Below are 56912 nucleotides of genomic sequence, written 5' to 3'. Positions count from 1 at the left end.
CGCGAATAGTTCTCGATGCCCTTGGTGAAGCCGATCTCGGCCAGCATCTCCAGATCGTGGCGCGTGCGCTGCTCGATGCGTTGCGCTTCCACCAGTTTGTTCTCTTTCTGGAACCAGGCGATGCGCTCGGCCAGCTCCAGCTTGATGGTCTCGATGGCGCGCAGCGTCGTCTCGCGCGGCGTCACATAATGGCTGGAGGGATACACGGTGTAGCGCGGCACGCGCGTCTGGATATGGCCGGTGAGCGGATCGAACAGGGCCAGCGATTCCACCTCGTCGTCGAACAAGGTGACGCGCAGCGCGTTCTCGCTGCTTTCCGCCGGGAAGATGTCGATCACGTCGCCGCGCACACGGAAGTGGCCGCGCGCGAAGTCCACATCGTTGCGCTCGTACTGCATGGCCACCAGGCGCTGGATGATGTCGCGCTGCGCCATCTTCTCGTGCTCGCGCAGGTGCAGGATCATGCCGTGGTAATCCACCGGATCGCCGATACCGTAGATTGCCGAGACGGTGGCGACGATGATGCAGTCCTGCCGCTCCAGCATGGACTTGGTGGCCGACAGGCGCATCTGCTCGATCTGCTCGTTGATGGAAGAATCCTTCTCGATATACACATCGCGCGACGGTACATAGGCTTCGGGCTGGTAGTAATCGTAGTAGGAGACGAAGTATTCCACCGCGTTGTCGGGGAAGAACTCGCGCATTTCGGAATAGAGTTGTGCCGCCAGCGTCTTGTTCGGTGCCATGAGGATGGCGGGCCGGCCGGTGCGCGCGATGACGTTGGCCATGGTGAAAGTCTTGCCGGAGCCGGTCACGCCCAGCAGCGTCTGGTAAGCCAAGCCGTCCTCGATACCCTCCACCAGCTGCGCGATGGCCGTGGGCTGGTCGCCGGCCGGATCGAACGGCAGGTGCAGCGTGTAGGGACTGTCTGGAAAAGTGATGGTCTTCATGGGTCGCGGGGACAGGCTGCACCCTGCCCGCTCATTTCTTCAGCCGCGTCGACAACAGGAAACCGACCACCGCACCGCCCGCGCCGCACAGCAAAATCTTGTTGCGCATCTCGGCCAGACCGGACACGGAGTTCCAGGCGTTCTGCAAGGCGTTGCCGCCGAACGAGAGCAGACTGCTCACACTGACGTAATGACCGGCGATCTTGCCGAAGATGCCGTAGCCGATGGCCATGCCGATCACTGCGCAGATCAGGATGAATACGAGCTTTTGCATATCCTTCTCCTTAACCGAACAGGATGCCGATGGTAGCGACGGCCATGGTCAGTAATCCCAATGAAAGATTGATGGCGACCAGTTGGCGTATCTTGCCCAGCAGGGCCCCCGCCTCCTTCCAGCGTTCCTTCTCCACATGCAGACTGAACGGTACGAAGCAGCCGAAGAACACATAGACGTAGATACCGACCATCACCAGCCCGAGCAGCAGCATGACATGCACGTAATGGCCCACATTCCCCATGCCGCCGTACAGATAGATCAGATACAGGCCGCTGAGCAGGATGGCGCCGATGGCGAGCCATACCCAGTTGAAGAAGCGGGCGAACACGCCGTTCCACAGCCGCAGTCGTTCAGGCGGTTGCAGCACATCGGCCGCGACCGGACGCAACACCATGTAGGCGAAGAACATGCCGCCCACCCAGACCACGACGCCCAACAGATGCAGCAGTTTCAGAAATGTCAGCATGTTCGCTCCTGTGTAATGGGTGCGATCGCTTCCCGCACCGGTTTGAATGATAGTCGATGGATGTCCAGCACGCCGTGGGTACGCAAGGCGGCCAGATGCACTGCCGTAGGATAACCCTTGTGTGCGTCGAATCCATATTGCGGATAACGCGCGTGCATCTGCAGCATGATCTTGTCGCGTGCGGTTTTCGCCAGTATCGATGCAGCAGAGATCGCCGCCACCTTGCTGTCGCCCTTGACGATGGCCTCGCTGGGAATGCCAGTATCCGGGCAATACAGGCCGTCCACCAGCACCTGCTGCGGCCGGATGGACAAGCCATACACGGCGCGTTTCATCGCCAGCAGGGTCGCTTGCAGGATGTTGTGCTCATCGATCTCGCCCGGTTCGGCATAGGCGACACACCAGGCCAATGCCTGCTCGCGGATGATGGGCGCGAGTCGATCACGTTGCTTCTCGGATAGTTTTTTGGAATCGGCCAGTCCTGCGATGGGGCGCTTGGGATCGAGGATTACCGCTGCCGCACTCACCGGTCCGGCCAGCGGGCCGCGACCCGCTTCGTCCACCCCGCAGATGAGCAGCTCAGTCTGCATCTCTCACCAGCAACGGCAGGATGGCTGCCGCTGCTTTCTGCGCCGTATTCTGGCGCAAGCTGTGATGCATCGCGGTGAAGGTCTGTTCCAGCTCTTCGACCGCAGCCTTGTTGTTCACCAGATTGAGTAACGCCTGTGCCAGATTCTGCGGCGTCGCATCGTCCTGCAATATCTCGGGCACCACGAAGCGTCCGGCGAGGATGTTCGGCAAACCGACCCAGCGCTGGTACATCTTGCGCTTGTGCAACCACCAAGACAGCGCCGGCATCTTGTAAGTGATGACCATGGGGCGTTTGAGCAATGCGGCTTCCAGTGTGGCGGTACCGGATGCGACCAGCACGCCGTCGGCGGCAATCATCGCATCGTGCGCATGACCGAACAGCAGCGTCATCGGCAATTCCTGCGCATTCAGTTTCCAGCGCACCTGCTCGAAGATGTTCCGCGTCTCGCGCGTGGCCAGCGGCACCAGGAACTGGGCGTCGGGACATCGCTGCCAGATGAGTCTGGCCGTCTCTATATAAGTCTCGGCGAGCTGGCGCACCTCGCTCTGGCGACTGCCGGGTAGCAGCGCGAACACTTTAGCCGTCCTGGGCAGGATGCGCATCTGCTCGCGCATCTCGGTGCGCTTCGGTTGCTCTGGCAGGAAGTCTGCCAGCGGATGGCCGACATAGGTGGCCGGCACACCCGCCTTCTCATACATCGGTGCCTCGAACGGGAACAGGCACAGCATATGGGACACAGCCTGCTTGATCTTGTGGATGCGTTCGCCGCGCCAGGCCCAGATGGAGGGACTGACATAGTGCACGGTGGGGATGCCGTGCGACTTCAATGCCACTTCGAGGTCGAGATTGAAATCGGGTGCGTCGACACCGATGAACAGGTCTGGCTTGTGCGCGATGAAACGTTTGCGCAACTGGTCGCGGATGCCGACGATCTCGCGGTAATGACGCAATACCTCCACATAGCCGCGCACTGCAAGCTTTTCCAGCGGGAACAGTATCTCCATGCCGACCGCTTGCATCTTGGGACCACCGATGCCGACGAAGCGCACTTCGGGATAAGCCTGCCTGATGGCCTGCATCAGCATGCTGGCGAGCATGTCGCCCGACGCCTCGCCCGCCACGATGGCGATAGTCTTGACCGGAATTGTCATGATCAACGGACGATGCCGCGCTGGGTGCGTCCGAGGAATTCGAGCATGGCTTGCAGCTCCGGATGCTCAGCTGCCTGCGCGGCGATGGCGGCCTTCGCTTCTTCCAGCGTCATGCCGGATTTGTACAGCGTCTTGTAGGCGCGCTTGATCGCCATCACCGCCGCACTGGAGAAACCGCGACGTTTCAGGCCTTCGGAATTGGTGCCGTGCGGCGCGGCCGGATTGCCGGACACGGTGACATAGGTCGGGATGTCCTGGAAGAGGATGCTGCCCATGCCGGTGATGACATGCGCGCCGATCTGCACGAACTGGTGCACCACGGTAAAGCCGCCGAGGATGGCGTAGTCATCCACGATCACGTGGCCGGCCAGTTGCGCGTTGTTGGCGAAGATGGTGTTGTTGCCGACCTGACAATCATGCGCCAGATGCACATAGGCCATGATCCAGTTGTTGTTGCCGACGCGCGTCACGCCCTTGTCCTGCGCGGTGCCCAGGTTGAAGGTGCAGAATTCGCGGATCATGTTGTTGTCGCCGATCTCCAGCCGCGTCGGTTCGTTGGCGTACTTCTTGTCCTGCGGGATCTCGCCCAGCGAGGAGAACTGGAAGATGCGGTTGTTCTTGCCGATGGTGGTGTGGCCGTTGATCACCACATGCGGGCCGACCGTCGTACCCGCCCCGATCTCGACATGCTCGCCGATGATGGTATAAGGGCCGACGCTGACATCGTCGGCCAGTTTCGCGCCCGGATGGATGATCGCGGTCGGGTGGCGCAATTCGCTCATTATTTTTCCTTGATCGCGCAGATCAGTTCCGCTTCTGCGGCGATCTGGCCGTCCACTTCGGCCGTGCCCTTGAACTTGAACATGCCGCGACGGTTCATGGTCAGCTCCATGCGGAAGATCAACTGGTCGCCGGGACTGACGGGACGCTTGAAGCGCGCGTTGTCGATGCCCACGAAGTAGTACACGGAATTCTCGTCCGGCTTGGTACCCATGCTTTTGAACGACAGCAGGGCCGAAGCCTGCGCCATCGCCTCGATGATCAGCACGCCGGGCATCACCGGATGATGCGGGTAGTGACCGGGGAAGAACGGCTCGTTCATGGTCACGTTCTTGAGTGCCACGATGCGCTCGTTGGGCACCACGTCGAGCACGCGGTCGATCAACAGGAACGGGTAACGGTGCGGCAGGTGTTCCAGTACTTCATGTATGTCCATGGTGATGCTCATGCTTCTCTCCCCTTCAATGTTGCTATGTCGTGTTCAAGTTGTCGGATACGTTTCGCCATCTCGTCCAGATGGCGCAGCTGCGCGGCGTTGCGGCGCCACGCCTGGTTGTCGCTGAACGGGTAGGTGCCGGTGTAGCTGCCCTTGTCTATGCTTTTGGTGATCACCGTACCTGCAGAGACCTCCACCTCGTCCGCGACCTGCAGATGGCCGAGGATGATGGCCCCGCCGCCAATGCGGCAGTAGCGCCCGATGCGCGCGCTTCCGGCGATACCGACGCAACCAGCGATGGCGGTATGCGCGCCGATGCGCACGTTGTGCGCGACCTGGATCTGGTTGTCCAGCTTCACGCCCTCCTCGATCACCGTGTCGTCCAGCGCGCCACGGTCGATGGTGGTGTTGGCACCGATCTCGACATGGTCGCCGATGATGACGCGGCCGATCTGCGGGATCTTCAGCCAGCGACCTTCGTCCATGGCGATGCCGAATCCGTCCGCGCCTATGATGGCTCCGGAATGCACGATGACATGGTCGCCCAGCACGCAGCCGTGATAGATGCTGGCATTGGGATACAGCCGCACGTGCTCCCCCAGTGCCACCTGTTCGCCGACGGTGCAACCGGCCATCACCACGCAACGGGCACCGATGCGTGCCCCCTCGCCCACCCACACGTTGGCACCAATGTGCGCATCCGGTGAGACATGCGCGCCTGGTTCGATCACCGCGCTGGCATGTATACCGGGCGCATACTCGCGCAGGGGATTGAGGAAGGCCGACAGCCTGGCGAAATAGGAATACGGATTTGCGGCGACGATGCGCGGACGCTGCGTCAGGTCGGCATCGGCGGCACCGAGTATCACCGCGGAAGCATGGCTGTCTTCCAGCTGCTTGCGGTATTTGCCATTGGCGAGGAATGCGATATTCCCAGGCCCGGCCTTCTCCAGCGTGGCGATCTGCGACACGGCGGTTTGCGCGTCACCGAGCACCTCCCCGCCGAAACGGGCCGCGATGTCGGCCAGACTGTAGATCGGTCGATCCATTCGTTCAGTCCCGACTGGAAGTCACTTGCCAGCCCCGGATAGCGGTTCGCCTTCCAGGTATTTGAGCACCTTGTCCGTGATGTCCACACGCGGGTTGCGATAGACCGCCTCCTGCAGGATGACATCGTACTGTTCGCTCTCGGCGATGGCGCGGATCGCCTTGTCTGCCTTGGCGAGGATCTGTGCCAGCTCTTCGTTCTGGCGCAGGCTCAGATCCTCGCGGAACTCGCGCTGCCTGGTCTGCAATTGCAGATTGAGGTTGGCGATCTCGCGCTCCTTGATACGGCGCGAGGAGTCCGACAGTTTGCTGCGATCCTTGTCCAGTTCCTCTTGTGCATCCTTCAGTTCGCCGGCCAGCTGCTTGATCTCCTGGTCGCGCACCGAGAACTCCTTGTCGATCTTCTTCTGGGCGGCGAGCGCCTGTGCCGATTCGCGCAGGATGCGCTCCGTATCGACGATGCCGATACGGAAGTCGGCAGCCTGCGCCTGGGATGCGAGGACCGCACCGAATACCAATGCCAAGAATATGCTCTTCATGATTGCTCCTTGTCTGACACACCAGACCCGCGAAGATACCGGCCGCTAGAACATGCCACCCATGGTGAACTGGAAGAATTGCAGCTTGTCCTGCGGTTGCGAATTCAATGCCTTGGCCCAGCTGATCTGGATCGGCCCGGCCGGCGAGTACCATGTCAGTCCCAGGCCGCCAGCATAACGCATCCCCTCCGATGCCGCAGTCTGCGTAGCATCGCCGTAGACCGCGCCGCCGTCAAGGAACAGGCTCATGCGCAAAGACTTGCTCTTCTCCATGCCCGGCATGGGGAACAATATCTCGGCATTGCCCACCACGCGACGGTTGCCGCCCAGCGAATAGCCGCTGGCATCGCGCGGGCCCAGCGAGTTGTAGTCGTATCCGCGAACGCTGCCCGATCCGCCCGCATACAGGCTCTTGAAGAACGGCAACGTCATGCCGCTGTAACCATCCGCCAGCCCCAGATCGCCGTTCAGATGCAGGATCAGGTTCTCCGTCAGCGGCTGATACCACTGCTGGGTGTAGGTGACCTTGTAGAAGCGCTGGCCGGATACCGGCAGCGAGGCTTCGATGTTGGCACGCTGCGTCGCCCCTTCACTCGGGAACAGGGCGTTATCGCGCGTATCGCGCGACCAGCCTATGGTGCCCAGCACGTTCTGGTTGGTCTTGCCGAAGGTGTCGATGTAATCGATGAAACGCTGCGGGCTGCTGCTGGTCAGGCCGATCGTGGTGTTCTCCAGCGCCAGTCCGTAATGGAACATCTCCTCATCGCTGATCGGCACCGCATAACGGATGCCGCCACCGTAGGTCTCGGAGGTGTACTGGCTGATGGTGGTCGAGGTGACGTCCGAGCGGCGCTTGTAGAGGTCGAAGCCGCGACTGATACCGTCGTCCGTGTAATACGGGTTGGTATAGGAGACCGAATACACCTGGTTGACCTTGCTGGTATTGATCTGGGTGGACAGATAGTTGCCAGTACCGAACAGGTTGGACTGGGTGATGCCGCCCATGAAGGTAAGTCCCTCGCCGTTGCTGTATCCCATGCCGATATTGAAGTTGCCGGTCGACTTCTCGGTCACCGTCAGGTCCAGATCGAGCTGGTCGGTACTGCCCGGCACTTGATGCGTCTCGATGTTCACGCTCTCGAAGAAACCGAGGCGGTCGATGCGCTGCTTGGATTTCTTGATCTTGGATGTGGCGAACCAGCCGCCTTCCATCTGGCGGAACTCGCGCCGTACGACCTCGTCCTTGGTCTTGTCGTTGCCGGAGACGTTGATGTTGCGCACGTAGGCGCGCTGCATGGGGTCCACCACGAAGGTGAAGGCGGCCTGGTGCTTCTCCTTGTCGATATCCGGCACGATGTTCACGTTGGCGAAGGCATAGCCTTCCTCGCCCAGATTCTCGCGGATCTTGTCCGAGGCAGCGGTCAGCGCTTCGCGCGAGAACACCTGGCCCGGCTGCACATCGATCATGGCGCGTAGCGCTTCGTTGCTGAACACGTTCCTCGAACCTGCCACCTTGATATCCGAGATCGTGTACTGCTCGCCCTCAGTCAGGTTGAGCGTGATGTAGATATCCTTCTTGTCGGCGGAGATCGTTACATTGGTGGAGTCGATGGAGAAGTCCATATAACCCGAGTTCAGATACAGACTGCGCAGGGTCTCGATGTCGGCGGACAGTTTGGGCTTGGAGTATTGATCGTTGCTGCTGAGCCAGGTGAACCAGCCCGGCGTGGTCAGTTTCATCTCGTCCAGCAGGTCGTCATCACTGAAATGCTGGTTGCCGATGAGGTTGATCTGGCGGATCTTGGAAGGCTTGCCCTCCGACACGATCATACTGACCGCGACACGGTTGCGTTCCAGATCCGTCACGGTCGTTTTGACGGATACCCCGTACTTGCCACGCGCGATGTACTGCCGCTTCAATTCGTTCTCGGATTTCTCCAGGGCCGATTTGTCGAAGATGCGCCCTTCGGCCAGTCCGACCAGTTTCAGGTTCTCCAGCAATTGTGGTTTGGGGAAGTCCTTGACGCCGTCCAGCTCGACGCTGGCGATGGTGGGACGCTCCTGCACGCGCACCACCAGCACATCCTGCTCGGCCAGCAGTTCCACATCCTTGAAGAAACCGGTGGAAAACAAGGCATGCAGGGCCGCCGTTGCACGGCTGTCGTCCAGCGTGTCCCCGACCTTGACCGGCAGATAGCTGAACACGGTGCCGGCTTCGGTGCGCTGGATGCCTTCGATGCGGATGTCTTTAACCACAAAAGACTGCCCCGCCCAGGCAGATGCGCCGTATACAAGCGCGATCACGCCCGCTAGTTTTCTCAAATCCATTGTTTATCAACCCAAAATCAGGCGGCTCACGTCGTTGTACAACGCGAAAGCCATCATTGTCACCAAGAGTGCGATACCGACTTTCTGTCCTGCTTCCCACAGATCATCAGAGACCGGACTGCCCTTGAAAAATTCGACCGAATAATACAGCAAATGGCCGCCATCCAATAACGGGATCGGCAGCAGATTCAATATTCCCAGACTGATGCTGATCAGCGCGAGGAATCCCACATAGGCCCCAAGTCCCATCTGTGCGGACTGGCCGGCATAATCGGCGATGGTGATGGGACCGGACAGGTTCTTCAGCGACACTTCGCCCAGCACCATCTTGCCCATCATCTTCACGCTGATCAGCGCAGTCTCCCAGGTCTTTCGCATCCCTTCAGACAGTGCCTGCAGCGGGGGATACCGCACATCGGTAAGCAATGCGTCAAAAGCCTGCTGGTCGATCTGTGCACCCGCACCGATGCGGCCGATGCGCTGGCCGTCCTCCATCACTGCCGCTGGAACGATGGACAGCCCGATGCGCGCACCGTCACGCACTATCTCGAGCTGCAACCTCTGCTCGGGATGTGCGCGGATCACCTTGACCCAGTCTTCCCACAACGCCACAGGCTCGCCATTCACCGACAACACGCGGTCACCGGTCTTCATACCAGCTTGTGCCGCCGCGCCGTCTTCCGTCAACTGGCCGATGACCGGATATACCGGCGGCTGATAGGGTAACAGCCCCAGCTTGTGCATGAAGTCGCCGTCCAGATCCGCTGCCGTCAAACCGGACATATCCAGTTCCCGTTCCACGATGGCGTCTGTTCGGTCGCGCAGTTGCAACGTGGCGGAACGCTGTTGCAGGATCAAGTCGAGCAAAGTCCAGCGGACTTCCTGCCAACTCTGCGTGGCTTGTCCATTGATACTGACGATGGTGCTCTGCGTCTGCAAGGCGGCGACGGCTGCCGGGGTACCCGGTGCGATCTCACCCAGTACCGGTTTGATTCCGGGCACACCAACCATGAACAGCAACCAATAAAGGACGACGGCCAACAGCAGATTGGCCAGCGGCCCCGCCGCCACGATGGCCATGCGCTGCAACACCGGTTTGCGGTTGAAGGCGCGGCGCAATTCGTTCGGTGCGACCTCGCCCTCGCGCTCGTCAAGCATCTTCACGTAGCCACCCAGCGGGATGGCGGACAACGCCCATTCGGTGCCGTCCTTGCCGATGCGGCGCGAAAAGATGACATTGCCGAATCCGACCGAGAAACGCAGCACCTTCACATCACACCAGCGCGCCACCAGATAATGGCCGTATTCGTGAAACACGACCAGCACGACGATGGCGACGACGAAGGCAAGTAGCGTGATCATGTGTCCTTCCCGGAAACAGTCAGTGATATGCGTAGTGACCGAATCGGCAAACAGAGGTTCATTGCCGGCCGGGATCTCACTTTGTGTTTTGCCCCACCCACGCCTGCGCGGCGATGCGGGCTGCGGCATCGGCATCCAGCACATCCTGCAACCTGCGCACCTCGGCACGCGGCACCGCCTCCATCACGGACGCGATCAGGCGCGGGATATCGAGGAATGCGATGCGGCGATTCAGGAAGGCATCCACCGCCACTTCGTTCGCGGCATTGAGCAGCGCCGGCACGGTACCGCCGGCACGCAGGGCTTGATACGCCAGCGTGAGGCAGGGGAAACGGTCGAGGTCGGGCGCGACGAAATCCAGTTTGGCGATGGCGAACAGATCGAGCGGCGCGACGCCGGAAACAATGCGCTCCGGCCAGGCCAGTGCATAGGCAATAGGCGTGCGCATATCGGGATTGCCGAGTTGCGCGATCACCGAACCGTCGACATATTGCACCATGGAATGGATCACGCTCTGCGGGTGCACCACCACCTGGATATCGTCGGCCGCGGCATTGAACAGCCAGTGCGCCTCGATCACCTCCAGCCCCTTGTTCATCATGCTGGCGGAATCGACCGATATCTTGCGCCCCATGCTCCAGTTGGGATGGGCGCAGGCCTGCTCCGGCGTGACGTTCTGCAACTCCGGGGCAGGCGTGTTGCGGAACGGGCCGCCGGAAGCCGTGAGTAATATCTTGCTGACGCCGCTGCTCATCATGTTCCCTGCGTAATCGTGCGGCAAGGACTGGAAGATGGCGTTGTGCTCGCTGTCGATGGGCAACAGCACCGCACCGCTGCGGCGCACCGCATCCATGAACAGGTGACCGGCCAGCACCAGCGTCTCCTTGTTCGCCAGCAGCACCTTCTTGCCGGCTTCCGCTGCCGCCAAGGTTGGGCGCATCCCCGCCGCACCAACGATAGCGGCCATCACGGCATCCACCTCCGGCAAGGTGGCGACCTTTACCAACGCATCATTGCCGCACGACACTTCTACATCCAGCCCCGTAGCGGCGATACGCTTGCGCAGACGCTCCGCCGCCGCCTCATCAAGAAGAACGGCAAAGTGCGGGCGGAACTGGCGGCATTGTTCGAACAGCAACTCGTCCTGCCGGTTCGCAGTGAGCGCGATGATGCGGTATCGGTCCGGATGGCGTGCAACGACGTCCAGCGTGCTCTTGCCTATACTCCCCGTGGAGCCGAGAACGGTGATGTTCTGCACTAGTTCAGCCCATGAAAGAGCAGCGCCAGCATGGCTAGCGGCAAAGTGGAGGTCAGCGCATCGATGCGATCCAGCAGTCCGCCATGACCGGGCAGCAACGCCCCGCTATCCTTGACGCCGGCCTGACGCTTGATGGCCGACTCGAACAGGTCGCCCAGCACGGCCAATACCACCCACCACCAGGCGGTGAGCATCAACGCCGGCAGCACCTGCAAGCGTGAGAATTCCTCGCTGAAGGTCCACACCAGTGCCACATAGATGGAGACGCCCAGGATCGCACCGGCCACGCCTTCCCAGGTCTTGCCCGGACTGATGCTGGGTGCCAGCTTGGTCTTGCCATACTTGCGCCCGGCGAAATAGGCTGCGCTGTCCGCCACCCACACGATGCCCATCACGAACAACAGCATCCACGGGCTGGGTGCCCAAGCACGCAGGTCTATCATGGCCAGCCCGGTCGGTACCAGCACCGCCCAGCCGACCAGCATCATCAGCCCCTTGTGCGTCACCTTCACGCCGCTCATCAACCAGGCCGGCACCACGATCAGCCACAGCACGGCGGAGAGCAGATAGGCAGTCAGATGCGGATAGTTGGTCGCACCTTCTGCGAGGCCCATATCCATCCACAGCAGGCCCAGCATCAGCAGCAGCGTACCGCCCCAGTACATCTTGGCCGCCGTGCCTTGCAGCCCGGACAGACGCGCCCACTCCGAAGTGCCCTGCATCACCATGGCGATCACCAGCAAGGACCAGCCCAGCGCGGGCAACAGGAACAGCGCGGCCAGCAGCAGCAGCAGCATTACGACTGCAGTGATAACACGCGCTCTAAGCATCTTCACTTCCCTTGAGTTGTTCGCTGGTGCGACCGAATCGGCGCTCGCGTTTTTGATAGGACTGGATCGCTTCCTCCAATGCCTTGCGGTCGAAAGCGGGCCACAGCGTATCGGTGAAATACAGTTCGGTATATGCCAGCTGCCACAACAGGAAATTGCTGATGCGCTGCTCGCCACCGGTACGGATGAACAGATCCGGTTCCGGTGCGTAATGCATGGAAAGATAGGGAGTGAGTTCCTCTTCCCCGAACGCCGTGGCGCGCTCGGGATGCGCCTGGCTCAGCGCATGCATGGCCTGCATGATGTCCCAGCGACCGCCATAGTTGGCGGCGATGGTGAGGGTGAGTCCGGAGTTGGCGGCGGTCAGCCTCTCCGCTTCTTCGATATGCTGCACCAGTGGCGCATCGAAACGGCTACGGTCGCCGATGATCTTGAGACGGATATTGTTCTCGTGCAGTTTTGAGACTTCGCGTTCCAGCATCTTCAGGAACAGCTGCATCAGGAAGGAGACCTCATCGGCGGGCCGGCGCCAGTTCTCACTGCTGAATGCGAACAGCGTCAGGTATTCCACCCCCTTCTGGCGACAGGCTTTGACCACTTCGCGTACCGTCTCCACCCCGCGCTGATGCCCCATCACGCGCGGCATCAAACGTTTTCTGGCCCAGCGTCCGTTGCCGTCCATGATGATGGCGATATGGCGCGGGACTGCGGCAGTCTCGGGGATGGTGCGGGTTGAGCTTTTGAAGATGGCCATTTCAGGATTCAGGTACAGGATGCGGGATTCAGTCGAGGCAGCCGGTGTTGCCGTATCCTGCATCCCGAATCCTGATTAGACTGCCATCAGATCCACTTCTTTGGCTTGCAATGCCTTGTCGATCTCGGCGACGTAGCGGTCGGTCAGTTTCTGTACATCGTCCTGCGCGCGGCGCTCCTCATCCTCGCCGACTTCCTTGTCCTTGAGCAGTTTCTTGAGTTGCTCGTTGGCTTCGCGGCGGATGTTGCGTACCGCGATCTTGGCGTCCTCGCCTTCGCTCTTCACCACCTTGATCAGGTCGCGGCGGCGTTCTTCGGTCAGCATCGGCATCGGCACGCGGATCAGGTCGCCGTTGGTGGCCGGGTTCAGCCCCAGATCGGAATCGCGGATCGCCTTTTCGACCGGACCGATCATGTTCTTTTCGTAAGGTTGCACACCGATGGTGCGCGCGTCGGTCAAAGTGATGTTGGCCACCATGTTGATCGCGGTGGGGCTGCCGTAATACTCCACCATCACATGATCCAGGATGCCGGTGTGCGCACGGCCCGTACGGATCTTGCTCAAGTCGGTCTTCAGCGCTTCCAGCGACTTTTGCATCTTTTGTTCTACGTTCTTCTTGATATCAGAGATCATGTTGCGCTCCTAATCCACTCTTACCAATGTTCCCTCACCTTCGCCGAACACCACGCGCTTGAGCGCGCCCGGCTTGAAGATGCTGAATACGATGATGGGCAGCTTCTGGTCGCGACACAGGGTCAGCGCCGTCGCATCCATCACCTTGAGATTCTTGCTGATCGCCTCATCGAAGCTCAGGCTCTGATAGCGGATCGCATCGGGGTTCTTCTTCGGATCGTCGGTATATATCCCGTCGACCTTGGTAGCCTTGATCACCACATTGGCGGACATTTCCACGCCACGCAGCGCGGCCGCCGTATCGGTAGTGAAGAATGGGCTACCGATACCCGCAGCGAATATCACCACCTTGCCGTCTTCCAGATAGCGCAGCGCCTTGCCGCGGATGAACGGCTCGGCGACCTGCTCCAGGCTCAGCGCCGATTGCACGCGGCACTCCAACCCGCCGCGCGTCATCGCGTCCTGCAACGCCATCGAGTTCATCACGGTAGCCAGCATGCCCATGTAATCGGCGGTCGCCCTGTCCATCCCCGCAGCGGCAGGTGCGACACCACGGAAGATGTTGCCGCCGCCGACCACCATCGCCACCTCCACACCCAGCTCCACCACCTCTTTGATCTCGGCCACGATGCGCTCGATGACGGCACGGTTGATACCGTAGCTGTCATCGCCCATCAGGGCTTCGCCGGAGAGCTTGAGCAGGATGCGTTTGTAGGCGGGTGCGGTCATGGCGTCCTTTCGTTTACTTCTGTGCTGCAGCGGCGGCGGCGGCGACTTCAGCCGCGTAGTCCTCGACCTTCTTCTCGATACCCTCGCCGACGACGAACATCTGGAAAGCGGTGACCGAGGCGCCCTTGCTCTTCAGCAGTTGCTCGATGGTCTGCTTGCCGTCTTCAGCCTTGACGAACACCTGGCCCAGCAGCGTCACTTCCTTGAGGAACTTCTGCACGGTACCTTCGGCGATCTTTTCCAGCATGGCTTCCGGCTTGCCGGATTCCTTGGCCTTCTCGATCGCGATACGGCGCTCGGTCTCGATGTCTTCCGGATTCACGCCGGAGGCATCCACCGACTTAGGCTTGGAAGCCGCGATATGCATCGCCAGATCCTTGCCCAGCGCCTCGTCGCCGCCCTCGTAATTGACCATCACGCCGATCTTGTTGCCGTGCAGATAGGTCGCCAGGCTGCCAGTGGATGTCTGATAACGCTCGATACGGCGCACGCTCAGGTTCTCACCCAGCTTCATCACCAGCGCCTTGCGGTCTTCTTCCACCGTACCCGTGCCGTTCGCCAGCTTCATGCCCAGCAACGCATCGATGTCGGACGGGTCGTTCTTCGCCACGGTCTCGGCAACGTTCTTGGCGAACGCCATGAAGTCGTCGTTCTTGGCCACGAAGTCGGTCTCACAATTCACTTCGGCCACGGCACCGATCTTGCCGTCAGCAGACAGATAGGAACCGATGACGCCTTCTGCTGTCACGCGGGACGCAGCCTTGCTGGCCTTTGCACCGCTCTTGATGCGCAGCAGCTCTTCAGCAGCTTTTGCATCGCCGTTCGTCTCCACCAGCGCCTTCTTGCACTCCATCATTCCGAGGCCGGTCGCCTCGCGCAGATCCTTAACCATGCTTGCGGTGATTTCCGCCATGTCACACTCCTAATTTTTCAACAGAATTCAGCTTACAAAAAAGGGGGCTTGCGCCCCCTTGTTACGGAGAGGCCGCTTAAGCAGCTTCTTTTTCCGCGATCTGTTCGACAAGATCGGTGGTCGCTTGCTCGCGACCTTCCAAGATCGCATCGGCCACGCCGCGTGCGTACAGACGGATCGCCTGGCTGGAATCGTCGTTACCAGGGATCACGAAGTCCACCCCCTCCGGGCTGTGGTTGGTATCGACCACGCCGATGACCGGGATGCCCAGCTTCTGCGCTTCGGTGACGGTGCCCTTCTGGTAGCCGACGTCGATCACGAAGATCGCGGAAGGCAGGCCTTGCATGTCCTTGATACCGCCCAGGCTGCGCTCCAGCTTTTCCAGTTCGCGGCGGAACATCAGGCCTTCCTTCTTGGAGACCTTGTCGATGCTGCCGTCCTCGATCATGGCTTCCAGTTCCTTCAGGCGCTTGATCGACAGCTGAACGGTCTTGAAATTGGTGAGCATGCCGCCCAACCAGCGGTAGTCAACGAAAGGTGAACCGGCGCGCATCGCTTCCTCGCGGATGATCTCGCGCGCTTGGCGCTTGGTCGCCACGAACAGGACATTGCCCTTCTTCGATGCGATCTTGCGCACTTCCTTCAGCGCGTCGTTGAACATCACGACGGTCTTTTCCAGGTTGACGATATGGATCTTGTTGCGATGACCGAAGATATAAGGGGCCATCTTGGGATTCCAGAAACGTGTCTGGTGACCGAAATGGACACCCGCTTCCAGCATTTGACGCATTGTGACTGCTGCCATGATCTACTCCAATGTTAAGGGTTAAGTTCTTCCACTCGCCAGCCTGATCCCGTAAGGACACCCCAACATGAACGAGTGTGTGAATTACCGTCCACCGGCGGTTGCCGGATAAACGGGGCGCGCATTGTAACCGAACTCCCCTGCCGACTCAAGTTGTTGCAGCCCTTCTGCGCATCGCGCGATCGACTGGAACGGAAGGGGTGCGGGCCGTAGCGACTTGGTGCCATAATCGGACCAAAGCGCACATCGAGGCTGCACCAGGGAGGGGTCGATGCAAAAACGGACACTGCTCCGTACTTTACGCAACTATGTTGCCGCACTGGCCGTGATCGCCACTGCGTCAGCTTTAGTGTTCGCCATCACATTCACCGAATCGAACCTGCTCTGGACAGCATTCCTGACTGGTGTGCTGGTCGCCGCCATCCTGGCAGAAGCCGTGCGCGCCTCCCGCTCGGAATGGCTGCTGATGCGCCGCTCGGCACAACTGGCCGCCGTGAAAAGCAAACTGGAACGGGAGACGCTCCTGCGCAAGCACGCCGAACAAAAGAACGCGACCGACCGCCCCCGCCTGCAACTTATGGACGTATCCCTGTCGACCATGGTCGCGCTGTTCGATGCCAAAGGTCTGTGCCATTACCATAATCGCGCTTTCCATGATTGGCTGGGCATGCGACCCGAGCAAGTGGACGGACACCATATTCGCGAGATACTCGGCCCCAAGGTCAGTACGGAGATCGCCACTGCGGTGCGGCAGTCACTGGATGGCCAGGAAGTCCACTACGAGCGCACTCAGGCGATGCAGGGCGGCGCGCTCTATCACCTCTCGATCACCCATGTCCCGCAATACGACGAGGCAGGCAAGGTCACCGGCTTCTACTTCCTCGCGGACGACATCACCGGCCGCAGCGACCTGCTACCGATGCAAAGCACTCCCGGCGCGCAGCCCGCTACAACGAACGAAGCCTTGGCGGGACAGGAACTATACATCGACGTCTTTTCGGAACAGCTCACCGGTCAAAAGGACGCGGGCAAGCGCATCATCGCCGCCATCGAGCATGGCGAGTTCCGACTCTTCTGCCAGTTGATCGCCCCGCTCCCGCTCGATAGCGGCAGGGCCGAACACTACGAGATCCTTGTCCGGCTGCAGGAAGAGGAAGAAGGACTATTGCCGCCGGGGGCATTCTTCCCACTGGCAGAACGGCACGGCCTGATGCCATATCTGGATCGCTGGGTGATCCAGCATGTGCTGGCATGGTCGGCCGGCCACAGTCGCAAAGGCTCGATGTTCTTCGTCAATCTCGCCCCTGCCACGCTGGGCGACCCGGAATTCCCCGAGTTCCTGAGAAGCATATTGCAGGAATACGACGCGGCAGCAGGCAGCCTGTGTTTTGAAGTGACCGATGCCGAACTGGCTCAACGCGGCGAGAATGCAGCCGAATTCATCCGACAGGTCAGAACTTGCGGGTGCCGGGTCGCCTTGAGCGGATTCGGACGCGACAACGTCTCGTTCGACCGCATACGCGGCTTTCAGGTGGATTTCATCAAGATAGACGGCAGTCTCATCCTCGGCCTGCTACGTGACCCGGTCAATCTCGCCAAGGTGAGCTCCATAGATCGCGTCGCGAAAAAGATCGGCGTGCGCACCGTGGCCGAACTGGTGGAAAGCGATGAACTGATCTCCAAGCTGGGGGAATTGGGTATCGACTACGCCCAAGGATTCGGCATATCACGACCGCGCGCGCTGGAGGAACAGGGCGATTAAATCGCCAACTTGACCGGGTAGCCAGCCACCCGGATACGGGCAGCGAACGCTTCCATCTGTGCCGCGGACAAGGCCGAAAGACGTGGCGCTTCGACTTGCAAGGACGGGCGCGCCAGACCGTACAGCAGCACCCCTTGCAGGCGGATGCCCTTCTCCTTGCAAGCAGCCAGGAGTTCAAGATAGTCCTCCTCATCCTGCTTGCCGGGAGCCTCACCATCCAGCGCGAACCAGCAGGTCTGCAACCAGGTATTGGGGCAGCAGCTCGCGGCGGTCGCCAGATTCCTGAGGACGGTATCCATCGTGGCCCTGGTGTCGTTCACGCGCTGCATGCCTTCCTCGCTGGCTCGATCCAGCTTGAACCATACCTCACCTTCCAGTTGCGCCATGCGGCGCAGCCCCTGTTGCACAGAGTCGCGCTGCATCAAACTACCGTTGGTGATCAGCACCAGCTTGATGTCGGCCGGCTTCAACCTGCCGATCAGTTCGATGACTTCGGCGAACTCCCGTGCACTGGTAGGTTCGCCATTGCCGGAGAGTGCGATATCGTTGATGCGCCGCATTCCGGGTGGCACACGCTGCATGAAATCGCCCTGCTGCAGTTCTTGCAGGAAACCGCTCAACTCCCGTTCCAGCAATGCCAAATCGACCGGCGGGGCCGTTCCGAGTTTCAGATCGGGCACCTGGCAATAGATGCAGCGCCAGTTGCAGGCGTTATCGGTGTTGAGATTGATGCCGATGGAAACGCCGCCCGCGCGGCGCGATACGACAGGATAGACATAGCGCAGACCGGCACTGGACCGGTCATGGTCGTTTACGTTTAATGAGTTGTCGCTCAAGACTTGATCAGCGGCAGATACTTGGCAGGATCGACCGGCTTGCCCATGCGCCGGATCTCGAAATGCAGCTTGACCTGATCCGCATCGGTGCTGCCCATCTCGGCGATCTTCTGCCCCTTGCGCACGCTCTGCCCTTCCTTCACCAGCAGGCGCTCGTTGTGGGCATAGGCACTGAGGTAAGTGGCGTTGTGCTTGATGATGATCAACTTGCCGTAGCCGCGCAGGCCGCTACCACTGTACACAACCTTCCCTGATGCACTGGCGAGGATCGGCTGTCCTTTCGAACCGGCGATGTCCACCCCCTTGCGATTGGAGCCTTTCGAATAACCCGCGATGACCTTGCCGCGTGTCGGCATCCCCCATTCAACGCCCTCTTCCACCACAGTCGGCGCGGGCGTGGTACTCGCGACAGTCGAAGCGGAAGGTTCATCTTCCTGCATGCGTTGCGCTTTGGCCAATGCCTGCTCGGAATAGAGCAAACGCCCCACCTTGGGCTGGTTCTTGACCTCGCCCGCACGCGGGATGCGCGTCACAGTCTGCACAGGCTGATCGGAAACCACTTCTTCGGCTGGCACGATCAAACGCAGCTTCTGCCCGATCTGTATGGAGGTCGGATCCTTGAGACCATTCTGCTGCGCCACTTCCATATAGTCCAAACCGTTCTGGAAGGCGATGCTGTACAGGGTGTCACCCGCCTGTACCACATACATCGTAGTGGTCTCGGCGGCCTTCTCGGCGACGTAGGGGACAGGACCCGCCCCATATTCCACGATAGGCGCGCGCTTGCCGCTGGCTGCCGGCCCCGCGCAGGCGCTCAGCAGCGCAGCCGCCAGCCAGACGATAAGAAATGGAATCGTATGTCGTGTTTTCGAAATGAGGCCAGTCATGCCATCCCTGCCAGCAGCGGTACGAACTTAACCGCCTCCAGACGTGTCTCCTTGAAACCGCTCTCGGTACGCTCGACCAGATAGAGGAATTGTTCCTGTGTACCGACCGGCAGCACCATTCTACCACCCACTGCCAGCTGGGATTTCAGCGCCTCGGACAATGCCGGCGCGGCGCAAGCCATGATGATGCCGTCGAACGGCGCCCCTTCACTCAAGCCGCTTGAACCATCCGCGTGACGCAAGACCACATTCCTGATCTTCAATTCGCGCAGGAGTTTTCTGGCGCGTTCATGCAAGGGCAGGATGCGTTCCACGCTGTAGACCTGTTGTGCCACCTGCGCCAGCACCGCCGCCTGGTAGCCGCAGCCGGTACCGACCTCCAGCACCTTGCCCAGTTGCTTGCCGTTGCGCAACACCTCGGTCATGCGCGCCACGATGTAGGGTTGCGAGATGGTCTGACCATAGTTGATCGGCAGCGAGACATCGTCGTAGGCGCGCCCCGCCAGTGCCTCATCCACGAACAGGTGACGCGGCACGCTGTTCATCGCCGCCAGCACGGTCTCGTCGCGTATGCCCTGGGTGCGCAAGCGCTCGATCATGCGCGCGCGCGTGCGCGGCGAGGTCATGCCGATGCCCGCATGCTGCAGATTCATGCAAGCGCCCCCATCCAGGCGCGCACAGCATCGAGCTGGCTGTATTGCGTCAGATCGATCTGCAGCGGCGTGATGGAGACTCGTCCATGGTTGATCGCGTTGAAATCCGTGCCCTCGCCCGCATCCTGCGCCTTGCCCGCAGGCCCGACCCAATAGATGGGTTGCCCGTGCGGATTGCTGGCCTTGACCACCGGCTCGGCCTTGTGACGCTTGCCCAGACGGGTGACTTCCGTCCCTTGCAATTGTTCGTAAGGGATGTCCGGCACGTTCACATTGAGCAACCAGGGATGCGGCCGGCTTTCGCGCATGAAACGCTGCACAAGTTCGACTGCGACCCTGCCTGCCGTCTCGTAATGCGCGGGGTCGTGCTTCGCCATGGAAATGGCGATGGCAGGGATGCCCAACAGGAACCCCTCCGTCGCAGCCGCCACCGTTCCGGAATAGATGGTGTCGTCACCCATGTTCGCCCCGGCGTTGATGCCGGACACGATGATGTCCGGTTGCACATCCAGCATGCCGGTCACTGCGAGGTGCACGCAGTCGGTCGGCGTACCGTCCACATAATGGAAACCGCTGGACGCCTTGCGCAGGTTGAGCGGCCGGTTCAGGGTGAGCGAATTGCTGGCCCCGCTGCGGTCTCGCTCGGGGGCGACCACAGTCACTTCGGCGATGGCGGAAAGGTGCTGCGCCAGGCAGGCCAGACCCGGCGCGAAATAGCCGTCGTCGTTGCTGATCAGGATGCGCATGGAAGCTTCAGGTGTTCTGCACCACGATCTTCGGGAACGCGGCGCTATGGTCCTGCGCCATGTCGGCGATCTTCACCGCCACGCGGCGGGCGATCTGCCTGTACACCCTGGCGATGTTGCCATCCGGATCGGCGACCACGGTCGGCGTGCCGGAATCGGCCTGCTCGCGGATGCGGATGTCCAGCGGCAGACTGCCGAGGAACTCGGTGTTGTAATCGGCACACATCTTCTCGCCGCCACCGGCACCGAAGATATGCTCCTCGTGGCCGCATTTCGAGCAGATATGTGTGCTCATGTTCTCCACGATGCCGATGATCTTGACGTCGACCTTCTCGAACATCTTGAGTCCCTTGCGCGCGTCCATCAGCGCGATGTCCTGCGGCGTGGTGACGATCACCGCACCGGTGACCGGCACCTTCTGCGCCAGCGTGAGCTGGATGTCGCCGGTGCCGGGCGGCAGGTCGATCACCAGATAATCGAGGTTGTCCCACTTCGTCTGGTGCAACAGCTGGTCCAGCGCCTGCGTCACCATCGGGCCGCGCCAGATCATCGGTGTATCGGCATCGATGAGGAAGCCGATGGACATCACTTGCAGGCCGTGGTTGATGAGCGGCTTCATGGTCTTGCCGTCCTCGGAATCGGGGTTCCCGCTAAGACCCAGCATCGTAGGTTGCGAAGGGCCGTAGATATCCGCATCCAGCATGCCGACGCGCGCGCCCTCGGCCGCCAGCGCCAGCGCCAGGTTGACCGCGGTGGTGCTCTTGCCCACGCCGCCTTTGCCGGAAGCCACGGCGATGATGTTCTTCACCCCATCCACCAGTTTCACACCACGCTGCACCGCATGCGGCACCACCTTGCTGCTGACATTGGCTTCGACCTTGCCCGCACCGGACAAAGCTCCTTTCAGATGGGTCTCGACCTGCGCCTTGATCTCCCCCAGGACACTCTGCGCGGGATACCCCAGCAGAATGTCCAGAGCCACATCGCTGCCACTGACCTTCACGTTCTTGACGGATCTGCCGCTGACGAAATCCTTTTTGGTATTCGGATCGATCAGCCCCTTCAGTGCATTCTGTACATCGGCTTCGGAAAAACTCATCTCATACTCCAGTTGATTGATGCCCCGATTCTACTTGAGAAGCATGATCTGCGGGACCGGGTTTTGCACCTCCCGCAACTGCGCGTGCTTGCCGTTATAATCCGGTGAACGAACACGAGGCCCGCATGCAAAAACTCTCCCTGCTCTTTCTGACCATCCTGCTCACCGCCTGCGGCTCGACCCCGGCACATCGGGATGTCGCGCACAACGAGCGCATGAACGATCTGGTGATGTACGCCATGAGCCTGGCCGAGACGCCATACCAGTATGGCGGCAACGATGCGCGCAGCGGTTTCGATTGCAGCGGTTATGTCGGCCACGTCTACCGGGAAGTGCTGGATGTCTCGCTGCCGCGCACAAGCGGGGAGATCAGCCGGGTCGGCGACCCCTTGCGTCAGAGCGACTTGCGTCCCGGCGACCTGGTGTTCTTCGACACCCAGCGCCGACCTTACTCGCATGTGGGCATCTACGTCGGAGAAAGGAAGTTCGTGCATTCACCCAAGACCGGCAGCCGCATCCGGGTGGAAAGCATGGAGGTCGACTACTGGAAGTCTCGTTACAACGGCGCACGACGCATCTATTGACCTAGGGTCGCGCCGCGCGCAGTGCCTGCGCCAGTTGGTGCACCGACATCGCGTAGTAGCTGCTGATGTTGTAACGCATGATGACGTCGAAGTTCTCGAACACCAGCCAGTATTCCTTGCCGTTCTCCAGCGTCAGATCCAGCAGCCAGGCCGGGGGCAATCCCGCCTGCTCACCGGCTCCGAACGACACCCCCGCATCGGTCGTCCACCCCTTGACCGGCCTCGCCACCAGCAGATCGCCCAGCTTCCCGGGTTCGGCGACATTGACCCTGCTTGCGACCGGCTCGCCGCTGCGCCAACCGTAGTGCTTGAAGTAGTTCGCCACGCTACCGATGGCATCGGCCGGCTCATGCAGGATGTCTATGTGCCCGTTGCCGTTGTAGTCCAGCGCATACTTGCGGTAGTTGCTGGGCATGAACTGCGGGATGCCCAGGGCACCGGCGTAGGATGAATTGATGGCCAGCAGATTGAAATCCTGTTCACTCGACAGCAGCAGATACTGTTCTAGCTCCGCCCGGAAATACGGCGCACGACGCGGGTAGTCGAATGCCAGTGTGGTCAGCGCATCCAGCGTGCGAAAACGTCCGGTCTGCTTGCCGTACATGGTCTCCACACCGATGATGGCGACGATGTATTCGGCCGGCACGCCGAACTGCTGTTGAGCGCGTTGCAGGTAGGTCTCGTGCCGCTTCCAGAACCCGAGTCCGTCCTTGATGCGCTGCGGGTTGACGAAATTGGCGCGATACTCGGCCCAGGGCTTCAATGTCGCCGGTTTCTCGATCGCCTCGATCACGTCGGGACGGCGCTCCGCGCGGCGGAACACGCGCTCCAGGTCTGCTCGCTTGAAATGATGGCGCTCGACCATCTCATCGATGAATTGGGGGATACCGGGCAGATTGGCCGCAAAGGCGGGCAGGCTCGACAACAACAGGACAAACAGGCTGATCAATCTCATGGCCGAGCATTTTACTCGACAGCTCTCCCCCCTACTGTTAAATTTCCCCCATCCCTCATAACCGCAAAACACACATCAAGATCATGGAAAAGACCAGCCAACACCATCCACTCCTCATCCTCGGCTCCGGCCCTGCCGGTTACACTGCCGCCGTCTATGCCGCGCGCGCCAACCTGAACCCGGTGCTGATCACCGGCATGGCCCAAGGCGGGCAGCTGATGACCACCACCGAGGTGGACAACTGGCCGGCCGATCCTAACGGCGTGCAGGGGCCGGAACTGATGCAGCGGTTCCAGCAGCATGCGGAGCGTTTCAACACACAGATCATCTTCGACCACATCCATACCGCGAAGCTGCAGCAGCGGCCGTTCACCCTGATCGGCGATGCGGGCAGCTACACCTGCGATGCGCTGATCATCTGCACCGGTGCCTCGGCGCAATACCTCGGCCTGCCCTCGGAAGAAGCCTTCATGGGCAAGGGGGTATCCGGTTGCGCCACCTGCGACGGCTTCTTCTACCGCAACAAGCCGGTGGCCGTGGTCGGCGGCGGCAACACCGCCGTCGAAGAAGCGCTTTATCTGGCCAACATCGCCAGCCACGTCACGCTGATCCACCGCCGCGACAGCTTCCGCGCCGAGCGCATCATGGTCGACCATCTGATGGAAAAAGTGAAGGAAGGCAAGATCACCCTGCAACTGCACCAGGTGCTGGACGAAGTGCTGGGAGACGACAACGGCGTCACCGGCGCGCGCCTGAAGAACGTGCAGGACGGCAGCACGCAGGAGATCAAGGTGGACGGCGTGTTCATCGCCATCGGCCACAAGCCGAACACCGACCTGTTCGCGGGGCAACTGGAGATGGATAACGGTTATCTGGTCACACGTGGCGGCAACAAGGGCAACGCCACCGCAACCAGCATAGACGGCGTATTCGCCGCCGGTGACGTGCAGGACCAGATCTACCGCCAGGCATGCACCAGCGCCGCGACCGGTTGCATGGCCGCACTGGATGCGGACAAATACCTGCAATCCATGGGGTGATGAAAGACACGCCGGGACAGGATGCAGACTTGTTCCGGCAACTGCTGGACGACGTGACGCCGCTCAAGCCCAATGACCGTCGCCCACCTTCCCCCCCCTCTCCCCGCAAACCGCGCCCACAAAGCCGCCTTACCGAAACAGAAGTCGCCGACACGCTCTCCGATCATGGTGCGGACGATATCGCCCCCACCGAATACCTGGGCAACGGACTGAACCGCATGACCCTGCGCAAACTGCGGCACGGCGAGTGGCCGGTGCAGGACGAACTGGATCTGCATGGCTTAAACAGCGATGAGGCGAGAAAGCTGCTGACCGCGTTCCTGTACCAGGCTACGCGGCAGGGCGTGCGCTGCGTGCACGTGATCCACGGCAAAGGCTGGCACAGCGAGCACGGGGAGGGTTTGTTGAAACGCTTGTCCAGACACTGGCTGGCCCAGCATCCGCAGGTACTGGCCTTTTGCGATGCGCCGCTGAATGCGGGCGGAAGCGGCGCAGCCAGGGTGTTGCTTAAAACAGGCGGCCGTGAAAACGGTAATGGTTCTTACCCGCCTGCTTGACCTCGTACATCGCAGCATCGGCGAACTTCTTCAAGGCATCGCTTTCGTCCGCATCGTCCGGGTAGATGCTGATGCCTATGCTGGTACCGATGTTCACCGCATACCCTTCGATCTGGAATGGTTCGCCCAGAGAATCGATGATCTTTTGTGCCACCTTCGCGGCATCCTCTGATCTGTTGATAGCGGACATCACGACGACGAACTCATCCCCACCCAGTCGTGACACCATATCCGTCTCGCGGACGCAGCCTTTCAGCCGAACGGATACTTCGCGCAGCAACATATCTCCCGCATGGTGGCCCATCGTGTCGTTCACACCCTTGAAGCCATCAAGATCGAGGAACAGCAAGGCCATCCTGTTCCGGTTGCGTTTGGCGGTCAGTATGGATTGCTCGATGTGCTGGTTCAACAACGTGCGGTTGGGCAGCTCGGTCAGGGCATCGAAATGCGCCAACTGCTGTATCCGCTCGAAGGATGCCCTGCGCTCAGTGATGTCCGTGAACAGTGCGATGTAATTGGTGATCTCGCCCTGCTCGTTCCGCACCACGGCGATCGACAACCACTTCGGGTAGACCTCGCCGCTCTTGCGTCGGTCCATCACCTCGCCTTGCCATGCGCCGGTCGAAAGCAGGGTCTCCCACATCTCCTTGTAGAACTCCGGCCCCTGCTCGCCCGACTTCAGGATGCGCGGATTCTTGCCGATCACTTCTTCGGCAGAATATCCCGTGATCTGGGTGAAGGCCCGATTCACTTGCATGATGTTGTTGTCCACATCGGTGATCACGATGGCCTCCGCACTGCTGACGAACACTTCCGCCGCCAAACGCAGTTGCTCCTGCCCGGCCCTCACCTGCTCCACGCTCGCCTGCAGGCTGTCTGCCAGTGCATTGAACGCATCGCCCATCCTGCCGATCTCGTCGCGCGACTTGAGGTCGACCCGCCGTGAAAGGTCTCCGTCCTCCTGAATGGCAGACATGACGTGCTGCAACTTGTTGAGCGGATCGGTGAAAGAACGGATCAGCACATCAATCATGAAGAACAGCACCAGTTGCAACAACAACTGCCCCATCCACAGCCAGGCATTGATGGAGTCAATCAAGGAGAATTCTTCGGTAAGGTCGAGCACGATGCTCGCCGCGCCGTTCACCGTGCCATCCGGCACATGGTGGCAGGCCAGGCAATCGGTACCCTTGTAGTTGTGGCTGGCGATGAAGGGGAAGACCGCGCGCAATGACTGCTTCTCGGCATCTCGCCGCTCGAAATACGGCTTTCCGGTCTGCAACACTCGCTGGTCGATCTCATCCCGCACCCGTTCCTCCGGCAGTCCGGGGCCGAACTGTCGGTCCACCAGCTCGGAACGGATGATGCGCAGTTCGCGTATGCCGCGAGACTTGCTCATCTTGTCGATGAACAGCGTCCGGTTGGCGGGATCGGATATCTGCCCGGTCAACATCAGCATGTTCATACCGTTGATGATGCCGTCGGCCATCTCCTCCGCACGCACTTGTGCCGACTGCAGGATCTTGGCTTCGAAGCTGGCCATCAGCCAGCGCTGGGTGAAAACGAGGACGATGAGCAGCCCCACCTGGATCAGCAGGGATAGCTTGAGACGCATGCTCAAGCCGTACCACCAGTTGGCGATCATTGACATCAGATCACGTCCGCAAGGCCCCCGCCCGGACGATCAGATCGCCGATTCGTTGGTCTCTCCGGTGCGGATGCGGATGACTTGTTCGACAGGCGTCACAAAGATCTTGCCGTCGCCGATCTTGCCGGTGTGCGCCGCCTTGACGATGGCATCCACTGCGGTCTCCAGCATGGCGGCCGTGACCACGATCTCGACCTTGATCTTGGGCAGGAAATCGACCACATACTCGGCTCCGCGATACAGCTCGGTATGGCCTTTCTGACGTCCGAAGCCTTTTACCTCCGTTACGGTCAGGCCGCTGACACCCAATTCATTGAGTGCTTCGCGCACTTCGTCGAGTTTGAACGGCTTGATGATGGCTTCGATCTTTTTCATGTCAGGCTCCCCTTGGCGATATCAACTGTAGTTTGACGACTTGCGGAAGTATAGCCCAACAGGCACGGCACGAATACGCCTTAACCCTGACGTCCCGGACAGTCCTGACTGTTGCACTCGCCGTACAGCGTCAACGCATGATCGCTCAGCGTGAACCCGAGTGAAGCAGCGATCTCGCGCTGGCGTTCTTCGATCACCTTGTCATAGAACTCCTCCACCCGGCCGCAGCGGATGCAAACGATGTGGTCGTGGTGCGGACCGCGTTCCAGCTCGTATACCGTCTGGCCGCTGTCGAAGTGATGACGCGTAATGAGGCCGGCCGCCTCGAATTGAGCCAGCGCCCGATATACCGTCGCCAGTCCGATCACTTCGCCGCCTTCCACCAGCAGCCGGTAGATGGTGTCGGCCGTCATGTGACGCTCGGCGGATTTTTCCAGCAGGGTCAATATCTTGAGACGGGGTGTCGTCACCTTCAAGCCTGCATTGCGCAACTCTTCGCTGTCCATATCTCCCTCCTTTTTCCAAACCGGACAATCCGATCCGGCTTTTGCACAGTCTAACAAATTTCTCTTGCACATGATAATCATTATCATCTATATTGAGAATCATTATCGTTTGAATACTGCAAAACAGATCACTAACCAACACAGGAGTTTCCATGAACATCACCATCCATCAACACATCGCCAAGTTTGTCATGATGATTCCGCTGACCGCATCCGCTGCGGATGCAATGCTGGAACAGCGAATCGAAAGGCTGGAAGCCATGCTGAGCAGCACTCAATACCATGACGATCAACGGACCCGCTTCGGCAGCTACGGCGAACTGCACCTGAACAAACTCAAGGATCGGAACGGCAGAGACAAGGACGAGATCGATATCCACCGTCTCGTCCTGTTCGTATCGCATGATTTCGACGAGCGGACACGACTCTTCTCCGAACTTGAAGTTGAACATAGCGATACTGGAAGTTCAGGGGTCGTGGTACTGGAACAGGCTTACATCGAATACACGCTGAATGAAGCGATGAGCCTCAAGGCAGGCATGCTGCTCATGCCGGTCGGCATCCTCAGCGAGACGCATGAACCGCCGACCTTCTATGGTGTGGAGCGCAATCCGGTAGAGACGAACATCATCCCCACCACCTGGAGCGAAGGCGGCGTGATGCTGTCCCAGCATTACCAGAACGGCATCACCCTCGAAGCGGCACTGACCAGCGGCCTGTCCACGACCGCCGCCGCGAACTACGCGGTACGTGCCGGCCGCCAGAACATGTCCAAGGCCACGGCTGTCGAAGCCGCATATACAGGCCGTCTGAAATGGACGGGTATGCCCGGACTGGAACTGACCGCCACACTGCATCGCCAATCGGACATCACTCAGGGTGCTGATGCCACAGCCGGTGCGGCGACCCTGTACGAGACCCATGCGGTGCTCACGCGCGGCTCGTTCGGTTTGCGCCTGCTGTATGCGGGATGGGCACTGGCGGGAAGCGGCCCCGCATCGGCAGGTGCGGACAGACAGAACGGCTGGTACGCAGAACCCTCATGGCGACTTTCTGAGCGCTGGGGATTGTTCGCACGCCACAGCCGTTGGGACAACCGCGCAGGAGATGTCGGCGACAGCCGTTATCATCAGACCGATCTTGGTATGAACTTCTGGCCACACCCCGATGTTGTGGTGAAGATCGACTATCAACATCAACGCGCCCCCGCCGGACAGAGCGAGTATGACGGATTCAACCTCGGTCTGGGTTACCAGTTCTGATATGGCCTGGCTCAGTTTGCTCATCCTACTCGGTCTGGCGCTCCCCGCTGGTGCCGATCAACCCCCTGCGGAAGTCTCGACCTTCTTGGCCACCACCTTCCAGGAAGCTCCTGAAGCGCGAGACATCTGGCTCACCGGCGATCTGCGCACCCGCGCGCGCGACATCCTGCGGCACGACTATCCGCAGGTACGGGTGCAATACTGGCGCAGCGGCAGCCGGACCGCCTGGGTGCTGGACGAGATCGGCAAGGAACGGCCGATCACGGTCGGCGTCGTGATTGACCATGACAGGGTCGAAAAGGTAAGCGTGCTGGTCTACCGCGAAAGTCGCGGCTGGGAAGTGAAGAGTCCCGCTTTCACTGCACAATTCTCGGGTGCCCGGCTGGCTGATGGCACGCAACTTGATCGCGACATCGACGGCATCTCCGGGGCCACCTTGTCCGTCCGCGCGCTGCAGAAGCTGACGCGACTCGCCCTGCTGCTGCACCAGCAGACCATAACGGAGGGAAAGCCATGAACAGTTGGGGCGTACGCTTGAGTCCGTTCGCGCGCAATACGGTGCTGATATGCAGCCTGGTCGTGATCGCGAGCGGTATGGCGTGGATGGTGCTGGGCTGGCAGGCGGATGAACAGGACTACACCGATCCGCTGCATACGCTGCGGCACCGCATGCTGGTCCTGCACGGTATCGCTGCGTATGTGATGGTGTGGATGGTCGGCAGATTGTCCAACCTGCACCAGCAGGGGAACTGGCGGGCGCATCGCAATCGCGGCAACGGACTACTACTGACTGCAGTACTGGCGCTACTGGCCATCAGCGGGCTTTGCCTGTATTACCCGCCGCATGAAGACTGGCGAGAGTCCATCAGCCAGTGGCACCAGGGGCTAGGCATCGCGTTGGCACTGCTGCTGCCTTTTCACCTGCTGGCCGCCAGCACGTTACGCAGACTCAGAAACCATCCTGATAACGCGCGGTGATGGGATAGCGCCAATCCTTGCCGAAGCTGCGGTCGGTGATGCGGATGCCGACCGGTGCCTGGCGTCGCTTGTATTCCGCGATGCGTATCAGCTTCACCACACGGCGTACATCCTCCTCGGCATAACCCTGAGCCACGATCTGCGCGATCGACTCGTTACGCTCCACATAGCTGGCCATGATGGCGTCCAGCACATCGTAGGGCGGCAGGCTGTCCTGATCGGTCTGGTCCGGCCTCAGCTCCGCGCTGGGCGGACGGGTGATGATGCGTTCCGGGATGGTGCGACTCTGCTCGTTGCGCCAGTTGGACAGACGATAGACCCAGGTCTTGCTCACATCCTTGAGCACCGCGAAACCACCCGCCATGTCGCCGTACAAGGTCGCATAGCCCACGGTCATCTCCGACTTGTTGCCGGTGGTCAGCACCAGCGACCCGGTCTTGTTGGACAACGCCATCAACAGCACGCCACGGATACGGGCCTGCAGGTTCTCTTCGGTGGTATCCGGCGGCAAGCCCTTGAACAATGGTGCCAATGTATCCTGCAAGGCATCGAAGGTCGGCACGATGTCCAGCTCTTCATACTGTACGCCGAGCAATCCCACCATCTCCCGCGAGTCGTCGATGCTGATCTGCGCCGTGTAGGGTGACGGCATCATCACCGCACGCACCTTGTCCGCCCCCAGCGCATCCACCGCCACGGCCAGAGTCAGCGCGGAATCGATACCGCCGGATAGCCCCAGCAACACGCCTGGGAAACGGTTCTTGGTGATGTAGTCGCGCACGCCGAGACACAGCGCCCGGTAGATGCTGGCTTCCTCGCGCAACACCTCGGCCTGTTCACCCGGAGCGGGTCGTCCATCCTGCAGTGCCACCAGCCCCAGCCGCTCTTCGAACGCGGGCAATTGATGGGTGATGTTGCCCTCGCCGTCCATCGCGAACGAAGCGCCGTCGAACACCAGCTCGTCCTGTCCGCCGACCAGATTGGCGTAGACGACCGGCATGCCGGTCGCGGCGATACGCTCGCGCACGACATCGTGGCGGGAATCGACCTTGGCGATGTGATAAGGCGAGGCATTCAGCACCAGCAATACTTGCGCGCCAGCGTCACGGGCACGCCGTGCCGCATGCGGTTCCCATACGTCCGCGCAGATATTGATACCGAAGTTGATCCCTTCCAGTTCGAACACGCATGGCAGGGAACCCGGCGTGAAGTATCGCACTTCGTCGAACACACTGTGGTTCGGCAACTCGTGTTTGTGATAGGTCGCGACGATCTCGCCGTCACGCAGCACCGAGGCCGCGTTGTAGCATTCTCCGCCATGCTGGTGCGGATGCCCGACCACGACCGTGATGCCCTGCAACTGTTGCGCCAGACTGTGCAGCGCCTCCTGGCAGGCATGGTAGAAACCGTCGCGCAGCAGCAGGTCTTCCGGCGGATAGCCGCACAGACTCATCTCCGGCGTGAGCAGGATGCCGGCTCCCTGTTCCCGTGCGCGCGCCGCGTAGTCGGCGATCTTGGCGGCATTGCCCGCCAGATCACCCAGCAGGCAATTGATTTGCGCGATGGCGATCTTCATTTGCGATGGTCTTTCATTCAAAATATCCGGCGTACCACGCCCAGGCCAGCATGGCAGTCAGCAAGAAAAGGCCGAGCAGATACGGCCATGCGTGGCGCTGCTCGGCGTAAGGATCGAACAACGCGCGCTGCGCGCCCTCCGGCAGCCTGGGCAGCCCGGTGAGCGAAGTGCCGAACGGGATGTTGATCAATGCGCGCGCGTTGATCGCCCAGCCGCAGGCATCGAGGATGGGGCCGAGATTGCGCTTCTTCAGCTTGAGCCAGGCCAGGGTCATCGAAGGCAGCGAGATCGCAAGCATCAGACCAAGGACGGCCAACGGTATCTGCCAGAATTTCAGGCTCAGGATGCCGCCTACCACGGATGCCAGGATGCCGCCGATGGCACCGATGGCCAACCCGATCGCGGCAAAGATACCGGCGAACTTGGCGACATCGAACGCAGGCTTGGCGGCAGGCTCGACCGAGCCGGCCACCGTCTTGCCCATCACGTCCTGCACCTTGCCCGCCTTGGTGGCGGCGAACTTCTGCAATTGCTCGGCGATGGTCCTGGAAAGTTTCTTGTATGGCGACCAGAAAGCCTGGCGGATGCTGATCGGGTGGTCATTGATGCGCAGGATGGTAGCGTTCCAGTCGTCTCCATTGCGGTCATAGAATATCCCGTGCCGACCCACTGCCAGGAAATCGGAATCGCCTGCCGTGAACGCGGCGGCGATGTTCATCTTCTCGCCGCCGCCTTTGCGCACCAGTGCGCAATAGACCAGACACACGCCGCTGCTGTTGGCGAACGTCGCATGGGCATTCACATCCTCCACCTTGACGCACAGCTCGCAACTGCGCCCGTCCAGATACAGTGTGCCGACCTGGAATACGGCCTTACCCCTGCCGGAGTAGAACTCACGGAAAGACACGAAATTGTTCACCAGCTTGAACAAGTCTCGCTGATATCGGATCAGACGCTCTACCGAGTGGACCGCCTCGATCTCCGGGGCAAGCGCCTTGTCTTGCGCGATCAGCGCATCGATCCGCTCCTGCTGCCCAGATGACAATATCTCGCGCACACGGGCGATGCCCAGCCCGTCCAGTTGCGGGGCCGGGTTCGACTTCCGCCAGTCGGAGAATGCATCGAAGCGGGCACACAGCGCCCGCCACTCACCTATTGACAGACTTTTTCGTTCACCCAACAGCGGCAACAACACGAGCTGGCTCAGTGCGTCGATCCTGTCCTGCCACGCCGGATTGATGCCCGCCTGCAGGGCCAGCGGCTCGCCTGCTGCAACGGTCGCCAGCGGGAAAGCTTCCACCTCCTCGTTCTGTACGGACAGACACTGCGCCGCCAGGTGCTGGTAATCCTCTACCGCGCGACTCAGTGGTGCAGCCGCACGCGCGTCGTATGCTGCCAACTGGCAGCGGACGAAATGATCATCGACCTTGCCCCGCACCGCCTGCAAAGCTTGTGCTGCTGCATCGCTGCCCGCCCCCAACGGCAAAATGCCCGCATCCGCCTCGCCGCGGGCATACCAGTCGGCATATGCCGCAGCTTCGGCGAAGAATCTGTCGCTTATCGCCTGGTCGATACCTTGCTCGCCACTCGCATCCGCTAAGGAGCCTGCAGTCTTGACGATATCCTCAACCGTCGCACGCACACCAGCATCGTCGACCTGTTTGGCACAGACCACACCGTCACCGTTGAACTGCAGACCGGCCACGAAGTTATTGATGTCCGTCAGATCTGCCAGCGAGATATGGGTGGCATCCTGCATGCCGAGCGCGCTCAGGATGAGGCGCGCAGATGCCAGCACCTGCCGCCCCTCCGCCGTGGTGTCGTTGATATCCGCCAACATCAGCCTGTCCGCCCCCCTGGTCAGCAGGTCGGCGTCTTTCAGCAGCGTCCCTGCCCAGGCGATCGCCGCCAACACCTCGTTGGCGCGTACCTGACCGTCTCCATCCGTGTCGATCATCTCCAGCGTGCGGCCATCGAACTCGATGCCATGCACCGGACAGCTCAACGCCACCCACAGTTTCTGGTCCAGTTCTTTCAGCGCCAACAGGTCGGCACCGCTGTCCAGCTGCACCTGGTCGAAACCGCCTGCACGGAAGAATCTCCAGGTATGAGTCGTGGCCATCATCTATTCCCTCCAGTGCTTGGTTTCAATCATCAGATGCGGGACCGGGCAAAGTCCGTGCATGATCCAGATCGACCTGCTCGATGCTGATGAAGCGTTTCGAGATCTTCTCGCTGGTGGTGCGTACGCTTTGCGCATCCTCGTGCGCCTGGCGGATGTGGTCGGCCAGTTTCTTCATACGCTCGTCGAAACGGCCGAACTCCTTGCCCAGTTTGCCCAGCTCGTCCTTGATGATGTGCACCTGCTTGCGCGTCTCAACGTCCTTCATCACCGCGCGCGCGGTGTTGAGCACCGCCATCAGCGTGGTCGGAGACACCACCCACACCCGTCTTTGCATGGCGTATTCGATCAGGTCGGGATGATGCGCATGGATCTCGGCGAATACCGCCTCGGCCGGGATGAACATCACCGCGCCGTCCGAGGTCACGTCGGGGATGATGTACTTGCCGCCGATGTCGTCGACATGTTTCTTCAGGTCGGCCTTGAACTGCCTCTCCGCACCCGTTTCACCGTCCAGCATGCGGCGATAGTTCTCCAGCGGGAACTTGGAATCCACCGCCACCATACCGGTCGGTTCCGGCAGTTTGAGCACGCAGTCGGCGCGCGTACCGTTGGGCAGTGTGTACTGCATCTCGAAAGCCTGCACCGGCAGGATGTTGCGCACCAACCCTTCCAGCTGCACCTCGCCGAACGCGCCGCGCGAACGCTTGTCGCCCAGCAGCTCCTGCAGGCTGACGACGTTGGTGGTGAGCCCATCGATCTTCTTCTGCGCCTCGTCTATGGTCGCCAGGCGTGCCATCACGCTGACGAAGGTCTCATTGGTCTTCTTGAAGCCTTCGTCCAGACGCTCGTTCACCTTGCCGCCGATCTGTTCCAGACGGCCGTCCACGGTCTTGCTCAGCGTCTCGATACTGGTGCGCAGGTGTTGCGAGGCGTTGTTGAAGGAGTCCTGGATCAGCTTCTGGTCGGCGCGCCCCTGCTCCGCCATCTTCTCCAGCATCTGCGCCAGCATCTCGGTACGCAACGCGCCGATGGCATCGCGCGTGGCGCGCAACTCTTCGCCCACTGCGGCACGCAGCCGCTCCGACTCGGCAGCCTGCGCGGCGATCATGCGGTCACCCTGCTTGTTCAGGCCGTCAGCCAGGTCGGTGAGCATGGCGCGATGCTGCTGTTCCAGCATCTGCGCGATACGAGTAGGTTGCCTGAGTTGCAGCGCCAGCATCGCGACAAGCAACAGCAGCACGGCAACAAAGAAGAGGGTTTCCAGCATGTATGGCCAGTCGGGATGAATGGCCGAAGTATAAATGACAAAGGGCGCTTGCGCGCCCCTTGCCTTGATGCAAAAAACCGGTCAGTCGGCCTTGCCTGCACGCTTGCGTTCATGCTCCTTCAGGTAGCGCTTGCGGATGCGGATCGACTTGGGCGTCAGTTCCACCAGCTCGTCGTCGTCGATGAACTCGACGGCGGATTCCAGCGTCATCTTGATCGGTGTGGTCAAACGCACCGCCTCATCAGTACCGGAGGCGCGCACGTTGGTCAGCTTCTTGCCCTTGATCGGGTTCACCACCAGGTCGTTGTCGCGGCTATGGATACCGATGACCATGCCTTCATACAGCTTGTCGCCGGGCGACACGAACATACGACCGCGGTCTTCCAGGTTCCACAAGGCATAGGCCACGGCCTCACCGTCTTCCTGCGAGATCAGCACGCCGTTGTGGCGGCCCGGCAGATCGGCCTTGACCGGGCCGTAGTCGTCGAACACATGGCTCATCAGGCCGGAACCGCGTGTCATGGTCATGAAGTCGGACTGGAAGCCGATCAGACCGCGCGCCGGGATGTGATACTCCAGGCGGGTACGGCCATGACCATCGGACTCCATGTTGGTCAGCTCGCCGCGACGGCGGCCGATCTCCTCCATGATAGCGCCCTGGTGGTCGTCTTCCAGATCGATGGTCAGATTCTCGTACGGTTCACACTTCTCGCCGTTGATCTCCTTGTACACCACACGCGGCTTGGCCACGGCCATCTCGAAACCTTCGCGGCGCATGTTCTCCAGCAGGATGGTCAGGTGCAACTCGCCACGACCGGAAACGCGGAACACGTCTGCGTCCTCGGTATCTTCCACGCGCAGCGCCACGTTGGTCAGCAATTCCTTGGTCAGGCGGTCGCGGATCTGGCGGCTGGTCACGAACTTGCCTTCGGTACCGGCCAGCGGGGAGCTGTTCACCATGAAGTCCATGGTCAGCGTCGGCTCGTCCACGCCCATCACCGGCAGACCGACCGGATTCTCCTTGTCACAAACGGTGACACCGATGCCGATGTCTTCCAGGCCGGAGATGATGATGATGTCGCCCGCTTCGGCGCTCTCCACCGGCACGCGGTCCAAACCCTGGAATCCCAACACCTGATTGATGCGACCGGAGCCGACCTGCTCTTCATGGTTCATCACCACCACTTGCTGGCCGGGCTTGATGCGGCCGTTCAAAACTTTGCCGACGCCCAGACGGCCGGTGAAGGTCGAGTAATCCAGCGCGGCGATCTGGAATTGCAAAGGCGCATCCGAATTGCCTGGAGGGGTCGGCACGTGCTTGAGCACGAGCTCGAACAGAGCCTTCATGTCGGAAGCCGAGCCGCCCTTGGAAGGCGCATCGTTCAGGTTCATGCAAGCCCAGCCATTCAGGCCGGACGCGTAGATCACGGGGAAATCCAGTTGCTCATCATTCGCGCCCAGCTTGTCGAACAGATCGAAGGTCTGATCCAGCACCCAGTCGGGACGCGAACCCGGACGATCCACCTTGTTGATCACCACGATAGGACGCAAACCGAGCGCAAGCGCTTTTTTTGTCACGAAACGGGTCTGCGGCATCGGGCCTTCCACCGCATCCACCAGCAGCAGCACGCCGTCCACCATACCCAGCACGCGCTCTACTTCACCACCGAAGTCGGCGTGTCCCGGTGTGTCGACGATGTTGATGTGATACTCGCCGTACTTGATGGCGGTGTTCTTGGCCAGGATGGTGATGCCGCGTTCTTTTTCAAGGTCGTTGCTGTCCATCACGCGTTCATCCACCTTCTGGTTGTCGCGGAAGGTGCCGGACTGCTTCAGAAGCTGGTCGACGAGAGTGGTCTTGCCGTGGTCAACGTGGGCGATGATGGCGATATTGCGGAGCGCGCGGGACATGATCTACTACCTGAATGGAATTCAAAGGGCGCGCATTCTAGCACATACGCCCTATCACTTTCTTGCAATCTGATGCAATAAAAACGGCACCCCGAAGGGTGCCGTCGTTAGGTACAAACTGCCAGTCCGTTAGAACTTGTAGCGCAGAGAGACCGAGTAGGAACTCTGGGCATGCGAAGTGGCGTTCGCTGGCAGCATTGCATTGATCTTCGTTACATTCACCGAAGTGTTGACCTTGGGCGTGATGACGGCCGCAGCTTCGATATCCATCTCTTTTGACAACGTGTAGCCGCCACCGAAAGTGTAGGAACTTTTCACGATACCGGGGAACATCATGTTGTTGAAGAAATCCACCACCGCATTGCGGTATGTGGTGTCGCCCAAGACAGCGATAGGATTATCGGCGTGGTTATAGCCCGCTCCGATCCAGTAGCTACCGGTAGAGTACTTCGCACCGACAGAAACAACAGTCTGGTTCTTCCAGTTGAAATCCTTCCAGCCCCCTGCACTGCCATACTGGATGGACTTGTAATCTGCCGTCAACTTGACGGCATCACTCATCGCGAATGCCGCACCGAACTTGATCTGTGCAGGTTGATTCAAATCATCACCAAAAGCCGCCATGGCCGTGCCAGCAGCACCTGTCAGCCCAAAACCCTGACCAGCAACAGACAACTGCGTACCATACTTGGCTTTGATCTCGGAACTGTAGGACGCGGCCAAAGTCAACACCGGACTCACATCGAAGTAACCACCGAATGCATAACCCATGCTGGTCTTGCTGTCAGCCTTATGGGATGGATTGTTGTCCATGCCCTGAAGTGTGGATGGATTGTAGTTATTGTAGGAGATCATCAGCGATCCATACTGCACCACAGGCGAGAAACCGACACCGTAGTTCGCCTGGTTATAGGCGATGGTCGGAACGATGTGCAAGATGCTGAGTTCTGTTTTGGCCTTGATGTGTGTTGATGCGGACGCTCCTGTGTAATCCACACCCATACCCGCGATACCTGCCATCGCCACGCCAAAGGTCAGGCTGTCGCTCATGCGATTCGAATAGGAGACATCAGGGATGTAGCTGGTATTGGCAGAACTGCTGGCAACCGATCCACCCATGCCGTTGTTGGTGACATCCGGCTTGAACAGCACGATACCGCCGGTGACTTCATTGCCTTGGGATTTTGCCAGCATCGCCGGGTTGGCGAAGGCGCTGTCGGCACCGGTGAAGTTGGCGACGCCTGTCCCGCCCAGCGCGGTGTTCTGTGAACCGACGGCCATCATCGCTGCGCCGTTGGTTGCCAATGCTTGTTGCGACGAAAGTGCTGCAAGTACCAATACTGCGACTGCCGATCTACTGAATTTCATTTGTTCTCTCCCTGATTGATGTGTACACAAGTGCGACAAATGCTACAAACAGCAACAGCTTATGTTTCCTACTGCAATCCCCTTAAACGAACAGACAGATGTCGGTATCGCCGGCGAAACTCATGAACGTCGCGGCGCCACCGTATTCGACGTTGTCGATGAATTCGCTCTTGTCGAACTCGAACAGGTCCACGGTCATCTGGCAGGCGACGAACTTCACATCGGCTTCCAGGCACAGGTCGCGCAATTCTTCCAGAGAAGCGACGCCATGCTTGGCCAGCTTCTGCTTCATCATCATGGTCGCCATGCTTTCCATACCCGGCAGCATCTGCACCATCACCGGCATCGGCACCGGCATCGGCATGGCCGGGTTCGCCAGCGGGCTGATCTTCACGTCGGACAAATCCTTGCGCAGCAGTTGCAGACCGTAGAAAGTGAAGAATATCTGGACGTCATAACCGAGTGCGGCAGCGGTCGAGCCGAGGATGAACGGCGGATAGGCCATATCCAGCGTGCCTTTGGTAGCGATGATCGCCATTTTCTTTGCCATGTGCGTGCTCCCTGTGAGTGAGTTGGAAAAGGGCCTTAGCCCTTTTTCATGTAGAAGACGAATTCGCCGCCGACTTCTTCCTGCGCTACCAGCGCATTGCCGGTCTGCTCGGCGAACGCGGCCATGTCTTTGACGGAGCCGGTGTCGGTCGAGATGACCTTGAGGATCTGGCCGGAGGTCATATCGACCAGTGCCTTCTTGGTCTTGACGATAGGCAAAGGACAGGACAGGCCACGTGCGTTCAGCTCTTTATCGAAATTCATTGTTTCTCTCCTACTCGTTGTTTACGAAAATAGTGCGTCGCCGCACAAAACCTGACTTGCATTATAGGGATATACCTTGCATGGACGTCCATAGCCACGACGGGTGAAACAGGTAACCCGTAGGAGTTATGATTGGGACACACCCTCGAGGCAAAAAAGAAACGCCCCCGCCACGCGCGGCAAGCCGTCGCGGCGGGGGCGTAATGGAACATCAGAGCAATACGTCGTTGAGGATGTTCTTCAGCCAGTAACCGGCGAATGCGCCCTCCATTTCAGAGCGCGTGGCCGACACCCCACCGCCCTCCGCCGGCACCATCGCCATCTTCTCGGCGTTGAAGTGGTACACGTTCGCCACATGCATCGCCTCTTCGCCGCTGACCATGCTGTAGCAGGTGTTGGCGATGACGGGTGCTTGATCGACCGGCTTGCCGCTCATCATCTCGATCACCGCCGCCGCACAGATCTTGGCCTGCGAGGTCGCCATATGTCCCGACTTCGGCAACGCGGCCGACACAGCATCACCAATGACGTGGATGTTCTGGTGCACCTTGGATTCATAGCTCAGAAAATCCACCCCGCACCAGCGCGCATCGACATTGGCCAACCCTGCCATGTCCGCCACCACACCCGAACGCATCGGCGGAATGACGTTCAGCACGTCCGCCTTCACATCATCGAATTCGGTCTTGGCCGTCTTGGTCGCCACATCGACACCCAGCACCATGGAGTTCGGACGGTATTCCACCATGCCCGGATACAGCTCGTTCCACGCCGCCATGAACAGCCCCTTCTTGGAGACGATGTCCGGATTGGCATCCAGCACCAGCACCTTGGACTTGGGCTTGTGCTCCTTCAGGTAGCTCGCCACCTGGCAGGCCCGCTCATACGGTCCCGGCGGGCAACGATAGGGACCTTTCGGGATGGCGAGGGCGAACACGCCGCCGTCCGCCATCTGTTCCAGTTGCTTGCGCAACAGGACGGTCTGCGCCCCGGCCTTCCAGGCGTGCGGGATGCTCTCGCTCGCCACCTTGGCATCCAGCCCCTCGACCTTGTCGAACATGAAGTCGACACCGGGCGAAACGATCAGGCGGTCATAGCTGAGATGGCCGTCCGCCAGCATGACTTTCTTCTTCTCCGGATCGATGGCAGTGACCTCGCCCTTGATCAGCTTCACGCCGTACTTCTTCTGCAGCGTACCATAGCTCATGGTCAGGTCTTCGATCTTGCGGGTGCCGCCGAGCACGGTGTTGCTCATCGGGCAGGAGATGAAATTGGCATTACGCTCGACCAACACCACCTCGATCTTGTTCTTGCTCCATTTGCGGATGTACTTGGCAGCGGTAGCACCGCCGAAACCGCCACCCACCACCACCACACGCTGGCCTTTCTTCTTGACCAGTTCGCTGGATGCAAAAGCCAGTCCAGGGAACGATCCGATTGCGATACCGGCGACACCGGCCTTCAGAAAATCACGACGACTGAATGACATATTGTTCTCCCTCTATCGGTCTGGTTGGCACAGCATCACTTGCGCTTCTGCGCGGCGAAGAACTTCGCGAGCATCTCGATCTGCTCGTCGGAATAACCCTTGGCGTGCTGGTGCATGACAGTGGCCGGACGCGCACCGGACTTGAAGTCCTTCATTGTGGTAACGAACAGCTTTTTATCCATACCCGCGATCACGGGCATGCCACCTTCGCTGTAGCCATCCGTTCCGTGGCAGGCGGAACAGGATGCCGCCATGTTGCGCGCGTGATTATCGACCCCTGCCGCCTGCGCGACGGAGCACAAGCCCAGCCCGATGACGACCAATAGCATTCGTAGCGAAATCATAGTCAAACCTCCCTGAATTGAATTGAACGACGATCACTGCATTCCCCGCCCGGCGGCGGCACCTGCCCTGGTCAATCGATGACCGCGTCATCCACGCGACTGTCACCCCGGTTGTCCTGCCACCAAAGGGACAGCTTGTCCCCTTTGTTCCCGCCCCGGAAGCGGAAGACCAGATACGGATTCTTCGACACGGAGGTACCGAACTGTCCTTCCAGCACGGTCCGTCCCAGATGTTGCACCCTGAATTCAGTGATATGCCAGGCTGGCACGATATTGCCGGCTTCATCCTTGCGACGGCCGTTCTCCATTTCGTGGTACATCAACATCCTGACTTCGACATAACCGCCGTCCTTGAGCGATGCGCGCATTTTGGAAGGTGTAGACATCAGCACCCCCCCGCCGTGACTTTGACTTGTTTGGATGCGCGATAGAAACGCCCGCCCGCCTTGACCAGCACGATCACATTCGACGTCTCGGCCATGCGGATGCGAGTGGAGAGATAGGGATCGGTGCCCTTGGGCAGGGTGTAGTGCGCGACCAGCATGGTGGGATTGCGGTCGGCCAGGATGGAGATCTGCTCGACATCGGCCAGAGTGCTCTCGACGGTCACCGGCACCAGCGCACCGTTCTCGGCGACATCGGGCGCAGTCAGCGTGATGAGTGGATTCTCTCCGGCGATCTGGCCACCCAATGCATCGAGCGCCTCGTTCAGCGTCTTGTGCTCGAACGCCTTGCGATCGGCCCCGGCGAATGCTGAGGGAGGCAACAGACCGAGCATGGCGAACAGCCCCAGTACGCCCAGACCACCGCCGGTTTTGAGTGCCTGTCGACGTCCGCTATCCACATCCTTACAGCTATGCATCCAGCCCCCTGTTGACAAAATAAGGACTACTGATCGAAGGGCCATTTGATACCAGCCCCCAAATCGCGTCCATAACCAGCAAGTGTCGCCATTAATAACCCTTTCGGGCTATCCCTCCCTGATCGTCCGAATTCAGAAGATCAAATTCAACATGACCATCAGCACGACGATGAACAGTATCGTCATCACCCCGCCGGCGCGCATGTAGTCCACCACACGGTAACCGCCCGGCCCCATCAGCAGCGCGTTGACTTGATGCGTCGGCAGGAAGAAAGAATTGGAAGTCGCCAGCGCCACGGTCAGCGCGAACACCGCCGGATCGGCACCAGCACCGATCGCGATGTTCACCGCCAGCGGCACCAGCAGCACCGTGGCACCCACGTTCGACATCACCAACGTGAAGAACGTAGCCAGAATGACGATCGCCAGCTGGATCGTCCAGATCGGCATGTCGCCCAGAACGGACAAGGTCTGCTCGGCGATCCATCTTGCCGTGCCGCTGGTCTCGACCGCGAGGCCGAGCGGGATCAGGCTGGCCAGCAGGAACACCGACTTCCAGCTCACTGCCCTGTAAGCTTCATCGATACTGAGCACGCGCAACAGGATCATGCCGATGGCGCCCGTCATCAACGCGACGGAGAGGGTGATATCGGTGAACAGGATCAGCACCAGCGCCAGCAGGAAACTGCCCAACGCCGCTTTCACCTTGTGCGGACGCAACTCTTCATGGGGGAATTCCGTGGTGACGACGACGAAGTTCTTGTCCTTTTCCAGATGCGCCAGCGTCTCCCATGAAGTGTGCACCACCAGTGCATCGCCCGACTGGAACTGGATGTCGCGCACCCCTTCCCCTTCGCGCAGTGTCTTGCCGCCGCGATGCAGGGCCATCAGCGAGACCCCGTATTTCTTGCGCAGCCACAGGTCGCGCGCACTCTTGCCGACCAGCTCCGATCGTGGCGGGATGACCAGCTCGGCGATACCAGACTTGGCCGCCGACAATTGCTCGACAAAGGTTTCCAGTTCCTCGCGCAACTGCAACCCGTTCGCCGCCGCGAAATCCCGCAACCGTTCCGGCGCACCGAGTATCCCCAGCACGCTACCGGACACGATCTCGATGTCGCGCGCCGGGCCGATGCGCAGATCATCGCTGCCGCGCATGATGGCGATCACCCGCAGGCGGTTCGGCTGTTCGATGTCGTTGATGACGCGGCCGACCAGCGGGCTGCCCATCGGCACCTCCACCTCGTACATCGCATAATCCAGACCGTAGAGCTGGCGGAAGTAATCCATGGCATTGGTGCCGCCGCTCATGTTCGCCTTGTCGCCACCAGGCAACACATAGCGTCCGGCCAGCACGAAGTAGGCGATGCCGGAAGCAAGCAATGCCAGACCTACCGGCGTGACCGAGAACAGCGACCAGGTCTGCATCTGCTGTTCGGGGGCCAGGCCTTTGTTGGTCGCCAGGATCAGGTCGTTGAGCAAGATCAAGGGGCTGGAACCGACCATGGTGATGGTGCCGCCGAGGATGGCGCAGAAGCCCATAGGCATCAGCAGGCGCGACATGGGCAGGCCGGTGCGCGCCGAGACGCGACCGACCACCGGCAGGAACAACGCGGCCGCCCCGACGTTCTGCATGAAGCTGGATATGAAACCCACGGTGCTGGAGACCGCCGGGATGATGCGCGCCTCGGTCCTGCCCGCCACGCGCAGGATGAAACCGGCGACCTTGTTCATCAGGCCGGTCTTGTCCAGCCCCGCGCCGACTATCATCACGGCGATGATGGAGATCACCGCGTTACCGGAGAATCCGAGGAACAGTTCGCGCCCTGCCACAAGGGGATGTGCCAGACCGAGCGATGGACTGAAATGACTGATCAACCCCAGCAACACCATGATGGTGACCGCCGCCACATCCACGCCGACCACCTCGAAGGCGAACAGGAACACCGTCAGCAGCAGCAGATTCAGAACAACTGCGATCTCCCGACTGGGCGCTAGCAGGAAGGCGGAAATGCCGATGGCGAGGAAGATGAAGGCAGCAACGATGGTTCGGGTATGACTGGTTTCGCTGCTCATCCGGCCTCCTGCATCAATGATCCGTCAATTCTTCCTTGCTTCGCCGTTTGGTAATGCAATGTGGCACTCTGCGAAGATGCGTGCCTTGCAATTGCGGCAGACCTCTGGGTCCAGCGTCGCATAGATCGGCTTGACCCAGTTCGACATCACCGGGAAGAAGTTCTCTTCACCGATGTCTTTCATCGCACCGGATTTTCGCAGGAAATCCTTCGTCGCTTCCTTGCACGAATAGAAATACACCTTGCCGCCCATTTTCTTGCGGCGGCGCGCCTCCTGGGCCAGCATCTCGGCACCGGCCACGTCCACGAAGGTCAGACCGCGCACCGTCAGCAGCACCGATTTCTGCTGCGGGTTCTCCTCGTCGATCTGGTGCAAACGGTCGCGTACGTTGTCGACCGCGCCGAAGAACAATGCGCCGTTGATGCGCATGATGGAGAGCTGCGGACATTGTGCATGGTCCTCGGCGCCCACGAAGTGGTAGGCACCCTCCTCCTTGGCCGGCACGACTGGCCGCATGCCGGGCTTCGACACGCGATACAGGTAGATCGCCAAAGACAGCAGGATGCCGAAGAAGATGCCTTTCTCCAGATCGATCAAAGTGCCGACCAGCGTCACCCACAGGATGACGGTCTCGCTCCTGCTGGTCTTCATGATGCTGGAGATGTGGTGGAAGTCGATCAAGCCCCAGGCCACCAGGAACAGGATGCCCGCCATCGCCGCCGTCGGCAGAAAGGCGGCCAGCGGCGCGACCAGCAACAGGATCAGCAGCAGGAAGATCGAGGCGTACACCGTCGCCAGCGGCGTGCGTGCACCGGCCGCGTAGTTCACGCCGCTACGGTTGAACGAACCGCACGATGCATAGCTGGAGAAGAAGCTGCCGAAGAGGTTGGACAGACCCTGACCGATGAATTCCTGGTTGCCGTCGATACGCTGTTCCGATTTCACCGCGATGGCACGCGAGATGGAGACCGCCTCGGTCAGCGCCAGCATGGTCACCACCAGCGCCGGGAAAAGCACTTGCCGGATCGTATCGTAAGAGAAATCCGGCAGGGAGAGTGGGGGCAGGTGCGAAGGCAGGGCCCCGACCGTCTTGATCTGGGTGGCATCCACGCCGAACTCGAGGTTGACCAGCCATGCCAGCACACTGCCGACCACCATGGCCACGATCATGTAAGGCATCTTGGGCCAGAAACGCTTGGTCAATATGCCCGACAACAGTGTCACCACCCCGATGAACGTCACATACAGATTGACGTCGCCGAGCTGCAGGACCAGTTGTTCGATCACCACATGGAAATGCGCGCCGCGCTCGATGGCGATACCGAAGAAATGTTTCACTTGGCTGGCCGCGATCAGCACCGCCGCCCCGGCCGTGAAACCGATCACCACCGTATGCGAGATGAAGTTGACCAGCACCCCCATGCGCGCCAGCCCGAGGATCAACTGGAACAGACCGACCAGGAAGGTCAGCGTCAGCACCATGCGGATGAACTCGGGCGAACCCGGATCGGCCAGCGGGCTCATGGCCGCGAACACCGCGATCGAGATGGCGGTGGTCGGTCCGGATACCAGATGCCAGCTCGAACCGAACAGGGCGGCGATGATCGCCGGCACCATGGCGGCATACAGACCGTATTCCGGCGGCATACCGGCGATGGTGGCGAACGCGACGCCTTGCGGCAACACGATCATCGCGCCCGTCAGGCCCGCGATCAGGTCGGCACGGGTGGATTGTTTGTCTACCAGATGCTTCCATTGCATGAACGGAAACATCTTGCACAACCAGTCTTTACAGATGCGCGTACGAGTTTGAGTTGCCATCAGGGTCGCTTCAGCCTACGGTCTGGTAATAGAGATTCTGCGGATGGTTGGCCTGCGCGAAGAAGAACCAGCGCTCGGCCAACAACCCGATGTATTGCAGTATAAACGCCAACCCCAGCAGAGCGTGCGTGGACAGGCTGAGCACCAGCAACAGCAGCGGCAGCACGAAAGCCAGCAACAGGAAAGCCGGTTTGATCGCGCGCAGGAACGCATCGCTCTTGCCGTGGAAGAACTCGCGCGTGTTGAATGTGCCGCCCATCGCGCCCATGGAGCGCTGCGTGATCTTGGGATGCTTCACACCGATGGCGGTCTGGATGGTCGAGGTCGGCTTCAGGCGCGCGTTGCGGATCAGCGATGCCACACGACCGATCAGGGCCAGCACGGTGATGATGATGGCCCAGCCGGCGAAGAAGTCCGCCTGATCCGGTGCTGCCGAAGCCGCATAGAACGCCGCCAGGATGAAGCCGGACGAACCGCCCATCAGGGTGTAGTTGATGACCGTCAGCGGGGTGTGCCACTCGCGCAGGAAGCGCAGGCAGGCATAGATCATCGCGGTGCAGATGAACAGCGCGAACGCCAGCAGCGTCACCACCACCCCCGCGACCACCGACAGGTCGATGGGCAAACCGCTGGGCAATGTCACCATGACCGGACGGAAACCGGTCAGATGGATCAGGCCGAACACGAACACACCGGCCATGAACGCCGGCAAGGCGATCAGTTCGCGCGACATCCAGGAGGTGCGCCACTGCAATATGCCGCGCCAGGCGCGCGTGAACATGTAGCTGGGTTTGCCCAAGTGGAACACAGCCGCAAACAGGCCCGCGCACAGCAGAAGCAGCGCAAGCGCGCTGCCATAGCCGTAGAACGCATCCGACTGCATCGGCAGCAGACCGAACAGCGCATAGGACTGATGCGTGAACAGGGCCAGGAACAGGCCTTGCCCTGCCCCGATCAGGGTCGTCAAAAAGATCACAGAGAATGCTGGTTTCATGATGTCTCGCTTTGTTCTGGTTACCAGGCCGACGCGTCGTCCATCGTAGACGCGTCCTTGTCCGGCATGGGCAGCTGATGGTCGAGCTTGAGCGGATTGTCCGCACGCTCCAGTTCATCCGCATGGATCTTCATCTTCACCTTGCGGCGCGGCAGGTAGTGATTGGAAGGATGTGTGCCCCACTCCGGCATCAGCGCATAGCCCCCCTCTTCGCGGATCGCCACCGACACTGCCGACTCCGGGTCGTGGATGTCGCCGAACAGACGCGCACTGGTCGGGCAAGCCTTCACGCAGGAAGGCTTGCGGTCTGCTTCCGGCATGCTCATGTCGTAGATGCGGTCCACGCACAGGGTGCACTTCTTCATCACCTTCTGCTGCTCATCGAACTCGCGTACACCGTACGGACATGCCCACGAGCAGTACTTGCAGCCGATGCACTTGTCGTAGTCCACCAGCACGATGCCGTCTTCCTTGCGCTTGTAGGAAGCGCCGGTCGGGCACACTGGCACGCAGGCCGGGTCTTCGCAGTGCAGACAGGATTTCGGGAAGTGCATGGTCTCGCTGTTCGGGAACGTGCCCATTTCGTAAGTCTGAACGCGATTGAAGAACGTACCGGTCGGGTTCTCGCCGTAGGGACGCTCATCCACCAGCGGACCCGCGGAGCCGGAGGTGTTCCATTCCTTGCAACTGGTCACGCAGGCACTGCAGCCCACGCAGACATTCAGATCGATGACGAGAGCGAGTTGGGTCATTTCGCACCGCCTTTCTTCTTGAGGCCGGAAAAGTAAGCCAGCCAGTTCGGACGCTGTTTCATTCCTGGATAGACCTTCATGGGAGGGAACTGCGGTGAGGTGTGATGCGGCTCGCCATCTTCCGCCTTGTAGATGCGCACGCGCACGTCATACCACGCCGCCTGACCGGTGATCGGGTCGGAGTTGGAGAAGCGCTTGCCGTCGGCTTGCGCAGGCAACTCTTCCGAGATCACGTGATTGAGCAGGAAGCCCTGCTGCGATTCGTTCGCGTCGGGCGTCAGGTTCCACGCACCGGCGGCCTTGCCGATGGCGTTCCAGGTCCACACCGTGCCCGGCTCGACCGACTCGCTGTAACGCGCCATGCAGCGCACCTTGCCCCACTGCGATTCGCACCAGATCCAGTCGCCATCGGCGATGCCCGCGTTCTTCGCGGTCTGTGCGTTCACATACAGATAGTTGTGCGCGTGGATCTGGCGCAACCAGGCGTTCTGCGAATCCCACGAGTGATACATCGCCATCGGACGCTGCGTCACGGCGGACAGCGGATACTTCTGCTTGTCACTGGCCTGCGTCTCCAGCGGCTCGTAGTAGAACGGCAGCGGATCGAAATAGGTCTCGACGCGTTTGGCCAGATGCTTGGGCGGCTGGCGCGTGATGCTCTTGCCCTGGGCTGCGAGACGGAATTTCTGCAGCACCTCGGAATACAGGTGGATGAGGATGGGCTCGGAATAGCGCGTGATGCCGTTGCGCTGCGACCACTCCAGATAACCCTGGTTCCAGTTGCGCATGAACTGATAGGAACGCGGCAGCACCTCGTGGTGCACGCAGTCGTTCTTGGCATACATCTCCCACTGGTTCGGGTTCGGCTCCCCCTTCATGCTCTTCTCGCCGCCCTTGCCGCGCCAGCCGGAAAGGAAGCCGATGCCGGAACCCGGCGCGGTCTCCCAGTTGACGATGAAGTCGGGGTAATCGCGATACTTGCGTGCCCCGTCCGCCGTCACGAAGGCAGGCAGCTTCAAACGTGTCCCCAGTTCGATCAGCACTTCCTGGAACGGACGGCATTCGCCGGTGCGCGGCATCACCGGGATGCGCACCGAATCCACTGGGCCATCGAACTCGGAGATCGGACGGTCCAGCATGGACATCACGTCGTGGCGTTCGAGGTAGGTCGTATCCGGCAGGATCAGGTCAGCGAAGGCCGTGGTCTCGGAATGGAACGCATCACACACCACGATGTTGGGGATCTTGTACTCGCCATTCTCATCCTTGTCGGTGAGCATCTTGCGCACTTCGCTGGTGTTCATGGAAGAGTTCCATGCCATGTTGGCCATGAACAGCAGCAGCGTGTCGATCTTGTACGGATCGCCGCGCCAGGCATTGGTGATCACGTTATGCATCAGGCCGTGTGCGGACAGCGGATATTCCCATGAGAAGCCCTTGTCCAGACGCACCGGGTTGCCATCCTTGTCCACGAACAGATCGTCCGGGTCGGCCGGCCAGCCCAGCGGCATGCCATCCAGCGGCGTATTCGGCTGTACCGCACGCGGATCGTTCGGCGTGCGTGCGCAAGGCGGGATCGGACGCGGGAACGGCGGCTTGTGACGGAAACCACCCGGCCGGTCGATGGTACCCAGCAGCGTCATCAAGATCGACAGCGCGCGGATCGTCTGGAAACCGTTGGAGTGCGCAGCCAGTCCGCGCATGGCATGAAAGGCCACCGGATTGCCGGTGACGGTGTCGTGTTCCTTGCCCCAGGAGTCGGTCCACGCGATCGGCAACTCGATCTTCTGGTCGCGTGCGGTGATGCCCATCTCGTGCGCCAGACGACGGATGGTATCTGCGGGAATACCGGTCACGCCTTCCGCCCATTCGGGCGTGTATTCCGCAACGCGATCCTTCAGCAACTGGAACGCGGGCTTCACCGGCGTGCCATCGGGCATCTTGAATTCGCCGCGCAGGAACGGGTCGGCACCTTCGGTGTGTGTCACCACCGGCTTGTTGGTATTGCGGTCCCACCACAGTTTGTTCTGCGGGTCGTAACAGCCCTCTTCCTCAGGCACCTCGGTGCGCACGAACATGCCGAACTCGTCATGCTCGGCATCCAGGTTCACCAGTTGGCCAGAGTTGGTATAGCGCACCAAGAACTCGCGGTCATACAGACCCAGCTCGATCAACTCGCGGATGATGGCGAGGAACAGCGCGCCGTCGGTACCGGGACGGATGGGCACCCACTCGTCGGCGATGGCCGAATAGCCGGTACGCACCGGATTGATGGAGATGAAGCGTCCGCCCTCGCGCTTGAACTTGGACAGCGCGACCTTGAGCGGGTTGGAGTGATGGTCCTCGGCCGTGCCGATCATGATGAACAGCTTAGAACGTTCCAGGTCGGGCCCGCCGAATTCCCAGAACGAACCGCCTATGGTGTAGATCATGCCCGCAGCCATGTTGACCGAGCAGAAACCGCCGTGCGCCGCATAGTTGGGCGTGCCGAACTGGCGCGCGAACATGCCGGTCAGCGCCTGCATCTGGTCGCGTCCGGTGAACAGCGCGAACTTCTTCGGATCGGTCGCGCGCAATTCGCCGAGACGATCAGCCAGCAGCGTGAACGTCTCTTCCCAACTGATCTCTTCGTATTCGCCCGCCCCACGCTCGGTGCCCGGCTTGCGGCGCAGCGGCTTGGTCAATCGCGCCGGTGAATACTGCTTCATGATGCCGGAAGAACCCTTGGCGCAGATCACGCCGCCGTTCAGCGGATGATCGGGATTGCCGTCGATGTAGCGCACCTCGCCGTTGCGCAGATGCACGCGGATGCCGCAACGGCATGCGCACATATAACAAGTGGTCTTCTTGATCTCGGTCGTGGCGCCAGCAACCGGCGGCGCCAATGGGTCGTGCAATGGTGTCGATGACATGGGCTGTTCTTGTAAGGGTTGATCGTTTTATCGGGGCGCGGCTGTTGTATTTTTCGTGCGCTGCTGCCCTACGAAATTACTCAATCTTTCAGGTGCCGAAGTATGCGTATCCAGCGCCTGTGCTGCCATAGCCGTGATGAGGGGGAATGACATAACCCCTATGGGGGGTGTGACCCTCAACCCATGAGGGGTATCGCTTCAGAGGTGATGTTCCTCTACTGTGCGCACCTGAAATTTCGACGTTGTTCCATCCGTAGCTCAACCCCACAGGGAGGCTTTATGGCATTGGTAAACCCGCACGGCGGGGGCGATCTGAAACCGCTGCTGCTGGCAGGCGAGGATCTGATCGCAGAGTTGAATCGGGCACGCAGTTACCCAAAGGTGACGGTGAGTTCGCGCGAAAAAGGCGACCTCATCATGCTCGGCATAGGCGGCTTCACACCGCTGGACGGTTTCATGACCCACGCCGACTGGCAGGGCGTATGCGACGGCATGACGCTCACCAACGGCCTGTTCTGGCCCATCCCCATCACCCTTTCCACCGACAAATCCGCAGCAGACGCCATCCCCACCGGCAGCGACATCGCGCTGGTCGATCCCGATGACGGCAGCATCCTCGCCACCATGCAGGTGACCGAGAAATACACCATAGACAAAGCCCACGAATGCGCCACCGTGTTCGGCACCACCGAGATGGAACATCCCGGCGTGAAGATGGTGATGGATCAAGGCGAAGTGAATCTGGCCGGTCCGGTGAAAGTATTGTCGCAAGGCGGCTTCCCGCAGAAGTACGGCAGCATGTACATGACGCCGAAAGAGACGCGTGCCCTGTTCACCGAGATGGGCTGGAGCAAGGTCGCCGCGTTCCAGACGCGCAACCCCATGCACCGCTCACACGAGTATCTGGCCAAGATCGCCATCGAAGTGTGCGACGGCGTGATGATCCATTCCCTGCTCGGCAACCTCAAACCGGGCGACATCCCGGCCGAGGTGCGCACCCATGCCATCATCGCGCTGACCAAGAACTACTTCGTCGGCAAGACCGTGGTGCAGTCGGGCTACCCGCTGGACATGCGTTATGCCGGCCCGCGCGAAGCGCTGCTGCATGCGCTGTTCCGCCAGAACTACGGCTGCTCGCACCTGATCGTCGGCCGCGACCACGCGGGCGTCGGCAAATACTACGGCCCGTTCGATGCGCACCACATCTTCGACAAGATCCCCAAGAACGCGCTGGAGACCCAGGCACTGAAGATCGACGTCTCCTTCTGGTGCTACAAGTGCGGCGGCATGGCCTCGGCGCGCACCTGCCCGCACACCGATGCCGACCGCCTGCAAGTCTCCGGCACCCAGTTGCGCAAGATGCTGTCCGAGGGCGAAGAAGTCCCCGCCGAGTTCAGCCGCCCGGAAGTGCTGGAGATATTGCGCAAATACTATGCAGGACTGAATAGCTGATGGACGACTGATCGACCGACTTACCGCGACAATTACTTCAATGAGGAGAACCTGATGTTCACGAGCAACCCCTTTGCCACACTGCCAGACCTCATCACCCCCGCCATGATGCAAGGCTACATCGTGCTCATGGTCGTGCTGGTCATGGGCGGCACGATCCTGGACATGATCCACAAGAAGAGCGCAAAGTACTTCTTCGAGAACGCGAAGAAGGCGCAAAAGAGCGCGAAGCGCTCGGTGAGCGGCGGCGAGAAAGCGGTGCTTGCGGCTTCCGTGCTGGTCAACGAAGTGATGACCGCCGGCGAATTCAGCAATCCGCAGCGCCGCATCTCCCACCTGCTGATGATGTACGGCTTCATGTTGTTCGTGGTGAGCACCGCGCTCATGATCTTCTCGCCGGGCACCACTTCCACCCTGCTGCCGCAGTTGTGGCACATCGGCGCGCTGATGCTGGCCGTCGGCGGTTACTGGTTCTGGTTCGCCATCCGCGTCGACGTGGCGGCCGAAGGCCTGCCAGTGTTCCGCTTCGAGCGCGCCGACCTGTTCATCGTCTCGCTGCTGGCCACCTCGACCTTCGCCCTGCTCTGGTCGTACAACGGCGGCGGTCTGACCGTGCTGTTCGCCCTGTTCATCCTGTCCAGCACCGTGCTGTTCGGCGGCGTGTACTGGTCCAAGTTCGCGCACATGTTCTTCAAGCCGGCGGCAGCCCACCAGAAGAAGGTCATCATGGCTGACGGCGGACGCGAGAACCTGCCGCCCGACTATGACCTGAGCAGCCCAGAAGTGCATGCCAAGTTCCCGGATGTACCGATGTACATGGGCAAGAACCCGCCCAACATGGGACTGTGCATCAAGGCCGAACGCGCCAAGCACTACTGATACCGACCCGACATCATCCATAAGGAATAGATCATGCCAACCTTTGTATATATGACACGTTGCGACGGCTGTGGTGAATGCGTGGACATCTGCCCGTCCGACATCATGCACATCGACAAGAAGCTGCGTCGGGCCTACAACATCGAACCGAACATGTGCTGGGAGTGTTACTCCTGCGTGAAGGCCTGCCCGCACCAGGCCATCGACGTGCGCGGCTATGCCGACTTCGCGCCGCTTGGCCACTCGGTCCGCGTGATCCGCGACGAAGAGAAAGGCACCATCGCCTGGCGCATCAAGTTCCGAAACGGCAAGAAAGACATGGAGCTGCTCGCCCCCATCACGACCAAGCCCTGGGGCTCGGCGACGCCGGACCTCGGCAAGGTGCCCGCCCCCAGCAAGGAGATGCGCAACAGCCAGTTGCTGTTCAACGAGCCCAAATACATCCGTATGGATGACGGTGGACTGCATACACTGGAATCCAATGGCCTGGAAATCAAAAAGGGAGTGCAATACTGATGAGCTACTCGACAATTATCGAAGACAATATCGACATCCTGGTCGTCGGCGCCGGTCTGGGCGGTACGGGCGCAGCATTCGAGGCGAGATATTGGGGCCAGAACAAGAAGATCGTCATCGCCGAGAAAGCGAACATCATGCGTTCCGGCGCTGTGGCGCAGGGCCTGTACGCGATCAACTGCTACATGGGCACCCGCTTTGGCGAAAATAACCCCGAAGATCATGTGCGCTATGCGCGTATCGACCTGATGGGCATGGTGCGCGAGGACCTGCTGTTCGACATGGCGCGCCACGTCGACTCCACCGTGCACAACTTCGAAGAATGGGGCCTGCCGATCATGCGCAACGAGAAAAAAGGCTCGTTCCTGCGTGAAGGCCGCTGGCAGATCATGATCCACGGCGAATCCTACAAGCCCATCGTGGCCGAGGCCGCCAAGAAGTCCGCCGACAAGGTGTTCAACCGCATCTGCGTGACCCACTTGCTGATGGACGAGTCCAAGGAGAACCGCGTCGCCGGTGCCGTGGGCTTCAACGTCCGCACCGGCAACTACCATGTGTTCAAGTCCAAGACCGTGATCTGCGGCGCGGGCGGCGCATCCAACATCTTCAAGCCGCGTTCCGTCGGTGAAGGTGCGGGCCGCGTCTGGTATGCACCGTGGTCTTCCGGTTCCGCCTACGGTCTGATGATCGAAGCCGGCGCCAAGATGACGCAGATGGAGAACCGCATCGTGCTGGCCCGCTTCAAGGACGGCTACGGCCCGGTCGGCGCCTACTTCCTGCACCTCAAGACCTACACCCAGAACGCCTACGGTGAAGAGTACGAATCCAAGTGGTTCCCCGACCTGCAGAAGATGGTGGGCAAGGAATACCTGGACCCGGAAGTGTCGCACCGCACGCACCGCCCGATCCCGACCTGCCTGCGCAACCACGCGATCATCAACGAGGTGAACGCCGGTCGCGGCCCGATCCATATGGTCACCATGGAAGCCTTCCAGGATCCACACCTCGAAGAGATTGGCTGGCACAACTTCCTCGGCATGACCGTCGGCCAGGCCGTGCTGTGGGCCGCCACCGACGTGGATCCCAAGTACGAGAACCCCGAGCTGACCACCTCCGAGCCGTATGTGATGGGTTCGCACGCCACCGGTTGCGGCGCATGGTGTTCCGGTCCGGAAGACATCTCGCCGGAAGAATACTTCTGGGGCTACAACCGCATGACGACCATCGAAGGTCTGTTCGGCGCGGGTGACGCGGTCGGCGGTACGCCGCACGCCTTCTCCTCCGGCTCCTTCACCGAAGGCCGCCTGGCGGCCAAGGCTGCGTGCAAGTACATCGACGACGGCAAGGCCGAAGGCATCCGCGTCTCCGACGCGCAGATCGAGCGCCGCCGTCAGCAGGTCTACAAGCCGCTGGAGACCTACCGCGTGTACAGCAACGAAGTGGTGGCCGGCAGCGTGAACCCCAACTTCATCAACCCGCGTCAGGGCCTGGACCGCCTGCAGAAGCTGATGGACGAATACTGCGCAGGCTTCGGGGTCAACTACATGACCAACGACAAGCTGCTCAACATCGGCCTGAAGAAGATGTCCATCCTGGGTGAAGACCTGGAGAAGGTTGCCGCGTCCGACATCCACGAACTTCTGCGTGCATGGGAACTGAAGCACCGCTTCCTGACTTCGGAAAGCGTGTTCCACCACACCCTGTTCCGCAAGGAGACGCGCTGGCCCGGGTATTACTACCGTGGCGACGTGATGAAGCTGGACGACCAGAACTGGCACGTGCTGACCGTTTCCCGCCGCGATCCCAAGACCGGCGAGTACACCATGGAAAAGGCCCCGCTCTACCACCTGGTGGGTGATGTCGAGAAGAAGCCGGTTGACGCGCACTAGGCGAATGCTGGCTTGCAGTAACTGGTAAATGCTTTGAAGAGGACCGGCATCGTTCATGTTGGTCCTCTTTTTATCCGATCCGCGAGCATGGAACGACCATTTCCGTGATAGAAATAGACACTGCTGAATCAATACGGAGTTGGGTGGATGAATATCATTGACAAGACAGATGCGGAGATCCTGGAGATCGCCCATCCGATGTGGGCGGATCTGGTGAAGTATTCCAACGAAGGCAACTACGGCGCCTTCACCCGCAATTTTTCGAGCACCCTGATCATGGGCGCCAACGAGATCGAGATGGGCAAGCAGTTCGCGCGCAGCGAGCTGGCCAAGAACCTGTCGCCGGACTATGACTATCTGGGCATCATCCGCCGCGGCGAGCATGTCACCGTGCTGTACAAGCAGAGAAGCTCGGCGAAACCCGGCGAATGGCTGGGTCGGCTGGTGCTGGGCTACGAGAATGGCAAAGTGAAGATCTTCGGCGCCACCATTTTCTAACCCCGGTCAGAACCAACATGTCAGATACCATCGCAGACGAGAAATTCGTCGAACTGAATTACCGGGTCATCGACAACAAGAGCGGTGAAGTGCTGGTCACCGTGGAATATCCGATCGGCTACGTGCACGGCGTGAACGACGTGATGTCCGAAGAAGTCACGCGCGAGCTGTACGGCAAGAAGGTCGGCGACACCATCGAGGTACCGGTCGACACCACCAAGCTATATGGCGAGCGCGACGAATCGCTGGTGTTCACCGACCGCATCGAGAATGTGCCGGAGGAATACCGCGAACTCGGCATGACCATCACCATGGAGAACGAGAAGGGCGAGCCGCGCAACTTCATCGTCACCCGCCTCGACGACAAGACGCTGACCATAGACGGCAACAATCCGCTGTGCGGCCGCGAGGTCACCTTCGTGCTGGAAGTGCTGACCATCCGCGATGCGACCGCAGAAGAGATTGAACTGGGCGGCCCGGTCGGCGCCGATCCCGACCTGAACGACATCCTCGAACGGGCACAATGAACTTCTCCACCGCCTACCTCCTCTACCCGCCGAACCGTGCGCTGGAACGCTCCATCGCCGATTCGCTGGGCATGCTGAGCCCGGAGTTGGCCGCCGCGGCCGCGCCGGATACGCAGGTGGCGATGGCGGACAACTTCCGCTACACACGCGGCAACTATGAGCAGCACCGTTACAGCGCGAGGATCTTCGAGCCCCTGCGCGAAGCGCTGGACGCCGCGCTGAACGGCGATGCGGCAACGATCAGCCGCGAGCGCGAGCCGCAGGTGTGGGCTACGAAGCAGAACGACCTCGGCAATATCCTGGCCGCACTGGGCCAGCAGCGCCGGGATGCCGCCTCGCTGGAACGCGCCATCCAGTGCTTCGGCAAGGCGCTGGAAGTGTTCTCCCGAGAAAGCGCGCCCCGGCAATGGGCAGTCACGCAATACAACCTGGCCACGGCCAACCAGACGCTTGGCCGCCTGAGCGAAACCACGGCGCCGTTGAAGGTCGCGGTGGATGCCTACACCGAGGCCTTGCAGGTCTGGACCAGGGAACAGTCACCGCAGGACTGGATGCTCACGATGCATCAACTGGGCGCCACCCTGTACACCTTCGGCAGACAGCTCAAGGGCAACCGCCAGTTCCAGAAGTCCGTGGTCGCATGGAAGAACGCGCTGACCGCGCTCAATGCCGACGATTACGCACTGGAGCTGACAGCCACGCACAACAACCGCGGCGTCACACTGCATCATCTGGGCGAGTCGGAAGGGAATGCCGCGCGCCTGAAAGAAGCGATCAATTCCTACGAGCTGGCGTTGACGGTGAGCATGGAGCAGCAGTTGCCCATCCATGTGGCCGTGCTGTGCCGCGTGAACAAGGCGACGGTACAGAATTCACTGGCGCAGCTGACCAACGATGCCGCGCTGGCCGAAGAGATCGCCGACGAGTTCGAAGTGATCATGGAATGCTTCCCGCACGCGCTGCAACCGCTGTGCCTGAAGCATTGCGAGGAACAGATGAAGATGGCGCGCGCCCAGCACGAAACGCTGGGCAGCGCGGTGATTTAAGGGAAAACTGCGGGATGTGCTGAATAAGCCGTCATTCCGGCGAAGGCCGGAATCCAG

General features: G+C 60.4%; 57 protein-coding genes (1 of these 57 only partly in view). 14 read left to right on the top strand and 43 right to left on the bottom strand.

The genetic code is table 11. The features are described from left to right. From uvrB to rpsB, 18 genes are all read right to left on the bottom strand, one after another. On the bottom strand, window positions 1-950 hold the beginning of the coding sequence (uvrB, locus tag ACYPYQ_RS08775) for an excinuclease ABC subunit UvrB (RefSeq protein WP_459723044.1). It extends 1075 nt beyond the left edge of the window; the window shows 950 of its 2025 coding nt (coding positions 1-950); it begins with the start codon at window positions 948-950; its stop codon lies beyond the left edge, outside the window. A 31-nt stretch (window positions 951-981) separates the two neighbouring features. Further along, window positions 982-1224 carry a hypothetical protein gene (locus tag ACYPYQ_RS08770; protein ID WP_459723040.1) on the bottom strand — a complete coding sequence of 81 codons (243 nt, stop codon included), beginning with the start codon at window positions 1222-1224 and terminating at the stop codon, window positions 982-984. 10 nt (window positions 1225-1234) lie between these two features. Beyond that, window positions 1235-1693 (bottom strand): CopD family protein, encoded by a 459-nt coding sequence (locus tag ACYPYQ_RS08765; protein WP_459723034.1) that lies wholly within the window; start codon window positions 1691-1693, stop codon window positions 1235-1237. Next, window positions 1687-2283, bottom strand: coding sequence for a ribonuclease HII (gene rnhB / locus ACYPYQ_RS08760; RefSeq protein WP_459723030.1), 597 nt, complete (start codon window positions 2281-2283; stop codon window positions 1687-1689). Before rnhB ends, ACYPYQ_RS08765 begins: the two co-directional genes overlap by 7 nt. Continuing rightward, window positions 2273-3436, bottom strand: a complete 1164-nt coding sequence (gene lpxB / locus ACYPYQ_RS08755) for a lipid-A-disaccharide synthase (RefSeq protein WP_459723028.1) — start codon at window positions 3434-3436, stop codon at window positions 2273-2275. Before lpxB ends, rnhB begins: the two co-directional genes overlap by 11 nt. Window positions 3437-3438: 2 nt before the next feature. Further along, the gene (gene lpxA, locus ACYPYQ_RS08750; protein WP_459723025.1) at window positions 3439-4218 is read right to left on the bottom strand and encodes an acyl-ACP--UDP-N-acetylglucosamine O-acyltransferase; all 780 of its coding nucleotides are present in this window, start codon (window positions 4216-4218) and stop codon (window positions 3439-3441) included. After that, window positions 4218-4664 carry a 3-hydroxyacyl-ACP dehydratase FabZ gene (gene fabZ / locus ACYPYQ_RS08745; RefSeq protein ID WP_459723022.1) on the bottom strand — a complete coding sequence of 149 codons (447 nt, stop codon included), beginning with the start codon at window positions 4662-4664 and terminating at the stop codon, window positions 4218-4220. Before fabZ ends, lpxA begins: the two co-directional genes overlap by 1 nt. Continuing rightward, window positions 4661-5701: a UDP-3-O-(3-hydroxymyristoyl)glucosamine N-acyltransferase gene (lpxD, locus tag ACYPYQ_RS08740; protein WP_459723017.1), complete on the bottom strand. Its 1041-nt coding sequence runs from the start codon at window positions 5699-5701 to the stop codon at window positions 4661-4663. Before lpxD ends, fabZ begins: the two co-directional genes overlap by 4 nt. Window positions 5702-5722: 21 nt before the next feature. Further along, entirely contained in the window at window positions 5723-6238 is a 516-nt protein-coding gene (locus ACYPYQ_RS08735; RefSeq protein WP_459723013.1) for an OmpH/Skp family outer membrane protein, read from the bottom strand. Between the two features lie 45 nt (window positions 6239-6283). Continuing rightward, a complete protein-coding gene (bamA, locus tag ACYPYQ_RS08730; protein WP_459723010.1) occupies window positions 6284-8566 on the bottom strand; it encodes an outer membrane protein assembly factor BamA in 2283 nt (760 codons plus the stop codon). A gap of 6 nt (window positions 8567-8572) precedes the next feature. After that, on the bottom strand, window positions 8573-9928 hold the full coding sequence (gene rseP, locus ACYPYQ_RS08725; protein WP_459723008.1) for an RIP metalloprotease RseP: 1356 nt from the start codon (window positions 9926-9928) through the stop codon (window positions 8573-8575). 76 nt (window positions 9929-10004) lie between these two features. Continuing rightward, a complete protein-coding gene (gene ispC / locus ACYPYQ_RS08720) occupies window positions 10005-11186 on the bottom strand; it encodes a 1-deoxy-D-xylulose-5-phosphate reductoisomerase (protein ID WP_459723006.1) in 1182 nt (393 codons plus the stop codon). Next, on the bottom strand, window positions 11186-12016 hold the full coding sequence (locus ACYPYQ_RS08715) for a phosphatidate cytidylyltransferase (RefSeq protein WP_459723002.1): 831 nt from the start codon (window positions 12014-12016) through the stop codon (window positions 11186-11188). The genes ispC and ACYPYQ_RS08715 overlap by 1 nt, the downstream gene beginning before the upstream one ends. After that, entirely contained in the window at window positions 12009-12770 is a 762-nt protein-coding gene (locus ACYPYQ_RS08710; RefSeq protein WP_459723440.1) for an isoprenyl transferase, read from the bottom strand. Before ACYPYQ_RS08710 ends, ACYPYQ_RS08715 begins: the two co-directional genes overlap by 8 nt. 75 nt (window positions 12771-12845) lie before the next feature. Further along, the gene (frr, locus tag ACYPYQ_RS08705; RefSeq protein WP_459722996.1) at window positions 12846-13403 is read right to left on the bottom strand and encodes a ribosome recycling factor; all 558 of its coding nucleotides are present in this window, start codon (window positions 13401-13403) and stop codon (window positions 12846-12848) included. A 9-nt stretch (window positions 13404-13412) separates the two neighbouring features. Continuing rightward, complete coding sequence (gene pyrH, locus ACYPYQ_RS08700) at window positions 13413-14132, bottom strand: UMP kinase (protein WP_459722993.1); 720 nt, start codon at window positions 14130-14132, stop codon at window positions 13413-13415. Window positions 14133-14145: 13 nt separating this feature from the next. Further along, entirely contained in the window at window positions 14146-15045 is a 900-nt protein-coding gene (tsf, locus tag ACYPYQ_RS08695) for a translation elongation factor Ts (RefSeq protein ID WP_459722990.1), read from the bottom strand. Window positions 15046-15121: 76 nt separating this feature from the next. Then, window positions 15122-15850, bottom strand: coding sequence for a 30S ribosomal protein S2 (gene rpsB, locus ACYPYQ_RS08690; RefSeq protein ID WP_459722985.1), 729 nt, complete (start codon window positions 15848-15850; stop codon window positions 15122-15124). 271 nt (window positions 15851-16121) lie between these two features. On the opposite strand from rpsB, the gene ACYPYQ_RS08685 reads away from it, so the two are divergent. Then, window positions 16122-17612: an EAL domain-containing protein gene (locus tag ACYPYQ_RS08685; RefSeq protein ID WP_459722980.1), complete on the top strand. Its 1491-nt coding sequence runs from the start codon at window positions 16122-16124 to the stop codon at window positions 17610-17612. Here ACYPYQ_RS08685 and ACYPYQ_RS08680 read toward each other — a convergent pair. The 5 genes from ACYPYQ_RS08680 to apbC are packed head-to-tail and all read right to left on the bottom strand — an operon-like array spanning window position 17609 to window position 21833. Then, window positions 17609-18448 carry a radical SAM protein gene (locus ACYPYQ_RS08680; RefSeq protein ID WP_459722977.1) on the bottom strand — a complete coding sequence of 280 codons (840 nt, stop codon included), beginning with the start codon at window positions 18446-18448 and terminating at the stop codon, window positions 17609-17611. The two genes, ACYPYQ_RS08685 and ACYPYQ_RS08680, sit on opposite strands and share 4 nt — an antisense overlap. After that, window positions 18445-19335 carry a peptidoglycan DD-metalloendopeptidase family protein gene (locus tag ACYPYQ_RS08675; RefSeq protein ID WP_459722974.1) on the bottom strand — a complete coding sequence of 297 codons (891 nt, stop codon included), beginning with the start codon at window positions 19333-19335 and terminating at the stop codon, window positions 18445-18447. Before ACYPYQ_RS08675 ends, ACYPYQ_RS08680 begins: the two co-directional genes overlap by 4 nt. Further along, window positions 19332-19988: a protein-L-isoaspartate(D-aspartate) O-methyltransferase gene (locus ACYPYQ_RS08670; RefSeq protein ID WP_459722971.1), complete on the bottom strand. Its 657-nt coding sequence runs from the start codon at window positions 19986-19988 to the stop codon at window positions 19332-19334. Before ACYPYQ_RS08670 ends, ACYPYQ_RS08675 begins: the two co-directional genes overlap by 4 nt. Then, the gene (gene surE, locus ACYPYQ_RS08665; RefSeq protein ID WP_459722968.1) at window positions 19985-20734 is read right to left on the bottom strand and encodes a 5'/3'-nucleotidase SurE; all 750 of its coding nucleotides are present in this window, start codon (window positions 20732-20734) and stop codon (window positions 19985-19987) included. Before surE ends, ACYPYQ_RS08670 begins: the two co-directional genes overlap by 4 nt. A gap of 7 nt (window positions 20735-20741) precedes the next feature. Then, window positions 20742-21833: an iron-sulfur cluster carrier protein ApbC gene (gene apbC / locus ACYPYQ_RS08660; protein ID WP_459722964.1), complete on the bottom strand. Its 1092-nt coding sequence runs from the start codon at window positions 21831-21833 to the stop codon at window positions 20742-20744. A 125-nt stretch (window positions 21834-21958) separates the two neighbouring features. On the opposite strand from apbC, the gene ACYPYQ_RS08655 reads away from it, so the two are divergent. After that, window positions 21959-22417, top strand: coding sequence for a C40 family peptidase (locus tag ACYPYQ_RS08655; RefSeq protein ID WP_459722960.1), 459 nt, complete (start codon window positions 21959-21961; stop codon window positions 22415-22417). Between the two features lies 1 nt (window position 22418). On the opposite strand, the gene mltB is transcribed toward ACYPYQ_RS08655, so the two are convergent. After that, window positions 22419-23372 (bottom strand): lytic murein transglycosylase B, encoded by a 954-nt coding sequence (gene mltB / locus ACYPYQ_RS08650; protein ID WP_459722956.1) that lies wholly within the window; start codon window positions 23370-23372, stop codon window positions 22419-22421. Window positions 23373-23455: 83 nt separating this feature from the next. Here mltB and trxB point away from each other — a divergent pair, with 83 nt between their 5' ends. Next, complete coding sequence (trxB, locus tag ACYPYQ_RS08645; protein ID WP_459722953.1) at window positions 23456-24412, top strand: thioredoxin-disulfide reductase; 957 nt, start codon at window positions 23456-23458, stop codon at window positions 24410-24412. Beyond that, window positions 24412-24969, top strand: a complete 558-nt coding sequence (locus ACYPYQ_RS08640) for a Smr/MutS family protein (RefSeq protein ID WP_459722950.1) — start codon at window positions 24412-24414, stop codon at window positions 24967-24969. Before trxB ends, ACYPYQ_RS08640 begins: the two co-directional genes overlap by 1 nt. Here the strand turns inward: ACYPYQ_RS08640 and ACYPYQ_RS08635 are convergent. The 3 genes from ACYPYQ_RS08635 to fur form a co-directional block, all read right to left on the bottom strand. Then, window positions 24920-26620 (bottom strand): diguanylate cyclase domain-containing protein, encoded by a 1701-nt coding sequence (locus ACYPYQ_RS08635; RefSeq protein WP_459722946.1) that lies wholly within the window; start codon window positions 26618-26620, stop codon window positions 24920-24922. The two genes, ACYPYQ_RS08640 and ACYPYQ_RS08635, sit on opposite strands and share 50 nt — an antisense overlap. A gap of 33 nt (window positions 26621-26653) precedes the next feature. Beyond that, window positions 26654-26992 (bottom strand): P-II family nitrogen regulator, encoded by a 339-nt coding sequence (locus ACYPYQ_RS08630; RefSeq protein WP_459722941.1) that lies wholly within the window; start codon window positions 26990-26992, stop codon window positions 26654-26656. Between the two features lie 80 nt (window positions 26993-27072). Beyond that, a complete protein-coding gene (gene fur, locus ACYPYQ_RS08625; RefSeq protein WP_459722937.1) occupies window positions 27073-27498 on the bottom strand; it encodes a ferric iron uptake transcriptional regulator in 426 nt (141 codons plus the stop codon). Between the two features lie 152 nt (window positions 27499-27650). Between fur and ACYPYQ_RS08620 the strand changes: the two genes are divergently transcribed. The 3 genes from ACYPYQ_RS08620 to ACYPYQ_RS08610 are packed head-to-tail and all read left to right on the top strand — an operon-like array spanning window position 27651 to window position 29738. Beyond that, window positions 27651-28760 (top strand): porin, encoded by a 1110-nt coding sequence (locus ACYPYQ_RS08620; protein WP_459722935.1) that lies wholly within the window; start codon window positions 27651-27653, stop codon window positions 28758-28760. Between the two features lies 1 nt (window position 28761). Next, window positions 28762-29277: an FMN-binding protein gene (locus tag ACYPYQ_RS08615; protein ID WP_459722931.1), complete on the top strand. Its 516-nt coding sequence runs from the start codon at window positions 28762-28764 to the stop codon at window positions 29275-29277. Next, window positions 29274-29738, top strand: a complete 465-nt coding sequence (locus tag ACYPYQ_RS08610) for a cytochrome b/b6 domain-containing protein (protein WP_459722927.1) — start codon at window positions 29274-29276, stop codon at window positions 29736-29738. The genes ACYPYQ_RS08615 and ACYPYQ_RS08610 overlap by 4 nt, the downstream gene beginning before the upstream one ends. On the opposite strand, the gene ACYPYQ_RS08605 is transcribed toward ACYPYQ_RS08610, so the two are convergent. From ACYPYQ_RS08605 to ACYPYQ_RS08530, 16 genes are all read right to left on the bottom strand, one after another. Beyond that, window positions 29710-31314, bottom strand: a complete 1605-nt coding sequence (locus tag ACYPYQ_RS08605) for an NAD+ synthase (RefSeq protein WP_459722923.1) — start codon at window positions 31312-31314, stop codon at window positions 29710-29712. The two genes, ACYPYQ_RS08610 and ACYPYQ_RS08605, sit on opposite strands and share 29 nt — an antisense overlap. A gap of 13 nt (window positions 31315-31327) precedes the next feature. Next, on the bottom strand, window positions 31328-33439 hold the full coding sequence (locus tag ACYPYQ_RS08600; protein WP_459722918.1) for a hypothetical protein: 2112 nt from the start codon (window positions 33437-33439) through the stop codon (window positions 31328-31330). 22 nt (window positions 33440-33461) lie between these two features. Next, complete coding sequence (locus ACYPYQ_RS08595; protein ID WP_459722915.1) at window positions 33462-34706, bottom strand: DNA recombination protein RmuC; 1245 nt, start codon at window positions 34704-34706, stop codon at window positions 33462-33464. An 81-nt stretch (window positions 34707-34787) separates the two neighbouring features. Beyond that, window positions 34788-36617 (bottom strand): translational GTPase TypA, encoded by a 1830-nt coding sequence (typA, locus tag ACYPYQ_RS08590; protein WP_459722912.1) that lies wholly within the window; start codon window positions 36615-36617, stop codon window positions 34788-34790. Between the two features lie 129 nt (window positions 36618-36746). Continuing rightward, window positions 36747-37985, bottom strand: coding sequence for an OmpP1/FadL family transporter (locus ACYPYQ_RS08585; protein ID WP_459722908.1), 1239 nt, complete (start codon window positions 37983-37985; stop codon window positions 36747-36749). 82 nt (window positions 37986-38067) lie between these two features. Beyond that, window positions 38068-38535, bottom strand: a complete 468-nt coding sequence (gene dsrE2, locus ACYPYQ_RS08580) for a sulfur carrier protein DsrE2 (protein ID WP_459722905.1) — start codon at window positions 38533-38535, stop codon at window positions 38068-38070. 35 nt (window positions 38536-38570) lie between these two features. Further along, window positions 38571-38798 carry a sulfurtransferase TusA family protein gene (locus ACYPYQ_RS08575; protein ID WP_459722901.1) on the bottom strand — a complete coding sequence of 76 codons (228 nt, stop codon included), beginning with the start codon at window positions 38796-38798 and terminating at the stop codon, window positions 38571-38573. Between the two features lie 211 nt (window positions 38799-39009). Continuing rightward, window positions 39010-40287, bottom strand: a complete 1278-nt coding sequence (locus tag ACYPYQ_RS08570; RefSeq protein ID WP_459722898.1) for an FCSD flavin-binding domain-containing protein — start codon at window positions 40285-40287, stop codon at window positions 39010-39012. A gap of 35 nt (window positions 40288-40322) precedes the next feature. Beyond that, complete coding sequence (locus ACYPYQ_RS08565) at window positions 40323-40631, bottom strand: c-type cytochrome (protein WP_459722894.1); 309 nt, start codon at window positions 40629-40631, stop codon at window positions 40323-40325. A gap of 71 nt (window positions 40632-40702) precedes the next feature. Then, complete coding sequence (soxZ, locus tag ACYPYQ_RS08560) at window positions 40703-41017, bottom strand: thiosulfate oxidation carrier complex protein SoxZ (RefSeq protein WP_459722890.1); 315 nt, start codon at window positions 41015-41017, stop codon at window positions 40703-40705. Next, window positions 41017-41493, bottom strand: a complete 477-nt coding sequence (soxY, locus tag ACYPYQ_RS08555) for a thiosulfate oxidation carrier protein SoxY (protein ID WP_459722887.1) — start codon at window positions 41491-41493, stop codon at window positions 41017-41019. Before soxY ends, soxZ begins: the two co-directional genes overlap by 1 nt. A 132-nt stretch (window positions 41494-41625) precedes the next feature. Next, on the bottom strand, window positions 41626-43569 hold the full coding sequence (locus ACYPYQ_RS08550; RefSeq protein ID WP_459722883.1) for an SLC13 family permease: 1944 nt from the start codon (window positions 43567-43569) through the stop codon (window positions 41626-41628). Window positions 43570-43593: 24 nt separating this feature from the next. Further along, a complete protein-coding gene (locus tag ACYPYQ_RS08545; protein ID WP_459722879.1) occupies window positions 43594-45390 on the bottom strand; it encodes a SulP family inorganic anion transporter in 1797 nt (598 codons plus the stop codon). A 10-nt stretch (window positions 45391-45400) separates the two neighbouring features. Beyond that, window positions 45401-46384 carry a dimethyl sulfoxide reductase anchor subunit family protein gene (locus ACYPYQ_RS08540; RefSeq protein WP_459722874.1) on the bottom strand — a complete coding sequence of 328 codons (984 nt, stop codon included), beginning with the start codon at window positions 46382-46384 and terminating at the stop codon, window positions 45401-45403. Window positions 46385-46404: 20 nt separating this feature from the next. Then, on the bottom strand, window positions 46405-47136 hold the full coding sequence (locus ACYPYQ_RS08535) for a 4Fe-4S dicluster domain-containing protein (RefSeq protein ID WP_459722871.1): 732 nt from the start codon (window positions 47134-47136) through the stop codon (window positions 46405-46407). Continuing rightward, window positions 47133-50048 carry a molybdopterin oxidoreductase family protein gene (locus ACYPYQ_RS08530; protein WP_459722867.1) on the bottom strand — a complete coding sequence of 972 codons (2916 nt, stop codon included), beginning with the start codon at window positions 50046-50048 and terminating at the stop codon, window positions 47133-47135. The genes ACYPYQ_RS08535 and ACYPYQ_RS08530 overlap by 4 nt, the downstream gene beginning before the upstream one ends. 279 nt (window positions 50049-50327) lie before the next feature. On the opposite strand from ACYPYQ_RS08530, the gene sat reads away from it, so the two are divergent. The 7 genes from sat to ACYPYQ_RS08495 all read left to right on the top strand — a co-directional run bounded on the left by sat (window position 50328) and on the right by ACYPYQ_RS08495 (window position 56855). Next, a complete protein-coding gene (sat, locus tag ACYPYQ_RS08525; RefSeq protein ID WP_459722862.1) occupies window positions 50328-51500 on the top strand; it encodes a sulfate adenylyltransferase in 1173 nt (390 codons plus the stop codon). Window positions 51501-51554: 54 nt separating this feature from the next. After that, complete coding sequence (locus ACYPYQ_RS08520) at window positions 51555-52379, top strand: adenylyl-sulfate reductase (RefSeq protein ID WP_459722859.1); 825 nt, start codon at window positions 51555-51557, stop codon at window positions 52377-52379. A 33-nt stretch (window positions 52380-52412) separates the two neighbouring features. Then, window positions 52413-52895: an adenylyl-sulfate reductase subunit beta gene (gene aprB / locus ACYPYQ_RS08515; protein ID WP_459722853.1), complete on the top strand. Its 483-nt coding sequence runs from the start codon at window positions 52413-52415 to the stop codon at window positions 52893-52895. Then, on the top strand, window positions 52895-54784 hold the full coding sequence (aprA, locus tag ACYPYQ_RS08510) for an adenylyl-sulfate reductase subunit alpha (protein WP_459722848.1): 1890 nt from the start codon (window positions 52895-52897) through the stop codon (window positions 54782-54784). The genes aprB and aprA overlap by 1 nt, the downstream gene beginning before the upstream one ends. A 147-nt stretch (window positions 54785-54931) precedes the next feature. Further along, entirely contained in the window at window positions 54932-55282 is a 351-nt protein-coding gene (locus tag ACYPYQ_RS08505) for a hypothetical protein (protein WP_459722841.1), read from the top strand. A 17-nt stretch (window positions 55283-55299) separates the two neighbouring features. Continuing rightward, complete coding sequence (locus ACYPYQ_RS08500; protein WP_459722837.1) at window positions 55300-55809, top strand: FKBP-type peptidyl-prolyl cis-trans isomerase; 510 nt, start codon at window positions 55300-55302, stop codon at window positions 55807-55809. After that, complete coding sequence (locus ACYPYQ_RS08495; RefSeq protein WP_459722834.1) at window positions 55806-56855, top strand: hypothetical protein; 1050 nt, start codon at window positions 55806-55808, stop codon at window positions 56853-56855. The genes ACYPYQ_RS08500 and ACYPYQ_RS08495 overlap by 4 nt, the downstream gene beginning before the upstream one ends. The last annotated feature ends 57 nt before the right edge of the window (window positions 56856-56912 follow it).

Source organism: Sideroxyarcus sp. TK5 (assembly GCF_054601595.1).
The sequence above is the reverse complement of the archived record's forward strand: the minus strand, read 5'-3'. Positions and strand labels throughout refer to the sequence as shown.

Coding starts and splice junctions, on each gene's coding strand:
- ACYPYQ_RS08770 (WP_459723040.1), bottom strand. CDS start 1,224: ATGCAAAAGCTCGTATTCATCCTGATCTGCGCAGTGATCGGCATGGCC.
- ACYPYQ_RS08765 (WP_459723034.1), bottom strand. CDS start 1,693: ATGCTGACATTTCTGAAACTGCTGCATCTGTTGGGCGTCGTGGTCTGG.
- rnhB (WP_459723030.1), bottom strand. CDS start 2,283: ATGCAGACTGAGCTGCTCATCTGCGGGGTGGACGAAGCGGGTCGCGGC.
- lpxB (WP_459723028.1), bottom strand. CDS start 3,436: ATGACAATTCCGGTCAAGACTATCGCCATCGTGGCGGGCGAGGCGTCG.
- lpxA (WP_459723025.1), bottom strand. CDS start 4,218: ATGAGCGAATTGCGCCACCCGACCGCGATCATCCATCCGGGCGCGAAA.
- fabZ (WP_459723022.1), bottom strand. CDS start 4,664: ATGAGCATCACCATGGACATACATGAAGTACTGGAACACCTGCCGCAC.
- lpxD (WP_459723017.1), bottom strand. CDS start 5,701: ATGGATCGACCGATCTACAGTCTGGCCGACATCGCGGCCCGTTTCGGC.
- ACYPYQ_RS08735 (WP_459723013.1), bottom strand. CDS start 6,238: ATGAAGAGCATATTCTTGGCATTGGTATTCGGTGCGGTCCTCGCATCC.
- bamA (WP_459723010.1), bottom strand. CDS start 8,566: ATGGATTTGAGAAAACTAGCGGGCGTGATCGCGCTTGTATACGGCGCA.
- rseP (WP_459723008.1), bottom strand. CDS start 9,928: ATGATCACGCTACTTGCCTTCGTCGTCGCCATCGTCGTGCTGGTCGTG.
- ACYPYQ_RS08715 (WP_459723002.1), bottom strand. CDS start 12,016: ATGCTTAGAGCGCGTGTTATCACTGCAGTCGTAATGCTGCTGCTGCTG.
- ACYPYQ_RS08710 (WP_459723440.1), bottom strand. CDS start 12,770: ATGGCCATCTTCAAAAGCTCAACCCGCACCATCCCCGAGACTGCCGCA.
- frr (WP_459722996.1), bottom strand. CDS start 13,403: ATGATCTCTGATATCAAGAAGAACGTAGAACAAAAGATGCAAAAGTCG.
- pyrH (WP_459722993.1), bottom strand. CDS start 14,132: ATGACCGCACCCGCCTACAAACGCATCCTGCTCAAGCTCTCCGGCGAA.
- tsf (WP_459722990.1), bottom strand. CDS start 15,045: ATGGCGGAAATCACCGCAAGCATGGTTAAGGATCTGCGCGAGGCGACC.
- rpsB (WP_459722985.1), bottom strand. CDS start 15,850: ATGGCAGCAGTCACAATGCGTCAAATGCTGGAAGCGGGTGTCCATTTC.
- ACYPYQ_RS08685 (WP_459722980.1), top strand. CDS start 16,122: ATGCAAAAACGGACACTGCTCCGTACTTTACGCAACTATGTTGCCGCA.
- ACYPYQ_RS08675 (WP_459722974.1), bottom strand. CDS start 19,335: ATGACTGGCCTCATTTCGAAAACACGACATACGATTCCATTTCTTATC.
- ACYPYQ_RS08670 (WP_459722971.1), bottom strand. CDS start 19,988: ATGAATCTGCAGCATGCGGGCATCGGCATGACCTCGCCGCGCACGCGC.
- surE (WP_459722968.1), bottom strand. CDS start 20,734: ATGCGCATCCTGATCAGCAACGACGACGGCTATTTCGCGCCGGGTCTG.
- apbC (WP_459722964.1), bottom strand. CDS start 21,833: ATGAGTTTTTCCGAAGCCGATGTACAGAATGCACTGAAGGGGCTGATC.
- ACYPYQ_RS08655 (WP_459722960.1), top strand. CDS start 21,959: ATGCAAAAACTCTCCCTGCTCTTTCTGACCATCCTGCTCACCGCCTGC.
- mltB (WP_459722956.1), bottom strand. CDS start 23,372: ATGAGATTGATCAGCCTGTTTGTCCTGTTGTTGTCGAGCCTGCCCGCC.
- trxB (WP_459722953.1), top strand. CDS start 23,456: ATGGAAAAGACCAGCCAACACCATCCACTCCTCATCCTCGGCTCCGGC.
- ACYPYQ_RS08640 (WP_459722950.1), top strand. CDS start 24,412: ATGAAAGACACGCCGGGACAGGATGCAGACTTGTTCCGGCAACTGCTG.
- ACYPYQ_RS08635 (WP_459722946.1), bottom strand. CDS start 26,620: ATGTCAATGATCGCCAACTGGTGGTACGGCTTGAGCATGCGTCTCAAG.
- ACYPYQ_RS08630 (WP_459722941.1), bottom strand. CDS start 26,992: ATGAAAAAGATCGAAGCCATCATCAAGCCGTTCAAACTCGACGAAGTG.
- fur (WP_459722937.1), bottom strand. CDS start 27,498: ATGGACAGCGAAGAGTTGCGCAATGCAGGCTTGAAGGTGACGACACCC.
- ACYPYQ_RS08620 (WP_459722935.1), top strand. CDS start 27,651: ATGAACATCACCATCCATCAACACATCGCCAAGTTTGTCATGATGATT.
- ACYPYQ_RS08615 (WP_459722931.1), top strand. CDS start 28,762: ATGGCCTGGCTCAGTTTGCTCATCCTACTCGGTCTGGCGCTCCCCGCT.
- ACYPYQ_RS08610 (WP_459722927.1), top strand. CDS start 29,274: ATGAACAGTTGGGGCGTACGCTTGAGTCCGTTCGCGCGCAATACGGTG.
- ACYPYQ_RS08605 (WP_459722923.1), bottom strand. CDS start 31,314: ATGAAGATCGCCATCGCGCAAATCAATTGCCTGCTGGGTGATCTGGCG.
- ACYPYQ_RS08600 (WP_459722918.1), bottom strand. CDS start 33,439: ATGATGGCCACGACTCATACCTGGAGATTCTTCCGTGCAGGCGGTTTC.
- ACYPYQ_RS08595 (WP_459722915.1), bottom strand. CDS start 34,706: ATGCTGGAAACCCTCTTCTTTGTTGCCGTGCTGCTGTTGCTTGTCGCG.
- typA (WP_459722912.1), bottom strand. CDS start 36,617: ATGTCCCGCGCGCTCCGCAATATCGCCATCATCGCCCACGTTGACCAC.
- ACYPYQ_RS08585 (WP_459722908.1), bottom strand. CDS start 37,985: ATGAAATTCAGTAGATCGGCAGTCGCAGTATTGGTACTTGCAGCACTT.
- dsrE2 (WP_459722905.1), bottom strand. CDS start 38,535: ATGGCAAAGAAAATGGCGATCATCGCTACCAAAGGCACGCTGGATATG.
- ACYPYQ_RS08575 (WP_459722901.1), bottom strand. CDS start 38,798: ATGAATTTCGATAAAGAGCTGAACGCACGTGGCCTGTCCTGTCCTTTG.
- ACYPYQ_RS08570 (WP_459722898.1), bottom strand. CDS start 40,287: ATGTCATTCAGTCGTCGTGATTTTCTGAAGGCCGGTGTCGCCGGTATC.
- ACYPYQ_RS08565 (WP_459722894.1), bottom strand. CDS start 40,631: ATGATTTCGCTACGAATGCTATTGGTCGTCATCGGGCTGGGCTTGTGC.
- soxZ (WP_459722890.1), bottom strand. CDS start 41,017: ATGTCTACACCTTCCAAAATGCGCGCATCGCTCAAGGACGGCGGTTAT.
- soxY (WP_459722887.1), bottom strand. CDS start 41,493: ATGCATAGCTGTAAGGATGTGGATAGCGGACGTCGACAGGCACTCAAA.
- ACYPYQ_RS08550 (WP_459722883.1), bottom strand. CDS start 43,569: ATGAGCAGCGAAACCAGTCATACCCGAACCATCGTTGCTGCCTTCATC.
- ACYPYQ_RS08545 (WP_459722879.1), bottom strand. CDS start 45,390: ATGGCAACTCAAACTCGTACGCGCATCTGTAAAGACTGGTTGTGCAAG.
- ACYPYQ_RS08540 (WP_459722874.1), bottom strand. CDS start 46,384: ATGAAACCAGCATTCTCTGTGATCTTTTTGACGACCCTGATCGGGGCA.
- ACYPYQ_RS08535 (WP_459722871.1), bottom strand. CDS start 47,136: ATGACCCAACTCGCTCTCGTCATCGATCTGAATGTCTGCGTGGGCTGC.
- ACYPYQ_RS08530 (WP_459722867.1), bottom strand. CDS start 50,048: ATGTCATCGACACCATTGCACGACCCATTGGCGCCGCCGGTTGCTGGC.
- sat (WP_459722862.1), top strand. CDS start 50,328: ATGGCATTGGTAAACCCGCACGGCGGGGGCGATCTGAAACCGCTGCTG.
- ACYPYQ_RS08520 (WP_459722859.1), top strand. CDS start 51,555: ATGTTCACGAGCAACCCCTTTGCCACACTGCCAGACCTCATCACCCCC.
- aprB (WP_459722853.1), top strand. CDS start 52,413: ATGCCAACCTTTGTATATATGACACGTTGCGACGGCTGTGGTGAATGC.
- aprA (WP_459722848.1), top strand. CDS start 52,895: ATGAGCTACTCGACAATTATCGAAGACAATATCGACATCCTGGTCGTC.
- ACYPYQ_RS08505 (WP_459722841.1), top strand. CDS start 54,932: ATGAATATCATTGACAAGACAGATGCGGAGATCCTGGAGATCGCCCAT.
- ACYPYQ_RS08500 (WP_459722837.1), top strand. CDS start 55,300: ATGTCAGATACCATCGCAGACGAGAAATTCGTCGAACTGAATTACCGG.
- ACYPYQ_RS08495 (WP_459722834.1), top strand. CDS start 55,806: ATGAACTTCTCCACCGCCTACCTCCTCTACCCGCCGAACCGTGCGCTG.